Raw genomic sequence first — 55,069 nt, forward strand, 5'->3', positions numbered from 1 at the left:
GCTGCACCTGCTGGTCGAGGAGCCGGCGCAGGCCCGTGAACTGGCCGCGACGGCCGTACGGGACGCCGAGGCGGACGCCTGCTGGTGCCGGCCGTACGCCCTCGTGGCCCTGGCCCGGGTCCGGATGCGCGCGGGCGAGCCGGGCGCGGGGGCGCTCCTCGACCCGGCCGAACGCTCGGCCCGCGCCCAGGGCGACCACCAGGCCCAGTACGAGGTGCGCTCGGCCCGCGCCGAACTCGCGGTACGCGAGGGCCGCCCCGAGCAGGCGCTCACCCTGCTCGCCGGGCAGCGTGAGACCGGCACCGCGCACGTCCAGGCATGGGCCCTACTGGCCTGCGGGCGCCCTGAGAAGGCCGCCGACGTGGCCGCCGCCGAGGTGACCCGGGCACGCGGCGCGGGCGAGCGCCTCGCCGAGACAGAGGCCCGCACGGCTCACGCGGCGGCACTCGCGGCGCTGGGCCGGGCGCGGGCGGCCGAGCGGGAGTTCGCGCGAGCGGCGGAACTCGCGGCGGAACTGCCGTACCCGGCGGGCGCGCGGAGGCTGGAGTGGGCTCGCGGGGGCGGAGCGGGCTGAGGAGCGGGGCGGCCTGGACAGGCGGCGAACAAGCCGACGGGGACGGGGGCTGCCGCCCCGGGCAACGCACCGTGCACCGGGGCCTGGGCCGCAACGCCATACACCGGGGCCTGGGGCGCAACGCCATATAACCGGACCCTCGGGTAACCGGACCCTCGGGCGCGACGCCTTGCACCGGACCCCAGCACCGCACCCCTGGGCGCCGGGCTTTGGGCGCGGACCCGCACCAGGCCTTGCACACAGCCCGCAGGCGCAACGCCATGCACCGGATCCCCAGCACCGCACCCCTGGCCGCCGGGCCTTGGACACCGGCCCGCGCCAGGCCTGCCACACAGGCCGTAGGCGCAACGCCGTGCACCGGATCCCCAGCACCGCACCCCTGGGCGCCGGGCCTTGCGCCGCCTTGGGCCGGGCCTTGCCCCGCCGTCGGGGGCGCTCCCGCGCCGTCGGGTCGCCCGCACCGTCCCGTACCCCTCCCCCTTCCTCCCTCTCCCCGTCAGATCTTCCGGTCCACGCCGGTCAGATGCGCGAACACCACGATGTTCGCCTCGTAGCCGTCCTTTCGGCTGAAGGTGCCGCCGCAGGTGAGGAGGCGGAGTTCGGGGCGGGTGGTGGGGCCGTAGACCTCGGAGTCGGGGAAGGAGGACTTGGCGTACGTACGGACGCGGTCGACCGTGAAGACGGCGACGCGGCCGTCGGCGCGGGCGACGCGGACGGTGTTGCCGGGGTTGAGCGAGTTGAGGTTGAGGAAGATCGCCGGGCCGGTGCGCGTGTCGCGGTGGCCGACGACGACGGCGGTGCCGCGTTCGCCGGGGGTGACGCCGTTCGCGTACCAGCCGACGACCCGGGGGTTGTCCACGGGCGGGGTGCCGAGGCGGCCGGAGGCGTCGACGTCGAGGCCGACGACGGGGGCCTCGATGGTGATCGCGGGGACGGCGAGGGTGGTGGGCCGGGAGCGGCCCAGCGGCGCGGGCGGCGGCTGCGGCTTGGGCCGGGGGCGCGACACCGGGTGAGGCGTCGGGCGGGGCGGGGTCGGGTGGACCGGAGCCGCCCCGCCGTGCACGGCCGGCCCCGCGGCGAGCGCGGGGCCGGGCGGTGACCCGTCGTCCTGGGCCCACCAGACACCGGCGGTGACCAGGGACATCGTCACGACGACGGTTCGGGCGAGCCGGACGAGCCGTCGCTGCCGGCGGGTGGTGCGGCCGCGCGGGCGGGGGCGGCGCCCGCCGGCCGGGGCCCGGCCGGCGGTGGCCGTCCCGCGCGGGGGAACGGACCTACGCGGCGCCATCGGTGCGGCGGCGCGAGCGGCGGATGAGGATCAGGCCCGCGGTGCCCGCGAGAGCCGCGGCGATGGCCGATCCGACGCCGAAGGCGGCGCTGTCGTCCGCGGGGGCGGTGATGTCCGCCGCGCCACCTCCGCCCGCGCCGACCGGTCCGTGCGGCGGCTTGTGGTGGCCGTGACCACCGGTGCTGCCGCCGTTGTTGTTGCCGCCGTTGTTGTTGCCGCCGGGACCGCCGCCGGGCGGGCAGTCGACCTGGAAGACCTTGTGCTTGCCGGAGCCGTTTTCGCCCTCGAAGGTCCAGGTGAGCTTGTACATGCCGTTGGGGAGGGCGAGCTCACCGGTGTGACCCCTGCCGCTGTTGAGGGTGATGTGGCCGCTGAGGCTGGGCGAGCCGGCCTTGGGCGGCTGCGGGACGATCGTCCAGTCGACCTCCTGGAGGACGTCGAAGTTGAAGGCGTCGAGGTAGAACCGGCATACCTTGGGCTCGTTCCTCTCGTCGTCGACGGGCGTGCCCACGTTGTGGATCTTGACGTCGCCGTTGTCGCCCGGGGCGGCGTACGCGGCGGGAGCGCCCGCCAGGGCGAGGGAGCCGATGGTGAGCGCGGTCGCCGTGGTGGCGATCAGGGGGCGGAGAGCCTTGACGGTCATGCGGGAGTTCCTCCAGTCGTACAGATCTCGGACAAGCGAGCCGATAATCTGACTATTGGTCACACATGACTACGGAGGGTGGCACACGGCCGTGCCACCCTCCGACTTCCACCCGATCGAACCAGCGACTAGATGATCCCGAAGAGGATGCCCGCGACGAGCACCACCAGCGAGGTCAGCGCCGCCCACTTCACCGTGAAGCGGGTGTGGTCGCCGAACTCCACCTTCGCCATGCCCACAAGCACGTACACCGCGGGGACCAGCGGGCTCGACATGTGCAGCGCCTGGCCGACGAGGGAGGCGCGGGCGATCTCCAGCGGGGACACGCCGTGGGCCGCGCCGGCCTCGGCGAGCACCGGCAGGACACCGAAGTAGAAGCCGTCGTTGGACATGAAGTAGGTCAGCGGGAGGCTGAGGAGGCCGGTGACCAGGGCCATGTGCGGGCCCATGCCGTCCGGGATGGCGCCGACGAGCCAGTCGGCCATGTGCTTGACCATGCCGGTGCCGGTGAGCACACCGGTGAAGACGGCGGCGGCGAAGACCATGCCGGCGACGTTGAGGACGTTGTCGGCGTGGGCGGCGAGCCGGGCCTTCTGCGCGGCCATCTTCGGGAAGTTGACCGTCAGCGCGAGCGCGGCGCCGAGCAGGAACAGCACCGGGATGGGCAGCCACTCCATGATCATCGCGGTGAGCAGTACGGCGGTGAGACCGGCGTTGAACCAGTACAGCCTGGGCCGCAGCGTCTCGCGCTTCGGGTCGAGCCCCTGGAAGCCGTCCTCACCGTGAGCGCCCTGAGCGCCCTGAGCCTCAAGAGCGCCCTGAGTCCCGGCGTCAGCGGACAGGCCCGCCGCAGAACCGCCCTTCGCCCCGCCCTTGGCCCCGTCCTTGCCCTCACCCTTGGCCTCACCCTTGGCCCCGCCCTTGCCGCCGCCCGCGCCGACCAGGACCGTCTCGGCCTGCGGCGTCAGCACCGCGTCGAGGCTCAGGTAGCCGATGCGCTTGCGCTCGCGGCGGCCGAGGACGTAGGCGAGGACGAAGACGAAGACCAGGCCGACGCCGAGCGCCGGGATCATCGGGACGAAGATGTCGGCGGCGTCCAGCTTGAGCGCGGTGGCCGCGCGGGCCGTCGGGCCGCCCCAGGGCAGCGTGTTCATGACGCCGTTGGCGGTGGCGGCGACACCCGTCATGACGACGAGGCTCATGCCCAGCCGCTTGTAGAGCGGGTACATCGCCGAGACAGTGATCATGAAGGTCGTGGAGCCGTCGCCGTCGAGCGAGACGATCGCGGCGAGCACCGCCGTACCGACCACCACCCGCATCGGGTCGGCCTTGCAGAAGCGCAGGATGCCCCGGACGATCGGGTCGAAGAGGCCGACGTCGATCATGACGCCGAAGTAGACGATCGCGAACATCAGCATCGCGGCCGTCGGCGCCAGCTTCCCGACGCCCTCGATGACGTAGTCGCCCAGCTGGGCCCCTTGTCCGACGGCGACGCAGAAGAGCGCGGGTATGAGCACGAGCGCCGCGATCGGCGACATCTTCTTCGTCATGATCAGGACCAGGAAGGTCGCGATCATGGCGAAGCCGAGGATGGTCAGCATGGAGGACACCTCACGTCGTTCACCCTTGAACACTGCCGCCAGAGCGGCGGTGCGGATGACGGTAGGTGCCGCGTGAAGGCGTTAACAAGACGTTGACGCGTGAGCAATACGAGCAAAACCCCAGGTCACAGCGGTGTCACAGCGCAGGCGACACGGAGACGGGGAAGCCGTTGAGGACGGCGGTGCCGGACAGGGGGTCGAGCCGGGAGCCGTCGAGGAGCTGGTTCACGTTGACGCCCGGGCGGGCGGCGGCGACCGCCGTCCGGGTGCCGGGGCGGTCGTGGCCCCAGCCGTGCGGGAGGCTCACGACACCCGGCCGTACGGCGTCGGTGATCTCGACCTCGGCGGTCAGTTCGCCGCCCTCGCCCTTGATCCGGGCGGGCGCGCCGGCCGTGAGCCCGAGGCGGCCGGCGTCCTCGGGGTGGACCTGGAGGGTGCAGCGGTTGGAGCCGCCAGTGAGGGCGGGGATGTTGTGCAGCCAGCTGTTGTTCGAACGCAGATGGCGGCGTCCGACGAGCCGGAGGGTGCCGGGCTCGGGGACGTCGTGCAGGGCGGCGCGCAGCCGCGGCAGGTCGGCGGCGATCGGCGCGGGCAGCAGCTCGATTCGGCCGCTGCGGGTCTTGAGCGGCCCGGGCAGCCGCGGCTGGAGCGGACCGAGGTCGATGCCGTGCGGGGCGGCGCGCAGGGCGTCCAGGGTGAGTCCGTGCGAGCGGGCGTACGGGCCGAGGCGCAGCATCAGGTCGAGGCGCCGCTCGGGTCCGGTGGCGCCGGTGAGGCGCGCGGCGACGGCCTTCGGGTCCTCCCCGTACACCGGCGAGTGCTCCTGGGCGACGGCCTTGGCGAGGGTGGAGTCGATGGCGAGGTCGTCGACGGCGGAGGGCGGGGCGCCATTTGTGCCTGAGACGGCGAGGATCAGCCGCGCGTGGATCTCGCACTCGTCCATGCGGCCCTCGGCGAGCGGGACGGCGGCGGGTGTGTAGCGGACCTGGTTGCGGACGGCGAACTGGTTGAAGGCGAAGTCGAAGTGCGCGCTCTGCGAGGGCGGCGGCGGGGGCAGCACGACGTCGGCGTGGCGGGTGGTCTCGTTGAGGTACGGGTCGACGGCGACCATGAAGTCGAGGGAGTCGAGCGCCGCGTCGAGGTGCCGCCCGTCGGGGGCGGACAGGACGGGGTTGGCGGCGATGGTGATCAGCGCGCGGACGCGCCCTTCGCCCGGGGTCCGCTCGGGGGTGTCGATCTCCTCGGCGAGGGCGGCGAGCGGGAGTTCGCCCTTGGCCTCGGGGTGGCCGGAGACGCGGCTGGTCCAGCGGCCGAGCGCGAAGCCCTTGCCGGGTCCGGCGGGGCGGGGCGCCGGGGCGGTGGCGGAGAGCGGGAAGAGAGCGCCGCCGGGGCGGTCGAGGTTGCCGGTGAGGACGTTGAGGACGTCGACGAGCCAGTTGCCGAGGGTGCCGTACGCGACGGTGGAGGAGCCCATGCGGCCGTAGACGGCGGCGGTCGGGGCGGCGGCGAGTTCGCGTGCGGTGGTACGGATGGTGTCCGCGGCCAGGTCGCAGGCGTCGGCGACGGCCTCGGGGCTGAAGTCCCGTACCGCGTCCCGTACTTCCTCCACGCCTTGCACGTGGTCGGCGAGGGCGCCGAGGCGCACCAGGTCCTCGGCGAAGAGGGTGTGGACGAGCGCGGCGAGGAAGAGGGCGTCGGTGCCGGGGCGCAAGGCGAGGTGGCGGTCGGCGAGGCGCGCGGTGCGGGTACGGCGCGGGTCGACGACCGTGAGGGTGCCGCCGCGGCGGCGCAGGGCCTTGAGGCGGCCGGGGAAGTCGGGGGCGGTGCAGAGACTGCCGTTGGAGTCCAGCGGGTTGGCGCCGAGTATCAGCAGGTGGTCGGTGCGGTCGAGGTCGGGCACCGGGATGGCGAACGCGTCGCCGAAGAGCAGTCCGCTGGAGACGTGCTTGGGCATCTGGTCGAGCGTGGAGGCGGTGAAGAGGTTGCGGGTACGCAGGGCTCCGATGAGGAGCGGCGGGTAGAGGGCGCCGGCGACGGTGTGGACGTTGGGGTTGCCCAGGACGAGGCCGACGGCGTTCGGGCCGCGCTCCTCGATCAGCGGGCGGATGCGGGCGGCGATCAGGTCGAAGGCCTCGCCCCAGCTCGCCTCGCGGAACGCGCCCTCGTCCCGGATCAGGGGGCGGGTGAGCCGGTCGGGGTCGGCGTCGATCTCGGGGAAGGCGGCGCCCTTGGGGCAGACGAAGCCCCGGCTGAAGACGTCGTCGCTGTCGCCGCGGGCGGCCGTGACCCGGTCGCCGTCGAGGGTGAGGGTCAGCCCGCAGGTCGCTTCGCACAGGGGGCAGATGCGCAGGGCGGTGGACATGGCGGTCTCCCCGGGGCGGCGGTGCGCGGACGAGCGCGAGCATACCGACCGGTAGGGACGTGGAACAGGGCTCGACGTGGAACAGGGCTCAGCGCAGGGCGGGCGCCAGATAGGCGTGCAGGAGTTCGCGGGTCTCCGCGACGAGGTCCGGGTCCCCGGCGGGGTCGACGAGGAAGGCGCGTTGCAGCAGCGCGTCGGTGGCCTCGACGCCGACGAGGATCTTGCGGCGCATGGTCGCGTCGGCCGGGCGGCCGAGGGGCGGGGCGAGCAGGGCGCAGATACGGTCGGCGACGAGGTGGTTGGGGTGCTCCTCGCCGGCCTCGTCGGGGCCGGGCGGGCCGAAGTCGACGAGGCCGAAGCCGGGCACGGTCCGCTTCATCTCCAGATACGCGTCGAGGACGGTGTCGATGGCGCTCAGCGCGTCGACGGCCGGCAGCGCGGCGAGGCCGGCGCTGATGCGGGCCGCGTAGCTGTCGAGGTTGCGGTGGGCGAGGGCGGCGGTCATGGCCCGCTTGTTGCCGAAGAACCGGTAGACGGAGCCGATGGGCACGCCCGCGCGGGCGGCGACGGCCCGGGTGCTGAGCTGCTCGTAGCCGGTCTCGTCGAGGAGTTCGGCACAGGCGTCGAGGATCCGGGCGAGCCGCGCTGCGCTGCGCTGCTGCACGGGGGCGCGCCGCAGGGCGGGCCCGGGCACGGAGGACGGGTCGGTTCGGGGCACGGGGGACATCATGCCGGGGAAGGCCGGGGCGGGCGACGGCCGGTCGCACCACGCCGCTGAAGGCCGCGGCGGCCGACGGCCGGTCGCGGACGCTGCTCGGCCGGGCGCCGGACGGAGACGGAGCCCGGGGTGGGCGACGGCCGGGGCGACGGACGGAGGCCGGGGTGGGCGACGGCCGGGCGTCGGCCGGAGGCCGGGGCGGACGCTGCTCGGCCGGGCGCCGGACGCCGCTCGACGGACGGTCGCGGACGCCGTCCGGACGCGGACCGGAGGCCACTGGGCCCGCGAGCACCGTTGACGTGAGCGGGAGCGGAATCCTACGGTCATGCATAGGATTGTTGTGAGCGTCAGGACAGGAGCACACGATGCACGCGCTGAACGCGGAACAGGCCACGAAGACGGCCGACGCACTGACCTACAGCACGGGATTCGGCAACGAACACAGCACCGAGGCCGTCCCCGGCGCACTCCCCGACGGGCGCAACTCGCCGCAGCGGGCGCCGCTCGGTCTCTACGCGGAGCAGCTGAGCGGCAGTGCCTTCACCGAGCCCCGAGCGCACAACCGGCGCTCGTGGCTGTACCGGATCCGTCCCTCGGCCGCCCATCCGCCGTTCGTCCGGATCGACAACGGCGCCGTGCGCAGCGCGCCCTTCACCGAGACCGTGCCGGACCCGAACCGGCTGCGCTGGAACCCGCTGCCGGAGCCGGCCGCCGGTACGGACTGGCTGGCGGGCCTGTGGACGCTCGGCGGCAACGGCGACGCGGCCCAGCGCGCCGGCATGGCCGTGCACCTCTACCACGCGAACGCGCCGATGGAGCGGGTCTTCAGCGACGCCGACGGCGAGCTGCTGATCGTCCCCGAGCGCGGCGGGCTGCTGCTCCGCACCGAGCTGGGCCTGCTCGCGGTCCGGCCCGGCGAGGTCGCGCTGATCCCGCGCGGCGTCCGCTTCCGCGTCGAGCTCCTCGACGACACCGCCCGCGGCTACGTCTGCGAGAACTACGGCGCCCCGTTCCAGCTTCCCGACCTCGGCCCGATCGGGGCCAACGGTCTGGCCAACGCCCGTGACTTCCGGGCGCCGGTCGCCGCGTACGAGGACGTCGAGGGCCCGGTGGAGGTGGTCAACAAGTACTGCGGCAACCTCTGGTCCGCGACCTACGACCACTCGCCGCTGGACGTCGTCGCCTGGCACGGCAACCACACCCCGTACGTCTACGACCTGCACCGGTTCAACGTCATCGGGACGATCTCCTACGACCACCCGGACCCGTCGATCTTCACGGTGCTGACCTCGCCGTCCGACACACCCGGCCTCGCGGGCGTCGACTTCGTCGTCTTCGCGCCGCGCTGGCTGGTCGGCGAGGACACCTTCCGGCCGCCGTACTTCCACCGCAACGTGATGAGCGAGTACATGGGCCTGATCGAGGGCGCCTACGACGCCAAGGCGGAGGGCTTCGTGCCGGGCGGCGGCTCGCTGCACAACATGATGTCGGCGCACGGCCCGGACCGGGAGACCTTCGACAGGGCGAGCGCCGCCGAGCTGAAGCCGCAGAAGATCGACGACGGTCTGGCCTTCATGTTCGAGACCCGCTGGCCGGTCACCGCCACCGCCCAGGCGGCCGGGGCCGACCACCTGCAGCAGGGCTACGACGACGTGTGGCAGGGTCTGGAGCGCCACTTCCGGCCGTAAGGCCCGGGCACCATCGTCGTCGTACGGAGTACGGAGAGAGCCGTGACCGCCTTCGCCCCCGACTCGCTGGTCCTGAACCGGAAGCTGCCGCTCTGGTACCAGGTCTCGCAGTCGCTGCGCGCCTCCATACTGGGCCGCACCCCCGACGCCTCGCTGCGGCTGCCCACCGAGGAGCAGCTCGCCGCGCACTACGGCGTGAGTGTGCTGACCATGCGCCAGGCCCTCAAGGAGCTGGAGGAGGAGGGCCTGATCAGCAGGCACCGGCGGCGCGGCACCTTCATCGAACCGGGCGCCCGGCGCTCCACCCCGCGCCGGCTGCTCGGCTCGATCGACGCGATCGTGGCCCAGCAGTCCGGCGAGCGAACCACCGTCCTCGGCCACGGCACCGAGGCGGTGCCCGGCGAGCTCGCCGAGTACTTCCCGCAGGCCGGCGAGGTCGCCGTGTTCCGGCGGCTGCGCGCCGACGGCGAGAGCGGCGAGCCCACCAACTGGGCGGAGAACGCGGTGCTCCCGGAGATCGCCGCCGGCATCGATCCGGCCGATCTGGAGCGCTGGCCGATGACGAAGGTGCTCCGCGACGTCGTCGGGGTGAAGATCAGCCGGATCACCGACACCGTCGAGGCCCGGCTCGCCGACCCCGAGACCGCCCAGCTGCTCCAGGTCCCGCTGCTCTCGCCGATCCTGCACTACACCGGCGTGACCTACGACGACGAGGGCCGGGTCGTCGACGTGGCCCGGATCCGCTACCGCGGCGACCGCTTCTCGTTCACGGTGACGGTCGAAGCGCACTGACGGCCGAAGCGCACGGGCCGTCCGAGCGCTCTGACCGCCGGAGGGCACTGACCGTCGAAGCGCTCTGACCGCCGGAAGGCAGCTGACCTCCGGAGGGCACTGGTCGTCGAAGCGCACTGACCGCCGGAGGGCACTGACCGCCGGAGACGGGGTGGAGGCCCACCGAGGGGCGTCGTTAGCATGCGGGGCGTGACGGAACTCGCGGCGCCCGTGGACGACCTGCCCCTGCTCGACGACCTCATGCCGTGGTCCGTGGCCCCGCTGCGGCTCGGCCGCTCCTGGATCGTCGCCCCGGATCCGCGCACCCTGCGGGCCCGCTGGGACCGTCTCGCCGCGGCGCGGGGCGCGGAGCGGGAGGCGCTGTTCCGGCCCAGCCGGGCGCGCACCCCGGCGAGTTCGGTGGCCGCGCTGCCCGGGCAGCGGACCGGCACGGCACGGCTGGCCCGGGAGCCCGGCCCCTGCCCGGAGCCCGTACGCCTCGCGCACGGGCCGTTCGACGAGCAGTGGCTGCTGCCCGACCACCGCCTGATCGACGCCGCGCGGCCCGAGCTGTGGCGGGTCGCCGACGAGCACCAGCTCTTCGCCGTGGAGCAGGGGTACGTGCCCGGCGCGGCCGGTCCCGCGCTCCTGGTGACGGCCGCGCTGCCCGACGGCCGCTCCCCCGCGGGCCGCCCCGGCCGGATCCGCCCGCTGTTCCGCCGCCCCGGCGGCCTGGAGCCGAATCTGGTGCCCGGCCTGCTGCCGCTGCTCGGCGAGCGGTACGGGCACGGGGTCGGCGCCGCGGACCTCGCGGCCTGGGCGGTCGCGGCGGGCGTCCCCTCGCCCGCCGGGTGCCGGGTGCCGCTGCCGGCGGACCCGGAGGTGTGGGCGGGGGGCGTGGCGCTCGGCCGCTCGCTCGTCGAGGTGCAGTTGCGCGGGGCCCGCGGCGGGGACAGGCCGCGGCTGCCGGGCGGGCGTCGGCCCTATGTGCGGGCGGCGGTCCCGGCCCGGCCGACGACGCTCGCGTACGACCCCGAGGAGGAGGTGCTGGTCCTCGGCGACGGGTCGGCCGAGGGCCGGATCTCGCCGGTGCCGGCCGGGGCGTGGGAGTTCGAGGTCGGCGGGGTGCGGATGGTCGAGCAGTGGTTCGCGCACCGGACCGCGCCCGCCGAGCCGGGCAGCCTGGAGGCGATCGGGCCGGCGGTCTGGCCGCAGGAGTGGACCTCGGAGCTGCTCGAACTCATCACGGTGCTCGCCCTGCTCGCGGAGCGCGAGCCGGAGCGCGCGGCGCTCACGGCGCACGCCGTGGCGGACGGGGTGGGCCGGGGTGCACTGCGGGCGGCCGGGGTGCTGCCCGTGCCGGACGGGGCCCGTCGGCCCGCGTCCGTCCTCGACCATCAGGAGGAGGGCCCGGAGGGGCAGTTCGTGCTGCTCTAGGCGTTTCCGTCGCTCTGCGGCTCGAAGGAGTCGAGGAGCCGGGCGATGGTCTGCTCGAAGATCTCGTCGGCGTCGATGGGGCCGGGGGACGCGGCGAGCAGCCCGGCGAGGTGCGGGTAGGCGCCGGTCATCACCTGCTGCATGAGGTAGGCGCCGCGCACCGCCTGCTCCTCCTCCTCGCTCCAGGGCAGTCCGCGGGCGCGCTCCGCGATGGCCTGCTCGTTGCGGACGGTGGCCATGACGGTGCCGTTGACGAGGGCGATGAGCTGCATCTTCAGGCCGGGCGCCACGTCGAGTGGCACCAGGCAGCCCAGACACCACTCCAGATAGCGCAGGGCGTTCGGGCTGAAGCCGTAGGCGGTGGTCATGACCCGGGTGAGCCAGGGGTGCCGGTACATGATCGCGCGGGTCTGCCGGGCGAGGCCGGTCATGTCGGCACGCCAGTCGCCGCTGGGCTCGCCGAGCTCGTACTCGCCGCTGACCGCGTCGACCATCAGCTCGTACAGGTCCTCCTTGCGCGGCACGTAGTTGTAGAGCGACATGGTGCCGCAGCCGAGGTCGGCGGCGATGCGGCGCATGGAGACGGCGTCGATGCCCTCGGCGTCGGCGATGCGGACGGCCGCGGCCACGATGTCGGCCCGGCTGTAGGCCGGTTTCGGTCCGCGGCCGGTGCGCTCGGGCCGCGCCCAGATCACTTCGGGTTCGGCCGCTCGGCCCGCCATCGCTCATCACCTCTGTCGCCCCTTCGGCGCCCATCGTAATGACGGCACTGGTTACGTACACCGTACGTAGTGCGCTAGGGTCGCGCCATGACTACTACGTACGCTGTACTTAGTGAGGGCTTGCAGAAGCGGTACGGGGACGTCCACGCCCTGCGCGGGCTCGACCTGGCCGTGCCCGAAGGCACGGTCTGCGGTGTGCTCGGACCCAACGGGGCGGGCAAGACCACCGCCGTGCGGGTGCTCACCACGCTCGTGTCGCCCGACTCCGGGAGCGCCCGGGTGGCGGGCTGCGACGTGGTGCGCGACCCGGCCGGTGTGCGCGAGCGGATCGCGGTCACCGGGCAGTACGCCTCCGTCGACGGCGACCTGACCGGCGCCGAGAACCTGCGGCTCTTCGCCCGGCTCCTGCGCGCCCCGCGCTCGCGCGCCGACGAGCTGCTCGAACGCTTCGGGCTTACCGGGGCCGCGAACCGTCCGGCCCGCACCTACTCGGGCGGCATGCGCCGCCGGCTCGACCTGGCCGCGAGCCTGATCGTCCGGCCGCGGGTGCTCTTCCTCGACGAGCCCACCACCGGGCTCGACCCGCGCAGCCGGAACGAGATCTGGGACGCCGTACGGGGGTTGGCGGGCCAGGGCACGACCGTGCTGCTCACCACGCAGTACCTGGAGGAGGCCGACCGGCTCGCCGACGACATCGTCGTGATCGACGAGGGACGGGCCGCGCACCGGGGCACCCCGGCCGAACTCAAGGCGCTGATCGGCCACTACGCCGAGGTCGTCGTCGCCGACCCGGCCCAGCTGGAGGCCGCGGCCGCGGTGCTCGACCGGCTCACCGGCTCCGCCCCGGCGCTCGACGCCGAGGCCCGCACGGTCGGCGCGGTCACCACCGACAGCACGCTCACCCTGCCGCGGATCGTGCGCGAGGCCGACGCGGCCGGCGTACACCTGATCGACGCCTCGCTGCGGCCGCCCACGCTCGACGAGGTGTTCCTGCGCCTCACCGGCCGCGCCGCCGCCCCCACCCACGACGACCGGCACGCGACGCAGAAGGAGAACGCCGCATGAGCACCCTCGTCCACGACGGCACCGCGATCCTCGGCCGGCACCTCCAGCGGATCCGGCACGCGCCGGCGCTGCCGCTCATGACACAGACGATGCCGATCGTCTTCCTGCTCTTCTTCGGTTACGTCTTCGGCTCGGCGCTCGCCATGCCGGGCGCCGACTACCGGGCCTACCTGGTGCCGGGAATGCTGGTGGCGACGGCCGCGAACGGCATGATGACCGGCATGTTCCAGGCCGCCCAGGACACCCACCGGGGCGTGACGGACCGGCTGCGCGCGATGCCGGTGAGCCGGGCCGCGGTGCCGCTCGGGCAGTCCCTCGCCGACCTGGTCACCAGCGCGGTCGGCATGGTGCCGCTGGTCCTGGCCGGGCTCGCGATGGGCTGGCGGATCGACGGCACGGCCCCGCAGGCGCTCGGCGCCTTCGGGCTGCTGCTGCTCTTCCGCTGCGCGATGACGTGGGTGGGGATCCTGCTCGGGCTCGCCTCCCGCAGCGAGGAGGCGGCGAGCCAGCTGGGCAGCGCCGTCTTCATGCTGCCGCTGATCTCCAACGCGTACATCCCGACCGGCGGAATGCCGGGCTGGCTGCGCACCGTCGCGGAGTGGAACCCGATCTCGGCGGTGACGACGGCCGTACGGGAGCTGTTCGGGAACGCGCAGGCGCACGCGGAGGCGGACGCGGCCTGGCCGGTGGCGCATCCGGTGGCCGGGGCGCTGCTGTGGTCGCTCGCCCTGATCGCGCTCTGCGCGCCGGCGGCGGTCAGGCGCTACGCCCGCACCTGAGGCCGTGGCGGAAAACGGCCCACGGACAGCGGAAACCGACAGGAGAAAGCGCCGGACGGGCGGGGACACGTCCGGCGTGTGGTCAGGAGCGGGCCGCGGGCCGAGCGGGTGTGGGCGGGAGCGGTGCGCGTCGGGGGTGCGCCGGTGCCCGGCCCGGACGGCCCGTCAGCCGTGGCTGCCGAAGAGCGAGCGACGCAGTCGGCGCAGCGGGGCGAAGAGCGAGACCCGTGCGCTGCGGCTGCGGTGGCCGTGCACCGGCACCTCGCGCGGACGCGACGTCAGCTCCCGCATCAGCAGCGTCGCCTCGGCCGCCTCGCGCTGCGGTATGGCGGGGCCGCCGAGCACCGCGAGATGGCGGTCGAGGCGCGAACTCGTCGCGCTGCTCCCGCAGGTGATGGCAGGCACACGCGGCCTGCTGCGCATTGCTATCTGTTCCATGTCACTCCCCACCCAAACAAGGGCACCCGGCCCGGGCAGGTTAACCCTATCGCTCCACTACGACACCCGTGTATTCCGGCCGCAGGATTCACCGTCCAGTGAAGGGGGTTGACGATCACTGTCCGAATCCATGTGGTTCCAGGGAGAGTTGGACAGGGATCGCACACCTGTCGAACCGTCACGAACCATCCTGCACGCACCTCCCCCACCTGCGCGCACCCGGCCGGGTGTGATCTCCGCCACCAAAACCGGCGGGCCTCGGCTACCGTGGAGTGATGACGCTCATCGCGGGTCGTTACCGGCTGCTCGACGTGCTCGGCGAAGGCGGCATGGGCACCGTCTGGCGCGCCCGTGACGAGGTCCTGGGGCGGGAGGTGGCGGTCAAGGAGGTCCGCGCCCCGGCCGGCCTGCCCACCGAGGACCGCGAGCGACTGTACGAGCGCCTGGAGCGCGAGGCCCGGTCCGCCGCCCGGATCACCGACCGCAATGTCGTCACCGTCTACGACGTGGCGATCGACGACGGCCGCCCCTGGATCGTGATGGAGCTGGTCCGCGGGCTCACCCTGGCCGAGACCCTGGAGGCCGAGGGCCCGCTGCCGCCCGCGCGGGCCGCGCAGGTGGGCGTCGGGGTGCTCGCCGCGCTGCGCGCCGCGCACGCGGCCGGGGTGCTGCACCGGGACGTCAAACCGGCCAACGTGCTGCTGTCCAACGACGGCCGGGTGGTGCTCACCGACTTCGGCATCGCGGCCGTGGCGGGCACCTCGCCGCTCACCATGACCGGCGAGCTGATCGGCTCGCCCGAGTACCTCGCGCCGGAGCGCGCCCTGGGGCGCACGCCGGGACCCGCGGCCGATCTGTGGTCGCTCGGCGTGCTCCTCTACACCTCCGTCGAGGGTGTGTCGCCGTTCCGCCGTGAGACCGCGCTCGACACCCTGCGGATGGTGGTGGACGAGGAGCCGGCTCCGCCCGTGCACGCGGGGCCGCTGGCGCCGGTCATCGAGGGGCTGTTGCGCAAGGACCCGGAGCAGCGGCTCCCGGCGGAGGCCGCCGAGGAGCAGCTGCGGCTGGTCGCGGCCGGCGGCACGCCCCGTACGGAGGCGACGCGGGTGCTGCCGACGCCGCCGCCGGTGCCGTATCCGGCCTTCGCCGGGGAGGGCGCGGGCGGCGGCGGTACGGGTGGGCCGACGCCGGTGGGTACGACCGCGCCGCTGCCCGGACCGGAGCCGGAGCGCCGCCGCCGGGCGGCGTGGGTCGCCGCGGTCGTGGCGCTGCTGCTCGTGGCGGGCGGGCTGACGTACGCGGCGCTGCGGGACACCGGGAAGGACGAGACGCCGCCGGTGCCGCCGGTGACGACGAGCGCGCCCACGACCGCGCCGACGACGCCCGCACCGACCACGGAGAGCACGAGCGCCTCGCCGAGCACGACGACGACTCCCCCGGTGAACGCGCTCGTGTCGGTGCGGGCGGTGCGCGACACGTACGCCGGGAGCTGTCCGCCTCCGGAGGGCACGGGGCCGGAGTTCACGGCGACGTTCACGGTGGACCGGACGCCGGCGACGGTCTCGTACCGCTGGACGACGGAGAGCGGGCAGGCCCAGGACACGGTCTGGCGGACGCTGGAGTTCCCGGCGGGCGGTGACACCGAGCAGCAGGTGACGCGTGAGCAGTCGGCGTACGGGCCGGGGGCGACGGTGCGCGACCGGATCCGGGTGGAGGTGCGGGAGCCGGTGGCGCGGCAGTCGGACTGGGTGGTGTTCTCGCTGACCTGCGCGAGCGCGAGCGGCACGGTCACGCCGTCGTCCCCGCCGCCGACGACACCGCCGACCGCGGGGACGACCGCGGGGACTTCCGGGGCGCCCGGGACCGCGTCCCCGGCCGGTGGCGCCCCGGCCGCCGTTACGCGGCCCCGCTGAAGGTGGGCAGGTAGCCGCCGGCCTGTCCGCTGGCGGTCGGGTGGTACGACTCGCCGATGTCGAGCCAGTTGACGCTGTGCAGCCACGCCGAGCTGGAGCAGATCTCGTGGCCGGTGAAGGCGGGGACCGCGCTGGCGAAGGTGTAGCCGAAGTTGGCGGCGCGCTTGGCGGTGGCCGCGTTGAGGTAGTCGGAGGCGTCGTTGATGGCGGCGCGCTCGTTCTCGCTCAGACCTGCGACGCAGGTGCCGTTGAGCTGGTAGAAGCGCGGGTAGCCGAGCACGACGACGTGGGCGTTGGGGGCCTTGGAGCGGATCGCCGAGTAGACCGAGTCGAGCTTGCCGGGGAGGGTGCTGTCGACGTACGCCTTGGCCTGATTGATGCGGTTGATACAGGTCGCCTCGGACTGGAGCACACAGGTCGTCATGACGTCGGAGAATCCGGCGTCGTTGCCGCCGATGGTGATCGAGACAAGGTCGGTGGCGGTGGAGAGCGGACCGAGCTGATTGGCCGTGACATCGCCGGTCTTGGCGCCCGAGCAGGCGGTGAAGGCGAAGGAGGAGGGGGCGTTGGCGTTCTTCCAGAGGACCGGGTACGCCTTGGTCGAGCGCTTGCAGTCGCCGCTCGCGCTGTCGTAGCTGCCGGCTCCGACGCCGGAGGAGTACGAGTCGCCGAGTGCCACGTAGTCGAGGGCGGCGGAGGAGGCGGCCTGGGCGGCCCCGGCCCCGGTGAGGGCGAGGACGGTGCCGAGGAGGAGCGAGGACGAAAAGGCCGTAAAACGCGACAGTTTCATGGAACCTCCCTGTAGCAGGATCTCTGCGTTACCTGTTGGTAGCAGCGGATCCGGCGCGCCGGAAGTGTCCATGTCAAAACTCGGGTGGCCAGACTTCGCCACGGCCTCAGAAACCGGCGAGAACAAGCCAGTTGGGCCGACCGTGAACAGGGGGTCAAAATCCGGTGCGGGAAGGGTGCCCGAGGCGGATCATGGCGCCATGGCCTCTCCGCCCTCTCCGCCTCCGCCGTCTCCGTCCACTCCGCCCGAACACTCCCTCCCCGTCCGGCTCCGGCTCACCGGCGACGACTCGCTCTCCGACGCCGTCGACGCCCTCTTCCTCGGCCGCTTCGCCACCGGCGAGCAGCCGCACGCCCACAGCACCTCCCTGGACCGGGTGAAGCCGGACGCGACCCTGCTGCCCGCGGGCGCCAGGGTGTTGCGGGCGGTGCGGGAGGACGACCGCAGCGCCCTGCTCGCCGAGGGCGAGGGATGGACCGTGCTCGTCTCGCGCTGGAACCGGGGCGCCGACGTCACCGTCACCGCGACCGGCCCCGAGCTCGCCGAACGCGTCCTCAAGGAGGCCGTCGACGGCGCCCGCGACGAGCCGGAACCCCAGCCGGACAACGTGACCATGGGCTTCTGGTACGTGTCGCCACGGCGCGGCCCGTACCGCACCACCCGCCGGATCGGCGCCGGCGCCTGGGAGGAGATCCGGCCCAACTACACGGCGCCGGTGGCGCAGGCGATGGACCGGCTGATGGCCGTCACCCCGGAGGACATCACCGGCCGGCTGCTGCTCCTGCACGGCCCGCCCGGCACCGGCAAGACCTCCGCCCTGCGCACGCTCGCCCGCTCCTGGCGCGACTGGTGCCAGGTCGACTGCGTCCTCGACCCCGAGCGCCTCTTCGGCGACGTCGGCTATCTCATGGACATCGCGATCGGCGAGGACGAGGGCACGGAGAAGGGCCGCTGGCGGCTGCTGCTCCTGGAGGACTGCGACGAGCTGATCAGGGGCGAGGCCAAGCACTCGGCCGGCCAGGCCCTGTCCCGGTTGCTCAATCTGACGGACGGTCTGCTCGGCCAGGGCCGCAACGTCCTCGTCGCCGTCACCACCAACGAGGACCTGGAGCGCCTCCACCCGGCCGTGGTGCGCCCCGGCCGCTGCCTGGCCCGCGTCGAGGTGGGCCCGCTCAGCCGCCCGGAGGCGGTGGCGTGGCTCGGCCGCGAGGAGGGCGTGGGGCGGGACGGGGCGACGCTGGCGGAGCTGTTCGCGCTGCGGCGCGGGACACCGGCGGCGGAGCTGCCCGACCAGCGCGCGCCGCGCCCCGGGCTGTACCTGTAGCGCCCCCGGCGTCCGGGGGCGTCAGGCGTCAGGCCTCGTACAGCGCCCGCAGCGCGTCCCGGACCGCCGACTCGGCCTCCTCCCTGCTCAGGCCGAGCCGGTGGGCCTCCGTCGCATAGCCCGCGGCGGCGGTCGCGGCGAGGCGGGAGGCCGCGTCGGAGGCGGCGGCGACGAAGGTGCCGTTGCGGCCGCGGGTCTCGATCACCCCGTCCGCCTCAAGCGCCTTGTATGCCTTGGCGACCGTGTTCGCAGCGAGCCCCAGGTCCTCCGCGAGGCCCCGCACCGTCGGGAGCTTGAAGCCGACGGGCAGCTCCCCTGAGCGGGCGCGGTCCGAGATCTGGGCGCGCAGTTGTTCGTACGGAGCGGTGGTGGAACGGTTGTCCACGCTGATTCGAAGCGGCACCCTCCGATTCTGCACCCGTCCCGCGGGAAAATGGGAGGCGCCCGGCCCCGTCCGCCCCCTAGCGTGCGGCGTCATGACTGTGATCGTCCGCGATGTACGGGCCGGGGTCGCCGAGGACGCCGACGGCTACGCCCGGGTCCGACGCGCCGCCCTTCCCTACATGCTCGCCACCGGCCGCCAGACGGCCCATGACTGGGCGCACGCCCACCCCGACGCGCGCGACCGGCCGCTGGTCGCCGAGATCGGCGGGGAGATCGTCGGCACCGCCGGGGTGTCGCTCGCGCACGAGTCACCCGAGCCGGGCATCGGCTCCGTCAACGTCTTCGTCCACCCGGACCACACCGGCCGGGGCGCCGGAACGCTGCTGCTGCGCGCCGCCGAGGAGCACCTGGCCGAGGCCGGGGCGACCACGCTCTACAGCTGGGTCCTCGACGAGCCCGCGAACCGCGCCTTCGCCGAGCGGCGCGGCTACACCGGCAGCCGCTCCGCCTACTTCCTGCGGCTCGACCTGGCCACGGCCGAGCTGCCGCCGCGCCAGGAGGCGCCGGCGGGCGTCGAGCTGCGCACGGCGGCCGACTTCGCCGCCGACCCGCGCCCGCTGTTCGAGCTCGACGCGCTCACCACGGCCGACGAGCCGGGCGACGTGGCGGCCGAACTCACCGACTACGCCCACTGGCTGGCCACCACCTGGGAGCACCCGATGCTCGACCGCGAGCTGACGACGGTCGCGCTGGTGGACGGGCGGCCCGTCGCCTTCACCGCGGCCCGCACGGACGGCCTCGGCCGTTACGGCTCCGGCATGACGGGCACCGCGCCCGGTTTCCGGGGCCGGGGGCTCGCCAAGCTGGTGAAGAACGACTCGCTGCACCGGGCCCGGGCGGCCGGCTGCACGGAGGCGTACACCGGCAACGACACCGGGAACGACCCGATGCTGGCCGTCAACCGATGGTTCGGCTACGAGATCTGCGCGAGAGAGGTCCGGCATGTCCGCACGTTCGCCTGAGCAGTCCCCGTCCCCGACCAAGGTCGAGATCGCACTCGTCAAGGCGGGGCGTACGAAGATCCGCTACCCGGCCGAAATGCTCGCCGACGACGGCGCCCGGCTGACCGTCCGCGCGCCCTGGGCGGCCGACGGCATACGGGACTTCGGCTTCGTGCGCTTCGAGCCGGGCGACGTCTTCACCGAGCACTACTGGCGCGACCGGTGGTACGCGGTGAAGGAGGTCCGCTCCGGCGACGGCACGCTCAAGGGCTGGTACTGCGACGTGACGCGGCCCGCCGCCGTGGCCGCCGACGGGTCCGAGGTGGTCGTCGAGGACCTGGACCTGGACCTGTGGGTGTCGGCGGACGGCAGCGAGGTGCTGCGGCTCGACGAGGACGAGTTCGCGGCGAGCGGCCTGGCCGCCTCCGACCCGGCGGCGGCCGGCCACGCCGTACGCGCCCTCGACGAGCTGGCGGCCCTGGGCCGGGACGGACTCGTGGCCCTGCTGGGCTAGGGGGTGTCTTGTCGATCAGGCCGGATCAGGGAGCGGCGTCTGGTGCCGTGCATCGCAAGGCGGAGGAGGGAGTCCATGCGGAGCATCGGCGACCGACGACAACGCGGCGAGGCGCGGTGCCAGGCGACGCGAGCCCGGCATGATCGGCGAGACACCCCCTAGGGGGTGTCTCAGCCGTAGGTCCTCGGTTACGACTCCAGCACCACGTCCTGGCTCTGCTGGGCGCGGAAGTCCGGCATCGGCAGTCCGAGCGGGCCGGTCGGGTCCAGCTGCATCAGGCCGGCCTCGACGCGGGCCTCGCCCGGGAGGTAGCCGGGCTCCTTCACCACGGCGCTGTTGGTCCAGGTGTGCACCTGGCCGTCGCAGACGGCCTGGGTGCCGCCGATGCCGGTGGAGCGGTCGCCCTGGACGAGCGTGGAGGCGACGAAGACGGGGCCCGCGCCGTCCTCGTCGCACCGGTACGAGCCGGAGAGGGTGACCGTGCCGTCCGCCGCGATCGTCCCCTGCGGGTCGACGGCGAGGCCGTCGGCGGGCCCGGCGTGGGCGGTCGTGGCGGTGAGGGCGAGCAGGGCGCCGGCGGCTGCGGCGGTGACGGCAGAACGTACACGCATGACTGGACGGGTTCCCTTCGGGTGGGCGCGGGATTCGCGCCCGCAAGGGATACCGGATCAGGCCGACGGACGTCCGAAACTCACCCCATCGATGGCGAGTTGAGCACTTTACGGTAATGAATACGGTCGTACGGGCCGTCCTGGCGGCGCTCGGTGACCTCGTAGCCGTACCGCTCGTACAGCTTCTGGTTCTCCCACATCATCGCGTTGGTGAACAGCCGCACCTCCGGCAGGCCGAGCTCCCGCGCCCGCTGTTCGACCCAGTCCATCAGGATCCGGCCGAGGCCGGTGCCCTGGGCGTCGGGGTGGACGGCGATGGTGTCGAGGTACAGGTGGTCGGGCTTGGCGACCACGAAGACCAGACCGGCCACCGGCTCGCCCACGACGAAGATCCGCCCCGCCGCCACGTTCGCCGCGTGATCCTCCTCCATGGGCGCCGGCACGAGGCCGATCCGCTCGATGTAGTGGTGGAAGGCCGCGTCGACGACGGCTTTCACGGCGGGCACGTCGGCGGCGACGGCGAGGCGGGGATGCGTCATACGGTCACACTACGACGGTTCTTGATCGGTTTCCGCAGCAGCGGCCGGCCGTCCTCGCGGTCGGCGCGGCCGTGCTCTTCCTCACGGCGCGCCGCCGCCGGGGCTGGTCGGCGTCAGTCGAAGACCGACGCGCAGGTGGTCGCCGTCGCGTGGGCCGGGTCGAGGGCGTTGTCGACCTCGTGGAAGACGATCCGGTCCACCGTGCCGATCGCCACGTGCTCGGACAGGTCGAGCGCGCACCGGTCCTGGAGCAGCACGTTGGTGACGTTCGGGCCGGTCAGCCAGCCCGACTGGTAGGGCGTGACGACCTCGTCGTACTTCGTGGCGATCACCGTGTACCGCACGCCGGGCACGGTGTCGCCGCCCTCGTTGAGCTTGGTCATGAACGGGGAGCCGGCCATCTGGTCGGTGAGCCCGGGGGTGGCGGAGGTGAGCAGGTCCTTGGCGCCGGGGAAGTACGGCAGCAGCTTGGTCAGGCCGCTGAGCGTGGTGCCGTGGTTGTCGGGCGCGATGCCGACGAGCGCGTTGACCTTCGCCGCTCCGCCGAGGAACTTGAGGTAGTAGCGGGGCATCATGCCGCCCTGCGAGTGGCCGACGAGGTCGGCCTCGGGGGCGCCGGTGGCGGCGAGGACCCGGTCGACGTACGCGGAGAGCTGTTCGGCGGACTTGTCGATCGGGCCGAGCCCGTGGAAGAACGGCACGTTCGGCAGCTGGCCGTAGTCGAGGGAGAAGACGCAGTAGCCGCGTTCGACGAGGTAGGGCGCGAGGCCCAGCCAGTTGTCGATCGAGTTGCCCAGGGTGCCGTGGACGAGCACGACCGGGCGGGGGTGGGCGGCGGACGGCTTGCAGGAGAAGTCGTTCCAGCCACGGCTGGGGGCGGTGTCGGCCTGTGCGGCGGCGGTGGGGGCGAGGGTGGCGGCGGCGGTCAGCGCGAGCACGGACAGCGCTCTGACGACCCGCTTCGTCCAGGGTGTCCTGGGCAGCATCGGGCGATCTCCTTGCGGCTCAAGGGAATGAGGGGGTGTTACGCCCTGCGGTCCGGACCACAAGTGGGGATGCGCTTCAGCCAAGTTACGTACGGGTAGCGTCGACTGGGAAGTTACGCGTCGGTAAAAAGTCCCCGTGTCGTCACACCGCCGTGCCTCGTGCCGCCGTGCCGCTTCACGCCGCCAGCGAGCCCGGCAGCACCGCCTTCGGGCCGAACCGCGCCCGGGCCCGGTCCGCGACCGCCTCGAGGCGGCGGGCCTTGTCGTCGACCGGGTCGAAGGTCAGCTGGTGGGCGGCGTGTTCGGCGGGGGTGAGGCCCTCGGCGCGCAGGGCGAGGCCGCGGACGCGGGCGCGCTGGAGGCCGAAGGAGCCGTGGATCGCGTAGGCGAGGGCGGTGAGTTCGCGGGAGTGGGCGGTCGGTTCACGGAGGGCGCGGGTGCGGCTGGAGGTGGTGCGGTCCGCGTAGCGGACGGTCACCGTGAGGGAGCGGCACACCTGGTGTTCGGTCCGCATCCGGGCGCCCAGTTCGGCGGTGAGCGAGAGCAGCGCCCTGCGGTGGGCGTCGGTGGACAACTCGTCGTACGGGAAGGAGCGTTCGGCGGCCAGGGAGCGGGAGACCTCGCCGGGGACGACCTGGGTGCGGTCGATGCCCTGGGCCCGTTCCCAGAGCTCGCGGCCGGCCTTGGCGCCGACCAGCCGCTGGAGCACGGCGAGCGGCGCGTCCGCGACCCGGCCGACGGAGTCGAGGCCGTAGCCGCAGAGGGTACGGGCGGTGGCGCGGCCGACGCCGTCGAGCGCGACGACCGGCCGGTCCCGCAGGAAGTCCGCCGGGTCGTCGACGACCAGGGTGGTGCCGGGGCGGGCCTCGCGGGCGGCCATCCGGGCCAGCATCGGGTTGGGTCCGGCGCCGATGACGCAGTCGACGCCGTACAGGGCGAGCGCCCTGACCCGGATCACCGAGCCGAGTTCGGCCGGGCTCCAGCCGAAGTAGCGCAGCGCGCCGCGCACGTCGGCGAGCGCCTCGGCGGGCGGGGCGGCCTCGACGACCGGGGTGAACTCGCCGAGCAGGTCGAGCAGTCGCGGGAGCAGCACCTCTCCCACGGGCTCGAGCCGGAACCGTACGCAGAGGATCATCCCGCGCTCCCCGGACTGCTGTGCCAGAGCTTCCGCGCCGGTGTCGCGGCGCCCTCCCCGGCCGGCTGGAGGTCGGCCCAGGGGTTCATCACGTAGCCGGTGGGCATCGTGATCCGGCGCCCGCCGTCGGCGCTCTCCGAAGGAACGCCCTCCTCGGAAGGAACGCCCTCCTCGGCGGGAACGACGGGCTCCGCGGAGAGCCGTTCCCCGACCGCCGCCAGCCCGCCGCTCTCCCGGAGTTCGGCCAGCTCGGCGAGGTTCCAGGCGGCGGAGCCGACCACGCTGAGGCTGCGCGGGCCGCGCCGCTGCACCACGCCCCGGACGAGCAGCAGCCAGGAGTGGAAGACGGTGTGGGCGCAGCGCTCGTGGGAGTCGTCGAAGAAGGCGAGGTCGACGAGGCCGGTGCCGTCGTCGAGGGTGGTGAAGATGACCCGCTTGCCGGAGCGGATGGGCGGGGTCTGGGTGGCCGCCTTGGCGCCGGCGACCAGGACGGTCTGGCCGTGCGGGGCGGAGCGCAGCCGCTCGGCGGAGACGACGCCGAGTTCGCGCAGGAAGGCCCGGTGGTCGCCCATGAGGTGGCGGGAGGCGTCCATGCCGAGGATGCCGAGTTCGGCGCTGAGCCGTTCGGTCTCGTCGAGGTCGGGCAGGCCGACGGGGGCGGTCCTGCGGCCCTGGGCGAGCGGGAGCTGGCCGCCGTAGGAGGCGGCGCCGCGCTGGACGCGGTGGAGTTCGGTGAGGTGCAGGAGCAGGTCGCGGCGGTTGGCGCCGAAGGCGTCGAGCGCGCCGACCTGGGCGAGGCGTTCGGCGACGGGTTTGCGCGGGCGGGCCCGCTCCCAGAAGTCGAGCAGGGAGGCGTAGGGCTGCCCGGCCTCGATCCGGGCGCTCTCGGCCTCGCTGATGCCGTGGACGTCGGCGAGTCCGAGCCGGAGGCCCCAGGTCTCCGAGCCGCCGTCGGACACCAGTTCGATACGGTGGGCGACCGCCGACCGGTTCACGTCGAGCGGCAGCACGGGCACCCCGCGCCGCCGGGCGTCCGCGAGCAGCAGCCGCTTCGGGTACATGCCGGGGTCGTGGGTGAGCAGCCCGGCGTAGAAGGCGGCCGGGTGGTGCGCCTTGAGCCAGGCCGACTGGTAGGTCGGCACGGCGAAGGCCACCGCGTGCGCCTTGCAGAAGCCGTACGAGCCGAACGCCTCGACGATCTCCCAGGTGCGGGCGGCGGTCTCGGCGTCGTACCCGCGCGCCGCGGCCCGCTGTGCGAACCACACCTTGATCCGGCCCTGCGACTCGGGGTGGGAGAGCCCGCGGCGCACCTGGTCGGCCTCGTCGCGGCCGCAGCCGGTCATGATGCTGACGATCTCGATGATCTGCTCGTGGAAGACGACGACGCCGTAGGTCTCCTTCAGGGCGTCCGCCAGGTCGGGGTGCGGGTAGCGGACCGGCGCGCGGCCGTGCCGGGCGGCGATGAACGGGCGGACCATGTCGGCGGCGACCGGGCCGGGCCGGAAGAGGGAGATGTCGACGACGAGGTCGTGGAAGGTCTCGGGCTGGAGCCGGCCCACCAGGTCGCGCTGGCCGGGCGACTCGATCTGGAAGCAGCCGAGGGTCTCGGTGGAGCGGATGAGCTCGTACGTGGCGGGGTCGCCGGGCGGGACGGCGTCGACGTCCGGCCGGGTGCCGGTGGCGCGCTCGACCTCGGCGACGGCGTGCGCCATCGCGGACTGCATCCGCACCCCGAGGACGTCGAGCTTGAGCAAGCCGAGGTCCTCCACGTCCTCCTTGTCGAACTGCGACATGGGCAGCCCTTCGCCGCTGGTGGGCACGACGGGGGTACGGGCGAGCAGCGAGGCGTCCGAGAGGAGCACGCCGCAGGGGTGCATGGCGGTGCCGCGGGGCAGCGCGTCGAGGGCCTCGACCAGCTCCCAGAAGCGGGTGTCGCCCGCCAGTTCGGCCTTGAGCTCGCGCAGTTCGGGCAGTTCGTCGAGGGCGGCGCGGGCGTCCCGGGCGCGGATGTGCGGGAACGCCTTGGCGATCCGGTCGATCCGGGCCGGGTCCATGGACAGGGCGGCGCCCACGTCCCGTACGGCGTGGCGGACCCGGTAGGTCTCGGGCATGGCGACGGTGGCGACCCGTTCGGTGCCGAAGCGGTCGAGGATCGCGCGGTAGACCTCCAGGCGGCGGGCGGACTCGACGTCGATGTCGATGTCGGGCAGTTCGGTGCGGCGCTTGGACAGGAAGCGTTCCATCAGCAGGCCGTGCTCGACGGGGTCGGCGTGGGCGATGCCGAGGAGGTGGTTGACGAGGGAGCCGGCGCCGGAGCCCCGGGCGGCCACCCGGATGCCCATGTCCCGTACGTCGTCGACCACTTGGGCGACCGTCAGGAAGTAGCTGGCGAAGCCGTGGTGGGCGATGATGTCGAGCTCGTGGTGCATCCGGTCCCAGTAGAGGCGCCGGTCGGGGCGGCGGTCGTAGCCCTTGAGGAGCAGGCCGGCGGCGGCCCGGGAGGCGAGCACGCGCTGGGCGGTGCGGTGGGCGGCGCCGACCAGGTACGGCTCCGGGAAGTGCGCGGAGCCCATGCCGAGGTCGTCCTCGGGGTCGACCACACAGGCCGCGGCGACCTCCGCGGTCCGCTCCAGGAGGCGGTACGCGGCCTCCCGCCGGAAGCCCGCGGCCGCCACGACCCGCTCGGCGACGGCCAGCATCTCGTCGGCGCCCTTGAGCCACGCCTCCCCGCTGTCGAGCCCGCCGCGCGGGTCGACGGGGACGAGCCGGCGGGCGGCGTCGAGGACGTCGGCGACGGGTCCCTGACCGGGGTCGGCGTACCGGACCTCGTTGCCGAGCACGGGCCGCACGCCCTGCTCGGCGGCGAAGCCGAGGGTGCGGGCGGCGAGCCGCAGCGAACCGGCCCCGGTGCCGGGCCGCCCGTGGTCCACGACCTCCAGGCACAGCGCGTCCCCGTACCGCTCCCGCCACGGCGCGAGCAGCCGCGCGGCCCGGTCGGGGCGGCCGGCGGCGAGGGCGCGCCCGATGTCGGACCCGGGCCCGAGCAGCACGAAGAGCTCGTCGCCGCGGTTCGCGGACCGGGGCAGCACGGGCCGCCCCTCCCCCGCGTGCGCGTGGGCGGCGGTGACGAGCGCGCAGAGCTCGGCCCAGCCGGTGCGGGAGCGGGCGAGGAAGACGGCGCGGGGCGCGGACTCGTCGACGAAGGCGCCGCCGCGCACGGGGACGGGCACGCGCCGCGCGGAGCCCGGGCCGTCGGGGCCGGGCGCGCCGGCGGCCGGGAACGGCTCGTACGCGAGGTCCACCCCGAAGACCGGACGGCCCCCTTCCTTCTCGCACGCCTTGGCGAAGCGGACCGCGCCCGCGAGGGTGTCGCGGTCGGTCAGGGCGAGGGCGTCCATGCCGCGCTCGGCGGCGCGGGCGGCGAGGCGGGCCGGGTGGGAGGCGCCGTAGCGGGTGGAGAAGCCCGACGCGGTGTGCAGATGCGTGAACCCCGGCATGCGCACCTCCCGCGTCCGCTCGAAATCGTACGTACGTTCCCACCCCCTCGCACCCAGCGTAGCTCATTTTCGAACGTCCGTACGATAAGCGCTCGACGTCATCCGTACGGCCCCCGCCCGCCTGCGCCGGCACCGGCCTCCGCCGAGCCTGGGGGGCATGAGCCTCGTCGACGAACTGAAGAGCGCCGTCACCCCCCGAGCAGCCCTGCTGGTCGTCGGCGTCTTCGCCCTCCAGCTCCTGTTCATCACCTCGTACGTCGGGGCCCTGCACAGTCCGAAGCCCACGGACGTGCCCTTCGGCGTGGTCGCCCCGCAGCAGGCGGCCACCGTCCTCACCGACCGGCTGGAGAAGCTGCCCGGCGACCCGCTCGACCCGCGCACGGTCGCGAGCGCCGACGCGGCGCGCGACCAGGTCCTGAACCGGGACATCGACGGAGCCCTGATCGTCGACCCGGTGGGCCGCACCGACACCCTGCTCGTCGCCTCCGGCGGCGGCACCGTGCTCTCGTCCACGCTGGAGAAGATGTTCACCCAGCTGGAGGCGGCCAACCGGCGCACCATCCGGACCGTCGACGTGGCCCCCGCCTCACCGCAGGACTTCGACGGGCTCTCCGCCTTCTACCTGGTCGTCGGCTGGTGCGTCGGCGGCTACATCTGTGCCGCGATCCTGGCGATCAGCGCCGGCTCCCGGCCCGCCAACGTGCACCGGGCGATCATCCGGCTCGGAGTGCTCGCGCTCTACTCGGTGCTCGGCGGCCTCGGCGGCGCGATCATCGTCGGCCCGATCCTCGGCGCCCTGCCGGGCAGCGTCGCCGCCCTGTGGGGGCTCGGCACGCTCGTGGTCTTCGCGGTCGGCGCGGCCACCCTCGCCCTGCAGTCGGTCTTCGGGATCGTCGGCATCGGCCTGGCGATCCTGCTCATCGTGGTCGCCGGCAATCCCAGCGCGGGCGGCGCCTTCCCGCTGCCGATGCTGCCGCCGTTCTGGAAGACGATCGGCCCGGGCCTGCCACCGGGCGCCGGCACCTGGTCGGCCCGCTCCATCGCGTACTTCAAGGGCAACGACATGACCGCCTCGATGCTGGTCCTGTCGGCCTGGGCGGTCCTCGGCACGGCCGTGACGCTGGTGATGTCCTCGCTGACGCGGAAGACGGCGACGGAGCCGATCGCCGGGGAGGTCGGAGGGGGCGGCGAGGCCGGAGGGGGCGGCGACGCCGGCGACCTCGGCGAGGCCCGCCCGTAGCCCGTACGGACACGGCTGAGGCCCCCGCCGCGGCGGGGGCCTCAGCCGTGTGCCGTCAGTACACGCCGCCCGTCAGCAGGCGCTGACGCCGTCAGTACACGCTGACGCCGTAGGCGCTGAGCGCCTCCGTCACCGGCTGGAAGAACGTCGTACCGCCCGAGCTGCAGTTGCCGCTGCCGCCCGAGGTGAGGCCGATGGCCTTGGAGCCGGAGTAGAGCGGGCCGCCGGAGTCACCGGGCTCGGCGCAGACGTTGGTCTGGATCAGGCCGTAGACGATGTCGCCGCCGCCGTAGTTCACGGTCGCGTTGAGGCCGGTGACCGTGCCGCCGTGGATGCCGGTGGTGGAGCCGCGGCGGGTGACGGACATGCCGACGGTGGCGTTGGCGGCGCCGGTGATGTCGACGCTGCCGACCGTGCCGGACTTGGTCACCGAGCTGTTGGTGTAGCGCACGATGCCGTAGTCGTTGCCGGGGAAGCTCGATCCGGCGGTGCTGCCGAGCACGGTGGCGTGCGAGGAGTCGGCCCACCAGGTGCCCGCGCCGTCGGTGCAGTGGCCGGCGGTGAGGAAGTAGTAGTTGCCCGCGCTGTCCTTGACGTTGAAGCCGAGCGAGCAGCGCCAGCTGCTGGCGTAGATGGCGTCGCCGCCGGAGATCAGCTTGTTGAACTTGCCGGCGGTGCGCTCGATGCGCAGGGCGCCCGCGTTGGCGCCGGCCTGGCGCTTGATCTTGGCCAGTTCGGCCTGCGAGACCGTGGCGTCGGCGGTCACGATCACCGTCTTCGTCGCCGGGTCGACGCGCCAGGCGGTGCCGGCCACGTCGGCGGCGAGCACGGCGTCGCTCGCGGCGCTGAGCTGCTCGGCGCCGAAGACGGGGGCGGGGGTGGCGTTCGCGGTGGGGACGGCGAGCGCCGCGGCGGCGGCGAGGCCGGCCGCGATGGCGAGCATCCGGGTGTTGCGGGTGTTTCGCGTGGGGGTGGTGCGCGTGGTCCTCACTTCTCGTTCCTCCAGAGGGGAATCGGGGGCCCGCAGTGGGGTGTCGGGCCCGTGAGGCGCAGCCCGGGGCGGTCCGGGTCGGCGCTGTGGGGGAGTCTCGGGCCGTACGGCTCGGCGCCGCAAGGGTGCCTTTCGGCCGCGCGGCCCTCCAACTGACAAGCGGATGAGGCGAGTTGCTCAGGCAAGCCGCTCAAGCGAGGTGCTTGAGCGAGGTGTTCGGCGAGACGAACGCTCAGTACATGCTGACGCCGTACTTGGCGAGCGCCTCCGGCACCGGCTGGAAGAACGTCGTGCCGCCCGTACGGCAGTCGCCGCTGCCGCCCGAGGTGATGCCGAGCGCCTTGGTGCCGTCGTAGAGCGGGCCGCCGGAGTCGCCCGGCTCGGCACAGACGTTGGTCTGGATGAGGCCCTTCACGGTGCCGCCGCTGGAGTAGTGCACGGTGGCGTTGAGGCCGGTGACCGTGCCGCCGTGGGTACCGCTGGTGGAGCCGGTGCGCTTGACCGACTCTCCGACGAAGGCGTCGGCGGCGCTGTAGCCGCCGGGGTGGCTGAGCGAGGCGTTGTCGTAGCGGACAAGGGCGTAGTCGTTGCCCGGGAAGCTGGACCCGACGGTGGCGCCGATCAGCGTGGACTGGGCCGAGTTGGTGTACCAGGTGTTCGCGACGTTGCCGCAGTGGCCGGCGGTGAGGAAGTAGTACGTGCTGCCGCTGACCACGTTGAAGCCGAGCGAACAGCGGTAGCCGCCGCCGTAGATGGCGTCGCCCGCGCCGAGCAGTGGCTTGAAGACGCCGGGAGCGCGCTCGATGCGCAGTGCGCCGGCGTCGGCGCCGGCCTGGCGCCTGATCCTGGCCAGGTCGGCCTGCGAGACGGTGGAGTCGGCGGTGACGACGACTCTGCCGGTGGCCTGGTCGGTGTACCAGGCGGTGCCGCCGACGTCCGCCTTGAGGACGGCGGCGTCGGCGCGGGCGAGCGCCAGGGCGCTCGCCGGTCCGGGGGTGGGGGCGGCCTGGGCTCCGGGCAGACCGAGGGCGGTGGCGGCCGCGACGGCGGCGGTGACGGCGAGCAGTCGGATGCGCGTGGTCCTCACTGTTCTCCTTCGGGAAACGGCGGAGAGGCCCGTGGGTGGCGGGCCCATGAGGCACCGTCAGGTGACGAGGTGACGTGTTCCTGACATGCACCGCGAGTGATAGTGGCCCTTCCGGAAGGCGCGCACAAGACCGCCCGCACCATCGGCACCTCCCGCCGACGGCCTCCGCCACACGCGCGCGGGCGGCGCGGCCCCCCGTACCGCCGCGCCGCCCGCACCGCCCCTGATCAGCTCCCGACGACCCGCCGCTCCCCCGCCGCCACGGCCGTGTCCAGCGTGTTCCCCGGCGGCGGGAACGGGCAGATGAAGTGCGACACGAACGCGCACGGCGGCAGCAGCGCCCGGTTGAAGTCCACCGTCACCGTGCCGTCCGCCGCCGGCGCCGGCGGCCGCAGGAAGCGGAAGCGGTAGCTGTCCCGTCCGCTGGTGGCGTCCGCGAAGACCGCCCACAGCGTGCCGTCCTCCTCCACCGCCACCTGAAGGCTGTGCTCGGCGCCGTGCAGGTCGAAGACGAGCTCCCCGGAGAGCCCGAGCCCGCGCTCCTTGCCGTCCGCGTTCTCCACCCGGACGTGCCGGTCCTCCGCGTACGGGCGGAACACTCCGGGCCGCACCCACCGCTCGTCGTACGGGGTGGCCTCGATGCCCCGGAAGGCGCGCCGCGCCGCCGACTCGGGGTCGAAGTCCCGTACCGCCCACTCCCCCTCGCGGCGCAGCACGACGAGCCGCCGCCCGGCCGACTCGGCCCGGGACGTGTGGATCGGCGGATGGTCGGTGGTCAGCCGGACCGTGCCGATCAGCGGCTTGCCGTCGACGGTCACCGCGTCCTCGGCGCCCGCCGTGAGGACCACCTCGTCGCCGTCGGCCCGCCACTCTCCGGGAACGTCCGGAATTCGCCCCTCCGGGAAGTCCGCGAGCCAGTACGTTCCGGTCAGTGAGAGCGGCCCGTACGACGAGGCGACGGCGGCGACGCGCTGCTCGTGCCAGTGCTGCCAGTCCTGGGATGCATCCGTACTCATGGTGTGTCACCTTTCCACAGGTCAGTTCCCGGTGCGGGGCAGACCGGGCGGGTTGATCTCGGACGAGGGCACCGCCTCGCCGCTGAGCCCCCACCGCTCCAGGACCTGTGCGTACGTGCCGTTCTCGATGATGTGGTTCAGGGCGGCCTGGTAGGCGGCGACGAGGCCGCTGTCCTTCTTCGTCGTGGCGGCGATCTTGCCCTGGAGGTGGGCGCCGGCGCCCGAGAACTTCCCGACGACCTCGGTCTGGCCGGCGGAGGCGACGTGGTAGGCCGCGGTCGGGTTCGGGCCGAGGTAGGCGTCGATGCGGCCGGACTGGATCGCGAGGTAGGAGTCGGTCTGGTTCTGGAAGTACTTGATGTTCACGGGCTTGCGGCCGGCCTTCTCGTTCTGCCGGCTCCAGTCCACCAGGATCTTCTCCTGGTTGGTGCCGGAGCCGACCGCGATGGTCTTCCCGGCGACGTCGGCCGGTCCGGCGACCTTCCAGCCGGAGCCCTTCCTCGCCTCGAAGGCCAGGTCGTCCAGGCGGTAGGTGGCGAAGTCGTACTTGTCCTTGCGCTCCTCCGTCACCGTCACGTTGGAGAAGACGGCGTCGAACTTGCCGCTGTCGAGGCCGACGAAGAGGTTCTCCCAGGAGACCGGGGCGAACTCGGGCTTCACCCCGAGGGTGTCGGCGACCAGCGTGGCCAGGTCGAGCTCGACGCCGATCGGGGTTCTGTCGTCGGTGGCGTAGAAGGAGAGCGGCGGCGAGCTGTTGGTGGACACGCCGATCTGGAGCGTGCCGCGGGCGCGGACGGCCGCCGGGAGCTTGGCGGCGATCGCGTCGACCTTGCCGGTGTGGACGCGCTTCTGGTCGGGGCCGAGGTTGATCGTGGTGCCCTTCTGTCCCTTGGGCGCGACCTGGTCGGTGGCGGCGTCGGTGGCGTCGCTCGCGCCGCAGGCCGTGAGCAGGCCGAGGGCGGTGAGCGAGGCGAGGGCGGTGAGGAGGGTGCGACGGGTCTGCATGGCGGGACTCCTTCGAGGGGGCGGGTTCACAGGACCTTGGAGAGGAAGGCGCGGGTGCGTTCGTGGCGCGGGCTGTCCAGGACCTCGGCGGGCGGGCCCTGCTCGACGATCAGGCCGCCGTCCATGAAGACGACCGTGTCGGCGACTTCGCGCGCGAAGCCGATCTCGTGGGTGACGACGATCATGGTGGTGCCGGCGGCGGCCAGGTCCTTGATGACGTCGAGGACCTCGCCGACCAGCTCCGGGTCGAGCGCGGACGTCGGCTCGTCGAAGAGCAGCAGGCCGGGTTCGAGGGCGAGCGCGCGGGCGATGGCCACCCGCTGCTGCTGCCCGCCGGACAACTGCTTCGGATAGGCCCCGGCCTTGTCGGCGAGGCCGACCCGGTCGAGCAGGGCGAGGGCGGCCGCCTCGGCCTCCTTGCGGGGGCGTTTCAGGGCGGAGACCGGGGCCTCGGTGATGTTCTCCAGGACGGTGAGGTGCGGGAAGAGGTGGAAGTTCTGGAAGACGAAGCCGATCCGGGTGCGCTGCCGGAGGATCTCGCGCTCGCGCAGCTCGTACAGCCTGTCGCCGGAACGCCGGTAGCCGACCAGGGTGCCGTCGACGCTGATGGTGCCGCTGTCGACCTTCTCCAGGTGGTTGATGGTGCGCAGCAGGGTGGACTTGCCCGAGCCGGACGGGCCGAGGACGACGGTGACCTCGCCCGGGCGCACGTCGAGGTCGATGCCGCGCAGCACCTCGACGGCGCCGAAGCTCTTGCGCACGGCCCGGAGGCGGACCTTGACGTCGGACTCGGTGATGTCCGCGACCGCGGTGCTCATCGGGTGCTCCCCTTCGCGTAGTGACGTTCGACGTAGTGCTGGACGACGGACAGCGCCGTGGTCAGGAGGACGTACCAGGCGGTCGCGACCATCAGGAGCGGGACGACCCGCCCGTTGCGGCCGTAGACGACCTGGACCTGGTAGAAGAGCTCGCCGATCGCCATGACGGAGACGATCGAGGTGCCCTTGAAGAGCGAGATGATCTCGTTGGCGGCGTTGGGCAGGATCGAGCGCATGGCCTGCGGCAGCACGATCCTCCGCAGCTGCCGCAGCCGCGGGATGCCGAGCGCGGCCGCCGCCTCCAGCTGGCCGCCGTCCACGGCGAGCACTCCGCCGCGGACGATCTCCGCCGCGTACGCCGCCTGGTGCAGGGCGAGCCCGAGGACGGCCGCGCTCATCGCGCCGACCAGGCCCATCGTGTCGAAGGACCACAGGCGCGGCCCGAAGGGGACGCCGAGACTCAGCTCCTTGTAGAGGTAGGCCAGGTTGAACCAGAAGAGCAGCTGCACGATGAGCGGGATCGAGCGGAAGGCCCAGATGTAGCCGAAGGCGACGGCCCGCAGGAACGGGCTGGCCGACAGGCGCATGAAGGCGAGCACGATCCCGAGGGCGAAGCCGAGCACGGTGCCGTAGAAGGTGAGCTGGAGGGTGACCCAGACGGACCGGAGGATGGCGTCCGCGGTGACGTAGCGGGCGAAGACGTCCCACTCCCAGCCGGGGTTGGTGACGAGTCCGTGCAGGAACTGGGCGAGGACGACGGCGGTGGCGGCGACGGCGAGCCAGCGCCAGGGCCGGCGCACGGGCACGACCTTGAGGACGGCGGGGGTCCCGGGCCCGGCCGCGGGGGCTTTCGCCGGGGCGAGCCCGACGGGTGGATCACTGGTGAGAGACATGGCGGTACCTCGGTACGGAGAAGACGGAGGAGACGGAGAGGGGTGAACGGGCGACGGGCTAGGCGCTCAGGGACACGTCCGCCGTACAGGAGGACAGGTCGTGCAGGAGCGCGAGCGCGGTCCGCGCGGTCCGGTCGTTCTGGCGGAAGGCGAGACCGCCGGTACGGGGCCGGGTAAAGGCCGCGCCGGCCCGGGACGTGGTGTGCGGGCCGAGCGCGAAGCGGCGCGGGTGCGGGCGTCCGTCGCGCCCGAGGACCCGCCCGTCGTCGGGGTCGACGGCGAGCAGCCCGGCCTCGGTGGCCCGGGCCCCGTCCTCGTACAGGGCCTGGAGCAGCGGGCTCGCGGTCCGGGTGACGGTGGGGTCGGGGAGCCGGGCCTCGACGAGGGCGCGGGCCTCGGTCCACTCCCCCGGCAGGCTCGGCGAGGCGGCCCGGAAGACGCCCCGCTCCTCGTCGGTCTCGACGGTGACGTCGGCGCCGAGGAAGCGGACGATCCCGGCGTCGGAGAGCGCGCGGAGCTGCCGCAGCCGGGGTCCGGGCGGGCCGGAGGCGAGGTAGCTGAAGAAGCCGTGCCACCAGGTGCCGCCGGTGCCGAGGTCGCCGAGCCGGGCCAGCTGCCCGTAGACGGAGAGCAGCGCGCCGAAGACGGCCAGGTCGGGGCTGTGGGAGGGGTCGTGGCGGCGGTCCAGGTCGTCGGCGATGTAGCGGCGCAGCCCGTCCTGGAGGGCGTCGGCCGTGGCGTACCGCACTCCGGCGAGCGGCCGGTCCAGGGCGTCGAGGTCGAGCCGGTCGGCCGGGTCGGGGACGGCGTCGGCGACGAGGGCGTCGAGGTCCGGGCCGGTCGGGGCGGCGGCCGCGTACTTCTCCTCGAAGTCGGTCCAGGCGATCGCGGTCCGCTCGGGGTGGGCGGCGAAGAGCCGGTGGTAGTGGGCCCAGCCCAGCTCCTTGGCGACGAGCGGCCACACGTCGCGCCGGAAATCGAGCGGTCCGCCGGACGCCAGGAGCGCGTCGACCTCGGCGGGGCCGAAGAAGCGGGGCAGCGGCGGCCGTTCGCCGTCGAGCTCGTAGCCGATCTTGGAGTGGTACGGGACTCCGCGCCGCGATCCGACGTACAGCACGGGCTCGCGGCCGGACGGCACGTACACCAGCCGGTCCGGGTCCCCGGGAACCTCCTCGTACCGCCCGCCCCGCCCCTCGGTGAGCAGCACCATCAGGTCGACGAAGCCGAGTCCGAAGCCGCGGACCAGGACCGGTTCCCGGGCCGGGAGCGCGGACAGGTCGGCGTCGGCGGTGAAGTCGGGCGGCAGATGGACCAGGCCGTGCCGGGCGGCGAAGGCGGCGAGTTCGCGCTGCCGTTCGTCGGGGCGGGCGTCGAGGTGGCCGAGGGTGAGGACGACGAGGTCGGCGTGGAGCGGTGCGGCGCGGCCGGCCAGCCAGACCCGCTGGCGCCCGTCGCGCGGCCCGGTCACGCGCTGCGCGGTGGTGCGGTGTTCGTGCACGGTGACGGTGGGCGGCAGGGCGGCGCGGGCCCGCTCGTGGACCCAGCGCAGGTACGCGCCCTGCTGGGGGCGGCTCGGGAAGGTCGCGCCGTCGAGCCCGGCCCAGTCGGCGAGGGTGGGCCCGGGGCGTACCGGACCGTCGAGTTCCACGGTCTCGTCGGTGAACATGGTGACGTCGTCGGCCCGGGAGTTCATCCAGAGCAGCGGCGACTGGGCGGTGCGCCAGATCCGGCCGGGGCCGGCCGGGTGCGGGTCGACGAGATGGACGTCCAGGGGCTCGTCCCCGTACAGCTCGGGCAGGTTGGCGGCGAGTCGTTCGAGGAAGCCGGTGCCACGGGGGCCGGCGCCGACGACGACGACCGAGCGGCGTCCGGCGCTCATCGCGTGCCGCCCGTGCCGCGCGCGTAGTGCTTCTCCACGTAGTGCTGGCCGACGCTGAGGACGGAGGTGACCAGGACGTACCAGAGGGTGGCGACCAGGAGCAGCGGGATGACCTGGTAGGTGCGGTGGTAGACGAGCTGGGTGGAGTAGAGCAGGTCCTGGACGGCGATGACGGAGACGATCGAGGTGCCCTTGAGGGTGCCGATCAGCATGTTGCCGGCGGGCGGCACGATCGACTTCATGGCCTGCGGCAGCACGATCCGGGTGAGCCGGCGCCACCGGCCGAGGCCGAGGGACTGGGCGGCCTCGATCTGGCCGCGGTCGACGGAGAGGATGCCGCCACGGACGACCTCGGCGGCGTAGGCGGCCTCGTGGAGGGTGAGACCGATGACGGCGACGGAGATGGGGCCGAGCAGGTTGACCGTGTGGATCCCGAGCACGGTCGGGTAGAGGGCGCCGATGTTGAACCAGAACAGCAGCTGTACCAGGATCGGCGTCGAGCGGAAGAACCAGACGTAGCCCCAACTGACCGCGCGCAGCACCGGGTTGGCGGAGAGCCTGAGGACGGCGAGCAGGGTGCCGAGGACGAAGCCGAGGGCCATCACGAGGGCGGTCAGCCACAGGGTGAGGCCGAGGCCGCGCAGCACGGCGGTGGAGGTGAAGTATGCGGCCACCACGTCCCACTGGAAGGCGCGGTTGGTGGCGACGGACCAGAGCCCGAGCGCGGCCAGGACGAGGACGGCGCCGGCGGCGGTCCACTGGCCGGCGCGGCGGGCGGGGACGATGCGGAGCGCCGGTTCGGGTGGCGCCGGCGCGGGAGCGGGGGCTTTGGTGAGGATCGCGGACATGGCGAAGGCTCCGTGGATTCCAGAGACGGATCGAACACGGGATGCGCCTTCAGCGCGCGGTGAGCCGCGGACCCGAGCCCCTCAGCACGGTCCGCCCCCTCACGCTACGCGCAGCGCGGGGCGGACTGTCAAGTACGTCCGGATGATGAGCCGTTCGTCTCATCGTGGTTGACGAGGAAACGGATGCCTGTTCCACTTGGGCCATGAATCCGCAGCAGTGGCTGGTCACGCGCTCCCACATCGACCTCGGTCGTGTGTGGTCCTCTTCCTGTTGAGCCGACCCCCTGCTTCTCCCTGCCCGCGTGCTTTTCCTCCGCGGCGCCTTCACCCGCGCACACCCGTGAGTACCTGAGCAGAGCCCCTCGCCGCTGCCCGCGCTCTCCCTTCACCTTCACCGTCTTTTCCTTCTTTTCCTTCACCTTCGCCTGAAGGACCGTCATGAGCTCTGTGCTGTCCGCGCACCGGACCACGACCACCGACCCCCTGGCGACCGGCTACCGCCCCCTCTTCGACGTCGACGCCGATCCCGAGTCGCTCGGGTCGCTGCCGTTCGAGAAGCACCTGGAGAACCCGAACCCATGAAAACCTCACGCAATTCGCTCGCGTTCGCGCTGATCACCGCCGCCGCGCTCACCCTCACCGCCTGCGGGTCCGGCGAGCCGGCGGCCGCCCCGGCCGGCGCCGCCGGGCAGGCCGGCGCACCGGACGCGCTGCCGACCGAGGACGTGGTGTCGGGCGTGCGGAAGAACGAGGCCGCGGCGAAGCTGCTCCCCGCCGACGTGCGGCAGCGCGGCACCCTGACCCTGGCCACCGCCGTCGGCACCCCGCCGGGCAACGCCTATCTGCCCGACGGGAAGACCGTCGTCGGTCTGGACGCCGACATCGCGGGCGCCGTCGCCAAGGCGCTCGGCCTGGAGCCGAAGCGCGAGGTGGCCGCGTTCGAGACGATCCTGCCGGCGCTCGGCAGCGGCAAGTACGACGTCGGCACGGGCAACTTCGGCGTCACGGAGGAGCGCCGCAAGACCATCGACTTCGTCACCTACATCAACGACGGCCAGGGCTTCGCCGCCCGCGCCGACAGCAAGCTGACCGCCGTCACCGACCTCACCCAGCTCTGCGGCCTGCGCGTGGGCACCGGCGCGGGCACCACGTTCGAGCAGACCCTGGAACGGAACAAGAGCCGTTGCGCGGCGGCCGGCAAGCAGCCGTACGAGGTGAACGTCTACAACGACACGGCCGCGATCTGGATGTCCCTCCAGCAGGGCCGCACCGATGTGGTCATGAGCACCATCAACGGCCTCCGTTACGCGGTGAAGCAGCAGCCGGGCACGAAGTTCCTCAACGAGTACCGCCGTCTCGACGTCGGCTTCGCCTTCAAGAAGGGCACCCCGCTCGCGCCCGCCTTCCAGGCGGCCGTGAACGGCCTGAAGGCGGACGGCACCTACGACCGCATCCTGCGGAAGTGGGGCGTGACCGCCTCGGGCATCGCCGAGTCACGCATCTCCCCGCCGGAGATCCCCGCGCCCACGAAGTGAGCTCAGCGGTCGCGGTTCAGCTTTCGCGGTTCAGCGGTCGCAGCTCGGCGATCCCGGCTCAGCAGTCGCAGCCGCAGTCACACCCGTCACATCCGTCGCAGCCGTCACAGCAGGACGAGCAGTTGCCGCAGCAGTCGCAGCACTCGCCACACCCTTCACAGGCGTCGCAGCAGTCGCACTGGGAGCAGAGGCCCTCGCGGCGCTGCCGGCTCCACGGGTCCTCGAAGGTGCCGCAGCACATCTGACAGGTGCAGGCCAGGCCGAGCCAGACGGCGCAGCCGGCGACGAGACCGCGGCGCCGGTTCGGCGGCTCGGGCGGGAGCGGGCCCCAGGGACCGCCGGGACCGCCCGGCCCGCCCGGACCCGGGTGGTACGGCCCGCCGGGGCCGCCCGGGCCGGGCGCGTACGGGTTGCCGCCCGGTCCGCCCGGTCCGCCCGGTCCGCCCGGGGCGTACGGGTTACCGGGCGCGGCTCCCGGTCCGGCGGGCGTGGCGTACGGGTTCCCCGGCACCGGCCCCTGCGCCTGTCCCGCGCCCGGCGCGACGTGCGAGCAGGTCGTCGTGCCGAAGGCGCGGTCGACGGAGGTGCGCAGTTCGTGGGCGAGGAGCACATGGGCGAGCCGACCGTCCGCGAAGTCGACGTCCTTCAGCGCGAGCCGGATGCCGTGCAGCGCGTCGTCGGCGAGCCGGCGGGCCTCCTCGCGGGAGGTGCCGGTCGCGGTGAGCGGGTTCCAGGAGCCGGCGGCGGCGTCGGCGGCCTGGTCCTCGACGGCGTCGAGGAGGTGGGCGAGGCGTCCGAAGAGGCGGCCGGCCTCGGCGAGGGGCGCGGCGTTGCCGGGGCGGCCGGCGAGCACCGCGGTGTGCGCGAAGGCGGCGGCGGTCGCGGTCTCGGTCGGCTCGGTGACGACGAGCAGCGGGGTGCCGGGCCCGGCGAGCGTCTCGATGCCGGTCTGCCGGTCCACCGCGTCGAGCAGCACGGCCGTGTCGAAGCCGAGCTCCCGACCGGTGCGGGCGCCCGCCCGGTCCCAGGAGCGGGCGACCCGGCGGGCCGCGGCGGCGACCGGCCGGCGGGCCAACAGGCCGTCGCGGTCGGCGACGTGGTCACGGATCTTCGCCGAGGCGAGCACCAGCGAGACGGCGGCGGCGAGCCGCGCGCCCTCGCCGCGCGCCACGGGCGCGGTCCGCATCTGCCGCAGCGGGCAGGGCCCGGCGGTGCGCCGGCCGGCCTCGGTGCGGCCGGTCTGAGCCTCCGTCAGGACCGAGACGATCAGGCCGTCGTAGTTGGTGACGACGCGGGCGAACTGCCCGTGGTCGGCGCGAAGTGCCAGACAGAGACCGCAGAGATGGGCCATCCACTCCACCTTGAGGCCCTCGGAGAGGCGGTGTGTGCAAGGCCTGACTATTCCGAACAAGAGACTCCCCCGTACCGCGGCTGCGTCGGCATCGTACCCAGGGGTCCCGTTCACCCGTACGCCCCGGTCATCACCCTTCCGGCCCGACATTCATCATTTGATTTGCACGGCTGCGGTCAAGCCTCCGTCAGCCCCCGCATACCGCAAGATCCCTGACGATTCGCCAGATTTCGGACCTCACGTTCTGCACCAGTACCGTCACGAAACCCCTGCGCGCCGACTATCCACTTGGCGCGCGATCCGCATCATGGACGACGATAGGGATTGCGGAACCACGGTGACCGCGTGAAGTGTCCGCGCTGAAAGGAGGCGTCCATGGGATCGGTGCGCAAGGCCAGTGCCTGGCTGGGGCTCGTCGAGGACAACGACGAGCGTTACTACGACGACGAGTACGCCGACGGTGCCGAGAGCGGCGGCGACGCCTGGGTGACGGACCCGCGGGTGCGGGTCGCGTCCGACACGGCGCACGAGCAGGGCCGTCGGATCGCGACCGTCTCGCCCGACGGGTTCCGGGACGCCCGGGGCATCGGCGAGCTGTTCCGGGACGGTGTCCCGGTGATCGTCAACCTCACCGCGATGGAGCCGAACGACGCCAAGCGCGTCGTCGACTTCGCCGCGGGCCTCGCCTTCGGCCTGCGCGGCTCGATCGAGCGCGTCGCGACCCGGGTCTTCCTGCTGACCCCGGCGGACACGCAGATCGTGACCGGCGAGTCGGCCGGCCGCGCCCAGGACGGCTTCTTCAACCAGAGCTGAGCCGGGGCCCTCAGGGGCCCGGGCTCACCGCGGCCGGCGGCGCGCTCGGTTCGCGGGTGGCGGGCACCTTCGGAAGGTCCTGCCCGCACTTCCGCTCCGGCTCCCGGTCCGGGTTCAGGTCCTGGGCGGGAGCGCACTCCATCACGCGCGGCAGCCGCAGCGCCATCAGCGCGCCGAGCAGCAGCAGGCCCGCGCTCACGAAGAGCGTGACGTGGAGACCGTGGACGAAGGCGTGGCGGGCGGCGTGGTGGAGCGTTTCGCCAGCGGTGCCGCCGAGCCGGTCGGCGACCTGGTACGCCTCGCCGAGGGAGTTCGCGGCGGCGCGGGCCGCCGGGGCGGGCACGCCGGGCAGTCTGGCGAGCCCGGGCGCGTACGCCGCGTTCATGACGCTGCCGAGCAGCGCGATGCCCATGCCCGCGCCGAGCTGGTACGAGGTCTCACCGATCGCCGCAGCGCCGCCGGCGCTCTCCGGCGGGGCCTCGCTGAGCATCGACTCGTACGCCGAGAAGAGCGTGGTCTGCAGGCCGAAGCCGAGCAGCACGAAGCCCACGGTGAGCAGCACCGGCCGGTCGTGCTGGCCCATGAGGACGAGCAGCAGCACCGCGGCCGCCGTGAGGACGAAGCCCCAGCCGACCATCCGGCGCGGGCCGAGCCGGTTCAGGGTGTACGAGCCGGTGGCGCCGGCGGCCATCGCGGCGAAGGTGAGCGGGAGCAGCCGGAGGCCGGTCTCCAGGGGGCTGAGGCCGAGGATCAGCTGGAGGTACTGGACGGCGATGAGCTCCAGGCCGACCAGGGCCAGCATGCCGAGCACGATGCAGCCGACGGAGGTGGTGAAGGCCGCCCGGGCGAAGAGCCGCATGTCGATCAGCGGGTGCGCGCGCCGCTTCTGCCGCCGTACGAAAAGGACGATCAGGAGCGCGCCCAGGAGCAGCGGGCCGAGGGTGGCGGGGGCGAGCGGCTCGGCGCCGGCGCCGAGCCGCTTCACGCCGAGGACGGCGCCGAGCACTCCGGCGGCGGCCATCAGCGCGCCGAGCACGTCCCAGGGCCCGTCGGTGGCGCCGCGCGACTCGGGGAGCAGCCAGCGGCCGATCGGCAGGATCAGGGCCATCAGCGGAATGTTGATCAGGAAGACCGAGCCCCACCAGTAGTTCTCGACGAGGAAGCCGCCGAGCACGGGTCCGGTGGCGGCGCCGACGGCGGCGACCGCCGTCCAGATGCCGATGGCGGTGGCCCGCTCGCGCCGGTCGGGGAAGACCGCGCGGAGCAGCGAGAGCGTCGCGGGCATGATCATCGCGCCGCCGACGCCGAGCAGGGCCCGGGCGCCGATGAGGACCATGGGCGCGGTGGCGAGCGCGGCGACCGCCGAGGCGATGCCGAAGAGCGCGTAGCCGAGCAGCAGCACCCGTCTGCGGCCGACCCGGTCGCCGAGGGTGCCGAAGAGGATGAGGAGCGACGCGCAGATCAGCGGGTAGGCGTCGACGATCCACAGCAGCTGGGTGGAACTGGGCCGCAGGTCCTCGGTGAGCGAGGGGACGGCGACGTGCAGCACGGTCGAGTCGAGCGCGACCAGCAGCAGGCTGACGCAGAGGACGACGAGGACGACCCAGCGGTTGGCGCCGCCGTCGGGGCCGCGGCCGAGGGCCCGCGGCCGTGTTTCGGCCGTGATCGTCCGCGCCATGCATGTACCTCCCAGTGAAGCCCTCGCGCTCGGCGGGCACCGGCCGGGGGGTCGGCCCCGGGGCGGCCCGGCATCGACGGGCGAGTGAGCCGTCAGCGTACGCGAGTTCAATGCCCGAGCGCGTGGTCAGGGTCTCACCCCGGCGGGCCGCACGGTGTGGCGTACGCCACTCGGGTCGTCGCGCGCCCGCACCGCGTGTCACCTGGAATTTCACGCGCGGAGCCGTTTCCGGAATTCTCCGGGCGATCAAACAGACTTACGGAATCGCACCTTCGGTAATAACGCCGAAGGTCATCGGATTTTCCGACGGATGACGGGAACAAACGCCCGGCTGAGAGCAACTCCACATCACATCGTCATCACGAAGGGACCGGAACGACCAAGGTCGCTACTCACTCCCTGTAACGTCGATTGGGTGCGTACCGACATCTTTGCCCGGCTGGACCGGGAGCCGGAACCGCCGAAGATAGAGGTCCCGCGGATGACCCGGACGCGTCTCGCCCTCTTCGGCGGGACGCTGGCGTTCTATCTGGTCATCGTCGTCGCTGTGCTCCTCTCGACCCCGCTGGTGCTGATCGACTGGAAGATCATGCTCTTCCGGCCCTACCAGCAGTGGCCGGAGTGGCACGCCTTCCTCGACTACTACGTCGTCCTCGGCCAGCGCGGGCCGACGGCCGTGATGGTGGCGGCCTGGCTGGGCTGGCGCTCCTGGCGCCAGCACACGCTGCGGCCGCTGCTCTCGCTCGGCGCCGCGCTGCTCCTGCTCAACGCCACCGTCGGCGCGGTCAAACTCGGTCTCGGCCGGCTCGGCCCCCACTACGCGACACAGATCGGCTCCGCCGAGCTGTTCGCGGGCGGCGACATATTCCCGTCCGGGCACACCGCGAACGCGGTCGTGACCTGGGGCATCCTGGCCTATCTCGCGACCACGCCGAGAGCCCGCCGCTATCTGTCGGCGCTGTCGGCCCTGGTCGCGCTCGGCGTCGGCCTGACCACCGTCTACCTGGGCACGCACTGGCTGAGCGACGTGCTGCTCGGCTGGGCCGCCGGCCTGGTGGTGCTGCTCGCGCTGCCCTGGTGCGAGCCCGTCATCACGGTGGCCGAGGCGTGGATCCTGGGCGTGCGCGACCGGCTGCGCGAGCAGCTGCGGTCCCGCCGCCGCCTGGTGCCCTCGCTGCCGGTGGCGACCGGTGGCGCGGTGCCGGGAATCTTCCCGCAGCGGCCGGCCGGGGTCGAGGAGCCGGTACGGGAGACCGTCGGCGCCGCGAGCGCAGGCCGGACCGGGAACGGGCGGGCCGCCGGCCTGCCCGCCTCGCCGCTGGCCGCCCCGCGCGCCCACCACACGGCCGGCCACCACTCCGCCGCCCATCACGCGGTGCGCTCGGAGCGCGCCCCGGTCGGCCCGGCCGGCAGCCGTCGCCCGCCGCACTCGCGGCCGGCGACGGGCGGCTGAGCGATCCAGGCACGTACGGGAGAGGGCCCCGGCCGATCACGGCCGGGGCCCTCTCCCGTGTCCCTCTCCTCTGTCCCTGTCACCGGTTCCCCGGTGCCTGTTCCCCGGGCTTTCTCAGCCGCGCCAGGCACGGGTCACGACGCCGTCCTCGACCTCGAAGTTGATGCGCGCCTCCATGTACTCCATGGTGATGATCGAGCCCGGCGGCAGGGACCGGACGACGCTCCAGCCATGGATCCGGGCGAGGCTCTCGGCCTCCTCGGCGGGGAGTCCCACATACGTATCGGGTGCGTGTTCGGATGTCATGCAGCTCACGTTAGTACCCTGCCGGTCACGCTTGTGTCACAGGTTCTCGACATGTGTTTGACATGACCCCGCTCTTCCACAAACCCGCCCGCGGGGGCGAATTCCAGCCGCTTCCCCGGTAATCCACAGGACCTCGGAACCCTTTCCCGGAATTCCTCAGAACAAGCGGACGAAAGCATTCCGCCAGTAATTCCGTGACTCCCCGACCCAGGGCCCGTTCACGTTTTCCCCGCGGCCCGTCCGCACCGCGCACACGGAGCCCCGCTTCCGTCAGCGGAAGCGGCGGACCAGCGCGCCGGCCCTCGCCTTCGCCGCGTAGGCGGAGTCGAGGAGGGCGCCGACCGTGCGGTGCAGGGCGGCGCGGGCCGCCGGGTGGCTGCGGGCGCGCGGGGCCGCGGCCCCGGCCCGCCGTTCGACGAGGTCGGTCCAGATGGCCTCGTGGCGGGCCGCGATCCGGACCGGGTCGAAGCGCTCCGAGGAGACGAGGGCCGCCTTCGCCGCCCGGGCCCGGGCCTCGTCGTCGTTGATGAGGGCGAGCAGGGCTGCGGCGACGGCGGCCGTGTCGTCGACCGGGACGAGCCGGCCGTCGACGCCGTCCTCGATGATCTCGCCGGGGCCGTACGGGCAGTCGGTGGAGACCACCGGCAGGCCGCAGCGCATCGCCTCGACGATGGTCATGCCGAAGGACTCGCGCCGGGAGGTCACGGCGGCCAGCGAGCCCTTGGCCCACTCCGGCTCCATCGGGTGAGCGGTGCCCATGAGGAAGACGTTCCCGCCGACGCCGAGCCGCTCGATCTGCCGGGCCAGCCGTTCCTTCAGGTTGTCGGCGGCGTCACCGGTGCCGTAGATCCGCAGCTTCCAGTCAGGGCGGGCGGCGGCCACGTCCGCGAAGGCGTCGATCAGCAGGTCGTACCGCTTGACCGGGGTGAGCCGGCCGGCCGCGACGACGACCTTGGCGGCGGGGTCGGCGGGCGGCACGGTGGGCGCGGGCACGCTGTTCGGCACGGCGTCGACGCGGACCGTGCCCGGCAGGCCGAGCGCCCGGTAGGAGCGGGCGTCGGCCTCGGTGACGGTGGTGACGGCGTCCAGGAGCGCGTACTCGTGGGCGATGTCCCGGCGCAGCCGGTAGCTGTGCCCGTCCAGGATCAGGTGCTCCTGCCCGACCAGGACCGGTCCGCGCGGCGCCTGCCGGGCGAGCTGCACGTTGAGCCCCGGGCGGGTGGCGATCAGCACGTCCGCGTCGACGGAGGCGAGATGGGCGCCGATCCGGGCGTCGGTGAGCGCGCTGTACTGCTTCCAGCGCCCGTCGCCGCGCGGGAAGACCCGGGCGGGGCGGTGGAAGTCGGGGTGCTCGCCGTCGTACCCCGGGCTGTTCTTCCGGATGTCGACGAGCGGACGGAGCGTCACGCCGGCGGGTACGCCGAGGATCGGCTCGTCTCGGTGGCGGAACACCGAGACGATCTCCACCTCGTGACGGGCCGCCAGCTCGGCGGCGAGCGTGAAGACCGTCCGGATGGTGCCGCCGATGTGGTAGCCGTTGTGGAGCAGGAAGGAGATGCGCATGGCGGTACCGGTTCCCCCCGGTCAAGCGTGTCTGGTCGCCGCCGACTGTACTGCGCGCGCGGGGGCCTCGCGCGCGACCGGCGTCGGGGGGCGGCGTCACGGGCGGTTTCCCGAACGGCGTCACGGGCGTCACGGGCGTCACGGGCGGTAGCCCAGCTGGGGCACGGTGGCGCAGTTGCGGTTCATGTCGCCCTGCGGGACCCAGCCGCGGCCGTCCCGCCAGCGGGCCACGGACAGGCAGGTGTACGAGGTCTTCGGCGGCGTCGCCAGGTGCTCGAAGCGTACGGGCAGGAGCAGCCCGCGGGCGGTGTACGGCTCCGCCCGGTTGACGTACGCCTCGACGCACGCCCGGGTGATGCCGGCGGGCCCGCCGGGGCCGCCGGCGCAGGAGCGGGCCGCGTCGGTGAACCACATGGCCGCCGCCCAGCCCTCCAACTGCCACTGCGACAGCGGCCGGTCGCCCATCGCCGTCCGGAACTCCCGCACGGCCGGGAAGGCGGTGTCGTCGTAGTCGCGGCTGGAGCCGGTGACGTACAGCGCGGCCCGGCAGCCAGGCGCCTTCGCGTAGTCGCGCGCCACCGACGAGGACCAGTTCTGCACGTTGGTCACCTTGGCGGCGACGTGGACGCCGAGCGCCTCCATGGCCTCGCACAGCTGGACGTTGCCGTGGGTGTCCATCGCGTCGAGGACGAGGTCGGCGTGCTGTGCGCGCAGGTCGGCCGCGACGGCGCGGAAGTTGGGCAGCGCGAAGTCGACCTGCTCGCCGACGACCCGGTAGCCCTCGGCGCGCAGTCCGTCCGTGATCAGCCGGGCGTACGCGGCGGAGGCCGCCTGGTTGTACGAGACGACGGCGGCGGTGCGGGCGCCGAGGTGGCTGCGGAACCAGCGGTAGACCTCGGTGCCGCCGTACAGGACCCCGTGCCAGCCGGGCGACTTCCCGGTGCGCGGGGCGGAGCTGCCGTAGATGCCGTAGAGGTGCGGATAGGTGTCGTAGGCGGGGGTGAGCGGCTGGCCGCCGATGTCGGGGACGCCGGCCTTCGCGACGAGCGGGGCGCCGGCGTAGTCGAGGGCGGTGGTGGCGACCAGGGCGAAGACCTTGCGCCGGTCGACCAGTTCGTGGACGCAGGCGTTGTTGCCGATGCCGCTGCCGCCGTCGTCGCAGGTGAACACCTCGACCTTGCGCCCGGCGACGCCGCCGCGGGCGTCGAGTGCGTCGAACCAGGCGCGGGCGCCGTCGCGCGGCCCGGTGAAGGTGTCGCCGCCGACCGGGCTGGTGGCGCTGGTGATGATGCCGACGCGAAGCGGCTCACCGCCGGAGGGGGTGACGGTGGGCCGCGTCCCGAAGGCACGCTCCGGGAGCCGGCTGCCGCAGCCCGCGAGGAGCGGGACCAGGGCGGCGAGCACGGCGAGGAGCAGCGCCGCGACCGCCTCAGCAGCCCGGGACCTGGTTCGTGCCACTGAGCTGGACCAGGCCGCAGAGGGTCTTCTCGGACACCTTCCAGGTGTTGTCCTGCAGGACGGCGGTGCCCTTGGCGTGGGGCAGGGCCGTGTTGCCCGCGACCAGCAGGTCATAGGTGACGTTCGCGCCGGTGGGCGAGGTGAAGCTGATCTGGGTGACCTTGACGGAGGTCGCGGCGGCGTTCTTGTTCCCGGCGAAGGCGCCGAGGACGGGCGCCATCTTCTGGCCGTTCTCCAGGAGCTTGATCCGCTGGTCGGGCGGGGTCTTCGGGTCGAAGAACGCGGTCCAGTTCTTGGTGATCTGCGCCTTGGCGGCGACCGGGTCGAGCGGCTGGTCCGTCATGGTGGGCGAGGTCGTGGGGGTGACCTGGCTCGGTGACGAGTTGTTGCCGGAGTTGTCGGAGCACCCGGCGACGACCGGCGTCAGCACCAGGACCGCCGCCGCGCCGAAGGCCGCCGCACGTCGCGTGAGAAGCATCTGGCTCACCACCGGATGTCAGGGGCAGGCCGAACGCCTGATGAGTCCAGGGTGGGGCGATTCGGGGCATAGTGCAAGGAAAGCGGGTGAAGGTGGTGAGGCCCTCGTGCGCTCGACATCACGGGCCGTCCGGAGGGTCCGGACGGGCCGGACGGTCCGGACCGGCCGGTTGCTGCTGTGGGGCGGCCTGGCGGCGGTCGCCGGGGGCGCGGTGCTGTGCGTGATCGGCTGGTACGGGATCTCCGGCGAGGTCCTGGTGGCCCGGCAGCTGCCGTATCTGGCGTCGAGCACGGTGCCGGGCGCGGCGCTGCTCGTGGCGGGGGCGGTGTGGGTGGTGGCGGGGGTACGGGACGAGGCCGGGGGCGCGGCGGCGGAGCCGGAGAAGCGGGGGGCCGCTGCCGACGGGGATTCTGCTGAGGATGCTGACGGGGATGCGGATGCCGGGGCGGACGCCGGGGTGAGGCCCTCCTCGGACGAACCGCCGCTGCGGGTGCCCGGCGGAACCCTCGCCCACCGGCCGGACTGCCCGCTGGTGACGGGACGTCCGGAGGCGGTGCCGGTGGGGGACGACGACACGGGACTCGGCCCCTGCCCGGTGTGTGAGCCGTGGCCTCGCTGACGTACGACCTCACCCTCGCCGGTCTCGCGATCGGCAGCGCGGCCGCGCTCACCGGCATCGGACTGATCGTCACGTACCGCGCGACCGGCGTCCTCAACCTGGCGCACGGCGCCATCGCGATGATCTGCGCGTACGTGCTCCGGCAGCTCGTGGTCGAGTGGGGGTGGCCGCTGCCGCTCGGCGCGCTCGTCACGCTGCTCGTGGTGGCACCGGGCATCGGGCTGGTCCTCGACCGGGCGGTGTTCCGGCCGCTCGCGCTCGCCGGGTCGAATCCGGCACAGACGCTGGTGGCGTCGATCGGCGTGTTCGTGCTGCTCGTCGGGGCGGCGGCGCTCGTCTGGGGCAACGGGGCCCGGTCCGACGCGCCGGTGCTCCTCGGCGACGATCCGTGGACCCAGCTGGCGGCGGTGGTGGCGCTCGCGTGCCTGGTCGGGGCGGTGACCCGGTGGACCCGGTTCGGCCGCGAGCTGCGGGCCGTCGTCGACAACCGGCCGCTGGCCGAGCTGTCGGGGATCGCGACGGACCGGGTGTCGGCGGCGGGCTGGGCGTTCGGAGCCTTCACGGCCGGGTTCACGGGCGTGCTGCTCGCGCCGTACGTGCGGCTCGACCCGTACGGGATGCCGCTGCTGGTGGTCGAGGTGATCGCGGTCGCGGTCCTCGCCCGGATGCGGAGCCTGCCGGTGGCGATCGTCTCGGCGCTCGCCCTCGGCGTGGCCCAGGCCCAGCTGACCCGCCTGCACCCGGAGGGCTGGGCGGGCCCACTGGTCCAGGCGGTCGGGGCGAACCTGTTCGTGGTGGCCCTGCTGGTGGGCGCGCTGGTGCTGCCCGGGGTGGGCGGCGAGGACGCGCTGCCGCCGCCGGTGCGGGGGACGCGGGTGCCGGTCGGCGTGTGGCTGGTGGCCGGCGTGCTGCTCCTGCTGCCCTTGGGCTTCGCGGGTGACGACCTCTCGACGGCGGTGCAGGTACCGGCGCTCGCGGTGATCCTGCTCTCGCTGGTGGTGGTGTCGGGCCGCGGCGGCCAGATCGCGCTCGGCCAGGCGGCGTACGCGGGACTCGGCGCCCTGTTCACGGCCCTGCTCGCGGCCGCCGGGCTGCCCGAGCTGGTGGCGCTCGGGGTGGCCGCGCTGTGCGTGGCCCCGCTCGGCCTGCTCACCGGCTGGCCCGCGATCCGCCGCCACGGCCTGGCGCTCGCCCTGGCCACGCTCGCGGTCGGGGTCGCGGTGAGCCGCTTCGTCTTCGCCCAGCCGTACGCGACGGCGGGCCTGACCCTGAGCCGCCCGGCGGGCCTCGACGGCGACCGCGGCTACTACGCCCTGGAGCTGGGCCTCCTCGCCGGCGCCCTCCTCCTGGTCGCCGCCCTCCGCCGCGGCCGCACCGGCCGCGCCCTCGCCGCCCTCCGCGACCACGAGCCCGGCGCCGAGGCCGCCGGCGTCCCCGTCGCCGCCCTCAAACTCCTCGCCTTCACCCTCGGCGCCGCCCTCGCCGCCCTGGGCGGCGGCCTCCTCGCGATGTCCGTCCGCGCCTTCGACCCCGACACCTTCGACCCGATCCGCGGCCTCCTCTGGTTCACCGCCGTCCTCGTCCTCGGCGCCGACTCCCTCCTCACCCCCCTCCTCGCCGCCACCCTCCTCATCACCCTCGACGCGGCCACCCACGCCGGCGTCGCCGTAGCACTGATCGGCCTCCTGGCGACGCTCACCGGCCGCGTACCACCACTGACGTCACTGCTGTGGGCGGGCGGAACGAAAGGGGCAGGGCACGCGAGCGGGCGAGGCGGAGCGAGGACGGTGGAGGGGGCGGCGGGGCGCGGCGGGGCGCCGCGCCCCGCCCCGGCCGCGCCGCCTGGGGCGAGCCCGGCGGGCCCAGCGGAGCCCGCCGGGGCAGAGCCCGCAGGGGCAGAGCCCCCGTCCCGCGCTCACCCGGCCGCCGCCGACGGCGCCGAGCCGCCCACGGGAAGGCCCGCACCCCTGCCCACCCGCAGAACGGGTGGTGCGGGCCGGAACGACAGCCCGGCCGGAGGCCGGGCGCGCCCCCATCGGCCCGCGGCCGCCGGCGGCGCCCAGGCGCCCGGCACGGGAGGGCGTCACCGGCCCGCGGCCACCCCCGGCGGCCCCCACCTCGTCGCCCGCCACCTGACCCTCACCTACCCCGGCGGCCTCACCGCCCTCGACCGCGTCGACATCGCGCTCGCGCCCGCCCGGGTGACCGCCGTCGTCGGGCCGAACGGGGCGGGGAAGAGCACACTGTTCGACTGCCTGGCCGGGGCGGCGCGGCCGACCACCGGACGGGTCATGCTCGACGGCGTCGACATCACGCGGCGCCCCGCCCACGCCCGCCACCGGCTCGGCATCGCGCGGACGTTCCAGCAGCTGGCCGTGTTCCCGTCGCTGACCGTGGAGGAGAACGTGCGGGTCGGCGCGCGGGACGGAGCCGCGGTGGAGGGGGCGCTGCGGCTGTTCGGGCTGGCGGGGCAGGCGGTCCGGCACAGGACCGCCGCCGGGCTGCCCACGGGGACCCTCCGGCGCGTCGAGCTGGCCCGGGCCCTCGCGAGCGCCCCGCACACCCTCCTGCTCGACGAGCCGGCCGCGGGGCTCGACGCGGCGGAGACGGCGGCCCTGGCCCGTATCCTCGCCGCGCTCGCCGCCGACGGCCTGACCGTGCTCGTGGTCGAGCACGACCCGGACCTCGTCGCCGGCATCGCGCACACCGTGCACACCCTGGAGGGAGGCCGGATCACATGACCGTCGAGATCGCGCTCCGCCGCGCCCGGGTCCGCTACGGCCCCCTGGAGGCCCTGCACGGCCTCGACCTGCCGCTTCCCGCCGCCACGGTCACCGTCCTGCTCGGCCGCAACGGCTCCGGCCGCACCACCGCGCTGCGCGCCCTCGCCGGGACGGTGCCGCTGACCGCCGGGCGGGTGGTGTGGGGCGGTACGGACGTCACCCGGCTGCCGGCCCACGCCCGCGCCCGCCGCGGCCTCCGTTTCGTACCGGATCTGCGGGCGGTGTACGGGACGCTCACCGTCGCCGAGAACCTGGACCTGGCGGCGCCGGGCCGCCTGGACGAGGCCCTCGCCGCGTACCCGGAGCTGGAACCGCTGCTCGACCACCGCGCCGGCACCCTCTCGGGCGGCGAGCGCCGCATGCTCGGCCTCGTCCGCGCCGTCCTCTCCCCCACCGACGCCCCCGCCCGCGTCGTCCTCGTCGACGAGCCCTCCCTCGGCCTGTCGACGACGGTGGCCTCCCGTACGTACGGACTGCTCGCCGCCCTCACCGGACCGCCCGCCCGCGCGGCCGTCGTCCTCGCCGAGCAGCGCGTCCCACCGGGACTGCCGCCGGGCTCGGTCGCGTACGAACTGAGCCGCGGCAACCTCGTGTCCGGCGGCGAGATCACCTGGAACGTGAACCGGGGCGCGAGCTAGAACGTGAACCGGAGCGCGAGCTAGAACGTGAGGCGGAGCATGACGCCGACCGCCAGCCGGTTCGGGTCCGGCCCGATCACGGAGCGGTTCGCCGCGTACAGCGCCTGCCAGCCGCCCTTGACGCCGAAGCGGCGGGCGATCGCGCTCAGCGTGTCGCCGGGCTGTACGACATGGGCGCGGCCGCTCAGCCCGTACCGCTGGGAGCAGACCGGCCAGGCCCCCCAGCCCTGGACGCGCAGCACGTCCTCGGCGACCGTGATCTGCTGCGCCCGCGTGGCGAGGTCGGCGCGCCGGGCGTAACGGCGGCCGCCGAACTCGTCCCAGGTCGGCTGCCAGAACTGCAGCCCGCCGTAGAAGCCGTTGCCGGTGTCGGCGCGCCAGTCGCCGCCGCTCTCGCAGTCGGCGACGCACCCCCACGGCCACTGGTCCTGCACGCACGCCTCGACCGGCGTGGGCGCGGCGGCCGCGGCCACGGCCGCCGCCGGGGGCAGCAGGGCCGCCACCAGGACCATGACGCCCGCGGCCCGATATCGGATCTTCGCCATCGGGGCAGGCTAGGCAGCGGCCGCCCGGCCCCGGCCCGTGCCGCGCGGAACACCGTTCACATGCCACCCGGTCGGAGTCACCCGCGCCCGCGCCGCCGGCACCGGCCTCCCGCACGCCCCTCGTACAACTTGTCGGCGCTCCACGCGTGACCCCGGCCGAGCCTTCCCCGTTGAACTCGGCATGAGACGACCGGGAACAGCCCGGCGTCGCACGCGAAAAGTCCAGGAGCCCCCGTGCCGCGCATGCTCGACGTCAGCGAGGACGTACGCGCCGAGATCGGCGACGAAGAAGCCGACCGGCTGCTGGCCGGCGAGAACGCCCCGGGCAGCTACGACTGCACCTCCTGCCGTACGCCCGGCGACTCCGAGCAGGAGCGCACCAGCACCGTCCTGTTCGTCGGCGAGGAGACCGCCGTCCTCGCCTTCGCCCACGCCAGCTGCATCCCGTCCCAGGTCGTCCGGGTGGCGGAGGAGCAGCTCCAGGGCGCCGTCGCCTCCATCACGGCGGCCGACGCCGCCGACGGCGTGGCCGACTCGCTCGCGTCCGCCCACCCCGAGCAGGCGGTCCTCGGCGTCACCAGCGGCCTGGTCCTCATCGAGGGCGAGCTGCACCCGGCGCTCGTCGTGGAGCCGACCGCGCCGGTCGCCAGGCCCGGCTCGGACGGTCTGACGGACGAGTTCCTGCCGCTCCTCGTCGAGCAGGGCTTCCAGCCCGTCACCGACGTCAACACCAGGCCCGCGCCGCTGCCCGGCTGGTCCGTGCTGGTCGCCATGGGCCAGCTGCACTCGGTGCTCCAGGCCGGTGCGGGCGGCACGGGCCAGGTCGCCTGGTGGCAGGCGCACCAGCCGCTCCAGGTCACCGAGGGGTGGCGGGCAGCGGCCAACAAGTCGCACACGGTGCTCGTCTTCGCCGCCCCGGTCGGCTCGATCGGCCAGCAGCCGCGCGAGGACCTGCTGCGCGACGCGCTGGAGAAGGCCGCGGCCAACGGCTGCCTGGTCGCCGCCGCGATGCCGCTGGCCGGCACGTGACGGACGACCGTCGGGCACCGGCCGTTCCGCGGCCCCGGCGGGCGCTTCTTTCCGAGGGCCGCCCGCATCCCACGGACTGCGGGGTCGTTGGCACATACGTGCACGCATACGACCCCTTCCCACACCCGTACCCGAGCCCCGGTCCCATCCCGGGCATGCGGGCCGCGCAGGACTCCTCCGCCGGGTTCTCGGCGACGCCGATCTACGACGCCCTGTACTCCGAGTACCGCCGGTCCTTCCGTACGCTGCCGGGCGACCGCAGCGGCGAGGAGGAGCTGGCCTTCCGGGCGTTCGGGACGCACCGGCAGCTCGGGCAGCAGGCGGGCTGGTCGGCGTACGCGCTGCCGCCGGGCCGGCGGAGCGGCGTGTAGGAACCGCAGGACGGCGCGAACGGCGTGACGGCGGGAACCGCAGGAGTGCAGGAACGGCAGGACGGCCGAGGGCCGGGGCATCGCGACGACGCCCCGGCCCTCGGCCGTTCTCCTGCTTCCGCTGCTTCCGCAGTTTCCGCAGGTCCCACTGCTTCCGCTGCTTCTGCCGCTTCCGCTACTTCTTCTTGCCGCGCTTCTCGCGCACGCGCACCGAGATGTGCAGCGGCGTGCCCTCGAAGCCGAACTCCTCGCGCAGTCGGCGCTCGATGAAGCGGCGGTAGCCGGCCTCGAGGAAGCCCGAGGCGAAGAGCACGAACCGCGGCGGCTTGGTGCCCGCCTGCGTACCGAACAGGATGCGGGGCTGCTTGCCGCCGCGGATCGGGTGCGGGTGGGCGGCGACGAGCTCGCCGAGGAAGGCGTTGAGGCGGCCGGTGGGGACGCGGGTCTCCCAGCCGGCGAGGGCGGTCTCGATCGCCGGGACCAGCTTCTCCATGTGGCGGCCGGTCTTCGCGGAGACGTTGACCCGGGGCGCCCAGGAGACCTGCTGCATCTCGGTCTCGATCTCGCGCTCCAGGTAGTAGCGGCGCTCCTCGTCGAGCTCGTCCCACTTGTTGTAGGCGATGACGATGGCGCGGCCGGACTCGACGGCCATCGTGATGATGCGCTGGTCCTGGACCGAGATGCTGTCGGTGGTGTCGATCAGGATGACCGCGACCTCGGCCTTCTCGACGGCGGCGGCCGTACGGAGCGAGGCGTAGTAGTCGGCACCGGACTGGAGGTGGACCTTCTTGCGGATGCCGGCGGTGTCGACGAACTTCCAGGTCTGGCCGCCGAGCTCGATCAGCTCGTCGACCGGGTCGCGGGTGGTGCCGGCCAGCTCGTTGACGACGACGCGGTCCTCGCCCGCCACCTTGTTGAGCAGGGAGGACTTGCCGACGTTCGGGCGGCCGATGAGGGCGATGCGGCGCGGGCCGCCGATGGCCTTGCCGAAGGTCTGCTCGGGGGCCTCGGGCAGGGCCTTCAGGACCTCGTCGAGGAGGTCGCCGGTGCCGCGGCCGTGCAGGGCGGAGACCGGGAACGGCTCGCCGAGGCCGAGGGACCACAGCATGGCGGCGTCGGCCTCGCCGGACTGGCCGTCGACCTTGTTGGCGGCGAGGACGACCGGCTTGCCGGCGCGGCGGAGCAGCCGGACGACGGCCTCGTCGGTGTCGGTGGCGCCGACGACGGCGTCGACGACGAAGACGACGGCGTCCGCGGCCTCGATGGCGAACTCGGCCTGGGCGGCGACGGAGGCGTCGATGCCGAGGACGTCCTGCTCCCAGCCGCCGGTGTCGACGACCTTGAAGCGGCGGCCGGCCCACTCGGCCTCGTAGGTGACGCGGTCGCGGGTGACGCCCGGCTTGTCCTCGACGACGGCCTCGCGGCGGCCGATGATGCGGTTCACCAGGGTCGACTTGCCGACGTTCGGGCGGCCGACGACGGCGAGGACGGGGAGCGGGCCGTGGCCGGCCTCCTCGATCGCGCCCTCGACGTCCTCCCGGTCGAAGCCCTCTTCCGCGGCGAGCTCCATGAACTCCGCGTACTCGGCGTCGCCAAGTGCCCCGTGGTCGTGCTGGTCGTTCATGAAGTCCGTTCCTTGATCATTCGTGGTCGGTGGTTCCCGGCGGGTGGCTGTCGGCCGCCCTTCCGAGGCCCACTACTGAGAGTGTCGCTCAGCGCCCGGTGAGACGCCTGGCGTTTTTCAGGTGGTCGGTGAGCCGCTCCTGGATGCGGACGGTCGCCTCGTCCAGCGCCTTGCGGGTGCGGCGGCCGGAGCCGTCGCCGGCCTCGAAGGCGTCGCCGAAGACGACGTCGACGCGGCTGCGCAGCCGGGGCAGCCCCTTGACCAACCG

At 73.7% G+C, this 55,069-nt stretch carries 51 protein-coding genes (2 of these 51 only partly in view); 20 read left to right on the top strand and 31 right to left on the bottom strand.

Annotated elements, in window-relative coordinates:
• Positions 1-574, top strand: the 3' end of a protein-coding gene (locus tag ACIRSU_RS27400) for an AAA family ATPase (RefSeq protein WP_403797279.1). The gene continues 3,167 nt to the left of window position 1, outside the view; only the last 574 of its 3,741 coding nucleotides appear in the window; its start codon lies beyond the left edge, outside the window; its stop codon occupies positions 572-574.
• 496 nt (positions 575-1,070) lie between these two features.
• Here ACIRSU_RS27400 and ACIRSU_RS27405 read toward each other — a convergent pair whose 3' ends face one another.
• The 5 genes from ACIRSU_RS27405 to ACIRSU_RS27425 all read right to left on the bottom strand — a co-directional run bounded on the left by ACIRSU_RS27405 (position 1,071) and on the right by ACIRSU_RS27425 (position 7,195).
• Positions 1,071-1,862: a class F sortase gene (locus ACIRSU_RS27405; protein WP_403797281.1), complete on the bottom strand. Its 792-nt coding sequence runs from the start codon at positions 1,860-1,862 to the stop codon at positions 1,071-1,073.
• The gene (locus ACIRSU_RS27410) at positions 1,849-2,505 is read right to left on the bottom strand and encodes a hypothetical protein (protein WP_403797284.1); all 657 of its coding nucleotides are present in this window, start codon (positions 2,503-2,505) and stop codon (positions 1,849-1,851) included. The genes ACIRSU_RS27405 and ACIRSU_RS27410 overlap by 14 nt, the downstream gene beginning before the upstream one ends.
• Positions 2,506-2,633: 128 nt before the next feature.
• The gene (locus ACIRSU_RS27415; RefSeq protein WP_403797286.1) at positions 2,634-4,106 is read right to left on the bottom strand and encodes a CitMHS family transporter; all 1,473 of its coding nucleotides are present in this window, start codon (positions 4,104-4,106) and stop codon (positions 2,634-2,636) included.
• Positions 4,107-4,242: 136 nt separating this feature from the next.
• Complete coding sequence (locus ACIRSU_RS27420; RefSeq protein ID WP_403797289.1) at positions 4,243-6,468, bottom strand: molybdopterin oxidoreductase family protein; 2,226 nt, start codon at positions 6,466-6,468, stop codon at positions 4,243-4,245.
• 88 nt (positions 6,469-6,556) lie between these two features.
• Complete coding sequence (locus tag ACIRSU_RS27425) at positions 6,557-7,195, bottom strand: TetR/AcrR family transcriptional regulator (protein ID WP_403797526.1); 639 nt, start codon at positions 7,193-7,195, stop codon at positions 6,557-6,559.
• Positions 7,196-7,551: 356 nt separating this feature from the next.
• Between ACIRSU_RS27425 and hmgA the strand changes: the two genes are divergently transcribed.
• From hmgA to ACIRSU_RS27440, 3 genes are all read left to right on the top strand, one after another.
• The gene (hmgA, locus tag ACIRSU_RS27430) at positions 7,552-8,874 is read left to right on the top strand and encodes a homogentisate 1,2-dioxygenase (RefSeq protein ID WP_403797291.1); all 1,323 of its coding nucleotides are present in this window, start codon (positions 7,552-7,554) and stop codon (positions 8,872-8,874) included.
• A 42-nt stretch (positions 8,875-8,916) separates the two neighbouring features.
• Positions 8,917-9,666 carry a GntR family transcriptional regulator gene (locus ACIRSU_RS27435; RefSeq protein ID WP_403797294.1) on the top strand — a complete coding sequence of 250 codons (750 nt, stop codon included), beginning with the start codon at positions 8,917-8,919 and terminating at the stop codon, positions 9,664-9,666.
• 180 nt (positions 9,667-9,846) lie between these two features.
• Positions 9,847-11,082, top strand: coding sequence for a type ISP restriction/modification enzyme (locus ACIRSU_RS27440; RefSeq protein ID WP_403797297.1), 1,236 nt, complete (start codon positions 9,847-9,849; stop codon positions 11,080-11,082).
• Here ACIRSU_RS27440 and ACIRSU_RS27445 read toward each other — a convergent pair.
• Positions 11,079-11,804 carry a TetR/AcrR family transcriptional regulator gene (locus tag ACIRSU_RS27445; protein ID WP_403797300.1) on the bottom strand — a complete coding sequence of 242 codons (726 nt, stop codon included), beginning with the start codon at positions 11,802-11,804 and terminating at the stop codon, positions 11,079-11,081. The genes ACIRSU_RS27440 and ACIRSU_RS27445 overlap by 4 nt on opposite strands.
• Before the next feature lie 87 nt (positions 11,805-11,891).
• On the opposite strand from ACIRSU_RS27445, the gene ACIRSU_RS27450 reads away from it, so the two are divergent.
• Positions 11,892-12,869, top strand: a complete 978-nt coding sequence (locus ACIRSU_RS27450; protein ID WP_403797303.1) for an ATP-binding cassette domain-containing protein — start codon at positions 11,892-11,894, stop codon at positions 12,867-12,869.
• Positions 12,866-13,648 (top strand): ABC transporter permease, encoded by a 783-nt coding sequence (locus ACIRSU_RS27455; protein WP_403797306.1) that lies wholly within the window; start codon positions 12,866-12,868, stop codon positions 13,646-13,648. The genes ACIRSU_RS27450 and ACIRSU_RS27455 overlap by 4 nt, the downstream gene beginning before the upstream one ends.
• A 165-nt stretch (positions 13,649-13,813) precedes the next feature.
• Here the strand turns inward: ACIRSU_RS27455 and ACIRSU_RS27460 are convergent, their stop codons facing one another.
• Complete coding sequence (locus tag ACIRSU_RS27460; RefSeq protein WP_403797307.1) at positions 13,814-14,086, bottom strand: hypothetical protein; 273 nt, start codon at positions 14,084-14,086, stop codon at positions 13,814-13,816.
• 275 nt (positions 14,087-14,361) lie between these two features.
• Between ACIRSU_RS27460 and ACIRSU_RS27465 the strand changes: the two genes are divergently transcribed.
• Positions 14,362-15,999 carry a serine/threonine-protein kinase gene (locus tag ACIRSU_RS27465; RefSeq protein WP_403797310.1) on the top strand — a complete coding sequence of 546 codons (1,638 nt, stop codon included), beginning with the start codon at positions 14,362-14,364 and terminating at the stop codon, positions 15,997-15,999.
• On the opposite strand, the gene ACIRSU_RS27470 is transcribed toward ACIRSU_RS27465, so the two are convergent.
• Positions 15,983-16,789 carry an SGNH/GDSL hydrolase family protein gene (locus ACIRSU_RS27470; protein WP_403797313.1) on the bottom strand — a complete coding sequence of 269 codons (807 nt, stop codon included), beginning with the start codon at positions 16,787-16,789 and terminating at the stop codon, positions 15,983-15,985. The two genes, ACIRSU_RS27465 and ACIRSU_RS27470, sit on opposite strands and share 17 nt — an antisense overlap.
• 199 nt (positions 16,790-16,988) lie before the next feature.
• On the opposite strand from ACIRSU_RS27470, the gene ACIRSU_RS27475 reads away from it, so the two are divergent.
• Positions 16,989-18,113 carry a DUF5925 domain-containing protein gene (locus tag ACIRSU_RS27475; RefSeq protein ID WP_403797316.1) on the top strand — a complete coding sequence of 375 codons (1,125 nt, stop codon included), beginning with the start codon at positions 16,989-16,991 and terminating at the stop codon, positions 18,111-18,113.
• A gap of 28 nt (positions 18,114-18,141) precedes the next feature.
• Here the strand turns inward: ACIRSU_RS27475 and ACIRSU_RS27480 are convergent, their stop codons facing one another.
• The gene (locus tag ACIRSU_RS27480; RefSeq protein WP_403797319.1) at positions 18,142-18,516 is read right to left on the bottom strand and encodes a GntR family transcriptional regulator; all 375 of its coding nucleotides are present in this window, start codon (positions 18,514-18,516) and stop codon (positions 18,142-18,144) included.
• A 73-nt stretch (positions 18,517-18,589) separates the two neighbouring features.
• On the opposite strand from ACIRSU_RS27480, the gene ACIRSU_RS27485 reads away from it, so the two are divergent.
• Both ACIRSU_RS27485 and ACIRSU_RS27490 read left to right on the top strand, forming a co-directional pair.
• Positions 18,590-19,519 (top strand): GNAT family N-acetyltransferase, encoded by a 930-nt coding sequence (locus ACIRSU_RS27485; protein ID WP_403797322.1) that lies wholly within the window; start codon positions 18,590-18,592, stop codon positions 19,517-19,519.
• Positions 19,500-20,012 carry a DUF402 domain-containing protein gene (locus ACIRSU_RS27490; protein ID WP_403797325.1) on the top strand — a complete coding sequence of 171 codons (513 nt, stop codon included), beginning with the start codon at positions 19,500-19,502 and terminating at the stop codon, positions 20,010-20,012. Before ACIRSU_RS27485 ends, ACIRSU_RS27490 begins: the two co-directional genes overlap by 20 nt.
• Positions 20,013-20,200: 188 nt before the next feature.
• Here ACIRSU_RS27490 and ACIRSU_RS27495 read toward each other — a convergent pair whose 3' ends face one another.
• From ACIRSU_RS27495 to ACIRSU_RS27515, 5 genes are all read right to left on the bottom strand, one after another.
• Positions 20,201-20,623 (bottom strand): DUF6299 family protein, encoded by a 423-nt coding sequence (locus ACIRSU_RS27495; protein ID WP_403797328.1) that lies wholly within the window; start codon positions 20,621-20,623, stop codon positions 20,201-20,203.
• Positions 20,624-20,703: 80 nt separating this feature from the next.
• Positions 20,704-21,162: a GNAT family N-acetyltransferase gene (locus tag ACIRSU_RS27500; RefSeq protein WP_403797330.1), complete on the bottom strand. Its 459-nt coding sequence runs from the start codon at positions 21,160-21,162 to the stop codon at positions 20,704-20,706.
• A gap of 113 nt (positions 21,163-21,275) precedes the next feature.
• Entirely contained in the window at positions 21,276-22,148 is an 873-nt protein-coding gene (locus tag ACIRSU_RS27505; RefSeq protein WP_403797332.1) for an esterase/lipase family protein, read from the bottom strand.
• 175 nt (positions 22,149-22,323) lie between these two features.
• Complete coding sequence (locus ACIRSU_RS27510) at positions 22,324-23,283, bottom strand: DNA polymerase thumb domain-containing protein (RefSeq protein WP_403797335.1); 960 nt, start codon at positions 23,281-23,283, stop codon at positions 22,324-22,326.
• On the bottom strand, positions 23,280-26,780 hold the full coding sequence (locus ACIRSU_RS27515; RefSeq protein ID WP_403797338.1) for a DNA polymerase III subunit alpha: 3,501 nt from the start codon (positions 26,778-26,780) through the stop codon (positions 23,280-23,282). Before ACIRSU_RS27515 ends, ACIRSU_RS27510 begins: the two co-directional genes overlap by 4 nt.
• Before the next feature lie 157 nt (positions 26,781-26,937).
• Between ACIRSU_RS27515 and ACIRSU_RS27520 the strand changes: the two genes are divergently transcribed.
• Complete coding sequence (locus tag ACIRSU_RS27520) at positions 26,938-28,020, top strand: DUF3533 domain-containing protein (RefSeq protein ID WP_403797341.1); 1,083 nt, start codon at positions 26,938-26,940, stop codon at positions 28,018-28,020.
• A 91-nt stretch (positions 28,021-28,111) separates the two neighbouring features.
• Here ACIRSU_RS27520 and ACIRSU_RS27525 read toward each other — a convergent pair whose 3' ends face one another.
• From ACIRSU_RS27525 to ACIRSU_RS27560, 8 genes are all read right to left on the bottom strand, one after another.
• Entirely contained in the window at positions 28,112-29,011 is a 900-nt protein-coding gene (locus ACIRSU_RS27525; protein ID WP_403797343.1) for a S1 family peptidase, read from the bottom strand.
• Positions 29,012-29,243: 232 nt separating this feature from the next.
• Positions 29,244-30,146, bottom strand: coding sequence for a S1 family peptidase (locus ACIRSU_RS27530; protein ID WP_403797346.1), 903 nt, complete (start codon positions 30,144-30,146; stop codon positions 29,244-29,246).
• Between the two features lie 179 nt (positions 30,147-30,325).
• Entirely contained in the window at positions 30,326-31,114 is a 789-nt protein-coding gene (locus ACIRSU_RS27535) for a DUF1684 domain-containing protein (RefSeq protein WP_403797348.1), read from the bottom strand.
• 21 nt (positions 31,115-31,135) lie between these two features.
• Positions 31,136-32,119 carry an ABC transporter substrate-binding protein gene (locus ACIRSU_RS27540; RefSeq protein ID WP_403797350.1) on the bottom strand — a complete coding sequence of 328 codons (984 nt, stop codon included), beginning with the start codon at positions 32,117-32,119 and terminating at the stop codon, positions 31,136-31,138.
• Between the two features lie 26 nt (positions 32,120-32,145).
• Positions 32,146-32,937: an amino acid ABC transporter ATP-binding protein gene (locus ACIRSU_RS27545; protein WP_403797352.1), complete on the bottom strand. Its 792-nt coding sequence runs from the start codon at positions 32,935-32,937 to the stop codon at positions 32,146-32,148.
• Entirely contained in the window at positions 32,934-33,830 is an 897-nt protein-coding gene (locus ACIRSU_RS27550) for an amino acid ABC transporter permease (protein ID WP_403797355.1), read from the bottom strand. Before ACIRSU_RS27550 ends, ACIRSU_RS27545 begins: the two co-directional genes overlap by 4 nt.
• A gap of 58 nt (positions 33,831-33,888) precedes the next feature.
• Positions 33,889-35,709, bottom strand: coding sequence for an FAD/NAD(P)-binding protein (locus ACIRSU_RS27555; RefSeq protein ID WP_403797358.1), 1,821 nt, complete (start codon positions 35,707-35,709; stop codon positions 33,889-33,891).
• Positions 35,706-36,557, bottom strand: coding sequence for an amino acid ABC transporter permease (locus tag ACIRSU_RS27560; protein ID WP_403797360.1), 852 nt, complete (start codon positions 36,555-36,557; stop codon positions 35,706-35,708). Before ACIRSU_RS27560 ends, ACIRSU_RS27555 begins: the two co-directional genes overlap by 4 nt.
• A gap of 438 nt (positions 36,558-36,995) precedes the next feature.
• Here ACIRSU_RS27560 and ACIRSU_RS27565 point away from each other — a divergent pair, with 438 nt between their 5' ends.
• Both ACIRSU_RS27565 and ACIRSU_RS27570 read left to right on the top strand, forming a co-directional pair.
• Entirely contained in the window at positions 36,996-37,139 is a 144-nt protein-coding gene (locus tag ACIRSU_RS27565) for a hypothetical protein (protein ID WP_403797363.1), read from the top strand.
• Positions 37,136-38,092, top strand: a complete 957-nt coding sequence (locus ACIRSU_RS27570; RefSeq protein WP_403797366.1) for an ABC transporter substrate-binding protein — start codon at positions 37,136-37,138, stop codon at positions 38,090-38,092. Before ACIRSU_RS27565 ends, ACIRSU_RS27570 begins: the two co-directional genes overlap by 4 nt.
• A 58-nt stretch (positions 38,093-38,150) precedes the next feature.
• Here the strand turns inward: ACIRSU_RS27570 and ACIRSU_RS27575 are convergent, their stop codons facing one another.
• Positions 38,151-39,503, bottom strand: a complete 1,353-nt coding sequence (locus ACIRSU_RS27575) for a DUF5685 family protein (protein WP_403797368.1) — start codon at positions 39,501-39,503, stop codon at positions 38,151-38,153.
• Between the two features lie 315 nt (positions 39,504-39,818).
• Between ACIRSU_RS27575 and ACIRSU_RS27580 the strand changes: the two genes are divergently transcribed.
• Positions 39,819-40,256, top strand: coding sequence for a cell division protein SepF (locus tag ACIRSU_RS27580; protein WP_403797372.1), 438 nt, complete (start codon positions 39,819-39,821; stop codon positions 40,254-40,256).
• A gap of 10 nt (positions 40,257-40,266) precedes the next feature.
• On the opposite strand, the gene ACIRSU_RS27585 is transcribed toward ACIRSU_RS27580, so the two are convergent.
• Complete coding sequence (locus ACIRSU_RS27585; RefSeq protein ID WP_403797374.1) at positions 40,267-41,934, bottom strand: MFS transporter; 1,668 nt, start codon at positions 41,932-41,934, stop codon at positions 40,267-40,269.
• Positions 41,935-42,349: 415 nt separating this feature from the next.
• Between ACIRSU_RS27585 and ACIRSU_RS27590 the strand changes: the two genes are divergently transcribed.
• On the top strand, positions 42,350-43,387 hold the full coding sequence (locus ACIRSU_RS27590; protein ID WP_403797377.1) for a phosphatase PAP2 family protein: 1,038 nt from the start codon (positions 42,350-42,352) through the stop codon (positions 43,385-43,387).
• A 114-nt stretch (positions 43,388-43,501) separates the two neighbouring features.
• On the opposite strand, the gene ACIRSU_RS27595 is transcribed toward ACIRSU_RS27590, so the two are convergent.
• The 4 genes from ACIRSU_RS27595 to ACIRSU_RS27610 all read right to left on the bottom strand — a co-directional run bounded on the left by ACIRSU_RS27595 (position 43,502) and on the right by ACIRSU_RS27610 (position 47,192).
• Entirely contained in the window at positions 43,502-43,693 is a 192-nt protein-coding gene (locus tag ACIRSU_RS27595) for an I78 family peptidase inhibitor (RefSeq protein WP_403797379.1), read from the bottom strand.
• A gap of 270 nt (positions 43,694-43,963) precedes the next feature.
• Positions 43,964-45,256, bottom strand: coding sequence for a glycosyltransferase (locus ACIRSU_RS27600; RefSeq protein WP_403797381.1), 1,293 nt, complete (start codon positions 45,254-45,256; stop codon positions 43,964-43,966).
• A gap of 138 nt (positions 45,257-45,394) precedes the next feature.
• Positions 45,395-46,714, bottom strand: coding sequence for an ABC transporter substrate-binding protein (locus ACIRSU_RS27605; RefSeq protein WP_403797382.1), 1,320 nt, complete (start codon positions 46,712-46,714; stop codon positions 45,395-45,397).
• Entirely contained in the window at positions 46,686-47,192 is a 507-nt protein-coding gene (locus ACIRSU_RS27610) for a hypothetical protein (RefSeq protein WP_403797385.1), read from the bottom strand. Before ACIRSU_RS27610 ends, ACIRSU_RS27605 begins: the two co-directional genes overlap by 29 nt.
• A gap of 106 nt (positions 47,193-47,298) precedes the next feature.
• Here ACIRSU_RS27610 and ACIRSU_RS27615 point away from each other — a divergent pair, with 106 nt between their 5' ends.
• Genes ACIRSU_RS27615 through ACIRSU_RS27625 form a run of 3 tightly spaced genes read left to right on the top strand, consistent with a single transcriptional unit; the run spans position 47,299 to position 51,232 of the window.
• Positions 47,299-47,811, top strand: coding sequence for a hypothetical protein (locus ACIRSU_RS27615; protein ID WP_403797386.1), 513 nt, complete (start codon positions 47,299-47,301; stop codon positions 47,809-47,811).
• Entirely contained in the window at positions 47,799-50,552 is a 2,754-nt protein-coding gene (locus tag ACIRSU_RS27620) for an ATP-binding cassette domain-containing protein (protein WP_403797389.1), read from the top strand. The genes ACIRSU_RS27615 and ACIRSU_RS27620 overlap by 13 nt, the downstream gene beginning before the upstream one ends.
• Positions 50,549-51,232, top strand: a complete 684-nt coding sequence (locus tag ACIRSU_RS27625) for an ATP-binding cassette domain-containing protein (RefSeq protein WP_403797391.1) — start codon at positions 50,549-50,551, stop codon at positions 51,230-51,232. Before ACIRSU_RS27620 ends, ACIRSU_RS27625 begins: the two co-directional genes overlap by 4 nt.
• A 20-nt stretch (positions 51,233-51,252) precedes the next feature.
• Here the strand turns inward: ACIRSU_RS27625 and ACIRSU_RS27630 are convergent, their stop codons facing one another.
• Entirely contained in the window at positions 51,253-51,777 is a 525-nt protein-coding gene (locus tag ACIRSU_RS27630) for a transglycosylase family protein (RefSeq protein WP_403797393.1), read from the bottom strand.
• Between the two features lie 234 nt (positions 51,778-52,011).
• Here ACIRSU_RS27630 and ACIRSU_RS27635 point away from each other — a divergent pair, with 234 nt between their 5' ends.
• Together ACIRSU_RS27635 and ACIRSU_RS27640 are read left to right on the top strand one after the other, a co-directional pair.
• Positions 52,012-52,806, top strand: a complete 795-nt coding sequence (locus ACIRSU_RS27635) for a hypothetical protein (RefSeq protein WP_403797395.1) — start codon at positions 52,012-52,014, stop codon at positions 52,804-52,806.
• Between the two features lie 155 nt (positions 52,807-52,961).
• Complete coding sequence (locus ACIRSU_RS27640; RefSeq protein WP_403797398.1) at positions 52,962-53,177, top strand: hypothetical protein; 216 nt, start codon at positions 52,962-52,964, stop codon at positions 53,175-53,177.
• A gap of 175 nt (positions 53,178-53,352) precedes the next feature.
• On the opposite strand, the gene der is transcribed toward ACIRSU_RS27640, so the two are convergent.
• Together der and ACIRSU_RS27650 are read right to left on the bottom strand one after the other, a co-directional pair.
• Positions 53,353-54,801 (bottom strand): ribosome biogenesis GTPase Der, encoded by a 1,449-nt coding sequence (gene der / locus ACIRSU_RS27645; RefSeq protein WP_403797401.1) that lies wholly within the window; start codon positions 54,799-54,801, stop codon positions 53,353-53,355.
• Positions 54,802-54,889: 88 nt separating this feature from the next.
• A protein-coding gene (locus ACIRSU_RS27650) for a lysophospholipid acyltransferase family protein (RefSeq protein ID WP_403797404.1) crosses the window boundary here: on the bottom strand, positions 54,890-55,069 show its final stretch. Its footprint extends 534 nt past the window's final position; the window shows 180 of its 714 coding nt (coding positions 535-714); its start codon lies off the right edge, out of view — the gene reads right to left on this strand; it ends in the stop codon at positions 54,890-54,892.

It is taken from the genome of Streptomyces sp. NPDC101160, from assembly GCF_044768205.1.
Lineage (GTDB): Bacteria > Actinomycetota > Actinomycetes > Streptomycetales > Streptomycetaceae > Streptomyces.

Excerpts from the sequence above, each read along its gene's own strand:
- ACIRSU_RS27465 (WP_403797310.1), top strand. The coding sequence starts at position 14,362 with ATGACGCTCATCGCGGGTCGTTACCGGCTGCTCGACGTGCTCGGCGAA.
- ACIRSU_RS27485 (WP_403797322.1), top strand. The coding sequence starts at position 18,590 with ATGACTGTGATCGTCCGCGATGTACGGGCCGGGGTCGCCGAGGACGCC.
- ACIRSU_RS27490 (WP_403797325.1), top strand. The coding sequence starts at position 19,500 with ATGTCCGCACGTTCGCCTGAGCAGTCCCCGTCCCCGACCAAGGTCGAG.
- ACIRSU_RS27550 (WP_403797355.1), bottom strand. The coding sequence starts at position 33,830 with ATGTCTCTCACCAGTGATCCACCCGTCGGGCTCGCCCCGGCGAAAGCC.
- ACIRSU_RS27625 (WP_403797391.1), top strand. The coding sequence starts at position 50,549 with ATGACCGTCGAGATCGCGCTCCGCCGCGCCCGGGTCCGCTACGGCCCC.
- ACIRSU_RS27545 (WP_403797352.1), bottom strand. The coding sequence starts at position 32,937 with ATGAGCACCGCGGTCGCGGACATCACCGAGTCCGACGTCAAGGTCCGC.
- ACIRSU_RS27570 (WP_403797366.1), top strand. The coding sequence starts at position 37,136 with ATGAAAACCTCACGCAATTCGCTCGCGTTCGCGCTGATCACCGCCGCC.
- der (WP_403797401.1), bottom strand. The coding sequence starts at position 54,801 with ATGAACGACCAGCACGACCACGGGGCACTTGGCGACGCCGAGTACGCG.
- ACIRSU_RS27565 (WP_403797363.1), top strand. The coding sequence starts at position 36,996 with ATGAGCTCTGTGCTGTCCGCGCACCGGACCACGACCACCGACCCCCTG.
- ACIRSU_RS27505 (WP_403797332.1), bottom strand. The coding sequence starts at position 22,148 with ATGCTGCCCAGGACACCCTGGACGAAGCGGGTCGTCAGAGCGCTGTCC.
- ACIRSU_RS27510 (WP_403797335.1), bottom strand. The coding sequence starts at position 23,283 with ATGATCCTCTGCGTACGGTTCCGGCTCGAGCCCGTGGGAGAGGTGCTG.
- ACIRSU_RS27450 (WP_403797303.1), top strand. The coding sequence starts at position 11,892 with ATGACTACTACGTACGCTGTACTTAGTGAGGGCTTGCAGAAGCGGTAC.
- ACIRSU_RS27440 (WP_403797297.1), top strand. The coding sequence starts at position 9,847 with ATGCGGGGCGTGACGGAACTCGCGGCGCCCGTGGACGACCTGCCCCTG.
- ACIRSU_RS27640 (WP_403797398.1), top strand. The coding sequence starts at position 52,962 with ATGCGGGCCGCGCAGGACTCCTCCGCCGGGTTCTCGGCGACGCCGATC.
- ACIRSU_RS27460 (WP_403797307.1), bottom strand. The coding sequence starts at position 14,086 with ATGGAACAGATAGCAATGCGCAGCAGGCCGCGTGTGCCTGCCATCACC.
- ACIRSU_RS27555 (WP_403797358.1), bottom strand. The coding sequence starts at position 35,709 with ATGAGCGCCGGACGCCGCTCGGTCGTCGTCGTCGGCGCCGGCCCCCGT.
- ACIRSU_RS27610 (WP_403797385.1), bottom strand. The coding sequence starts at position 47,192 with ATGCTTCTCACGCGACGTGCGGCGGCCTTCGGCGCGGCGGCGGTCCTG.
- hmgA (WP_403797291.1), top strand. The coding sequence starts at position 7,552 with ATGCACGCGCTGAACGCGGAACAGGCCACGAAGACGGCCGACGCACTG.
- ACIRSU_RS27630 (WP_403797393.1), bottom strand. The coding sequence starts at position 51,777 with ATGGCGAAGATCCGATATCGGGCCGCGGGCGTCATGGTCCTGGTGGCG.
- ACIRSU_RS27405 (WP_403797281.1), bottom strand. The coding sequence starts at position 1,862 with ATGGCGCCGCGTAGGTCCGTTCCCCCGCGCGGGACGGCCACCGCCGGC.
- ACIRSU_RS27560 (WP_403797360.1), bottom strand. The coding sequence starts at position 36,557 with ATGTCCGCGATCCTCACCAAAGCCCCCGCTCCCGCGCCGGCGCCACCC.
- ACIRSU_RS27445 (WP_403797300.1), bottom strand. The coding sequence starts at position 11,804 with ATGGCGGGCCGAGCGGCCGAACCCGAAGTGATCTGGGCGCGGCCCGAG.
- ACIRSU_RS27540 (WP_403797350.1), bottom strand. The coding sequence starts at position 32,119 with ATGCAGACCCGTCGCACCCTCCTCACCGCCCTCGCCTCGCTCACCGCC.
- ACIRSU_RS27515 (WP_403797338.1), bottom strand. The coding sequence starts at position 26,780 with ATGCCGGGGTTCACGCATCTGCACACCGCGTCGGGCTTCTCCACCCGC.
- ACIRSU_RS27475 (WP_403797316.1), top strand. The coding sequence starts at position 16,989 with ATGGCCTCTCCGCCCTCTCCGCCTCCGCCGTCTCCGTCCACTCCGCCC.
- ACIRSU_RS27595 (WP_403797379.1), bottom strand. The coding sequence starts at position 43,693 with ATGACATCCGAACACGCACCCGATACGTATGTGGGACTCCCCGCCGAG.
- ACIRSU_RS27580 (WP_403797372.1), top strand. The coding sequence starts at position 39,819 with ATGGGATCGGTGCGCAAGGCCAGTGCCTGGCTGGGGCTCGTCGAGGAC.
- ACIRSU_RS27530 (WP_403797346.1), bottom strand. The coding sequence starts at position 30,146 with ATGGGCCCGCCACCCACGGGCCTCTCCGCCGTTTCCCGAAGGAGAACA.
- ACIRSU_RS27420 (WP_403797289.1), bottom strand. The coding sequence starts at position 6,468 with ATGTCCACCGCCCTGCGCATCTGCCCCCTGTGCGAAGCGACCTGCGGG.
- ACIRSU_RS27415 (WP_403797286.1), bottom strand. The coding sequence starts at position 4,106 with ATGCTGACCATCCTCGGCTTCGCCATGATCGCGACCTTCCTGGTCCTG.
- ACIRSU_RS27425 (WP_403797526.1), bottom strand. The coding sequence starts at position 7,195 with ATGTCCCCCGTGCCCCGAACCGACCCGTCCTCCGTGCCCGGGCCCGCC.
- ACIRSU_RS27470 (WP_403797313.1), bottom strand. The coding sequence starts at position 16,789 with ATGAAACTGTCGCGTTTTACGGCCTTTTCGTCCTCGCTCCTCCTCGGC.
- ACIRSU_RS27600 (WP_403797381.1), bottom strand. The coding sequence starts at position 45,256 with ATGCGCATCTCCTTCCTGCTCCACAACGGCTACCACATCGGCGGCACC.
- ACIRSU_RS27535 (WP_403797348.1), bottom strand. The coding sequence starts at position 31,114 with ATGAGTACGGATGCATCCCAGGACTGGCAGCACTGGCACGAGCAGCGC.
- ACIRSU_RS27585 (WP_403797374.1), bottom strand. The coding sequence starts at position 41,934 with ATGGCGCGGACGATCACGGCCGAAACACGGCCGCGGGCCCTCGGCCGC.
- ACIRSU_RS27455 (WP_403797306.1), top strand. The coding sequence starts at position 12,866 with ATGAGCACCCTCGTCCACGACGGCACCGCGATCCTCGGCCGGCACCTC.
- ACIRSU_RS27500 (WP_403797330.1), bottom strand. The coding sequence starts at position 21,162 with ATGACGCATCCCCGCCTCGCCGTCGCCGCCGACGTGCCCGCCGTGAAA.
- ACIRSU_RS27520 (WP_403797341.1), top strand. The coding sequence starts at position 26,938 with ATGAGCCTCGTCGACGAACTGAAGAGCGCCGTCACCCCCCGAGCAGCC.
- ACIRSU_RS27495 (WP_403797328.1), bottom strand. The coding sequence starts at position 20,623 with ATGCGTGTACGTTCTGCCGTCACCGCCGCAGCCGCCGGCGCCCTGCTC.
- ACIRSU_RS27410 (WP_403797284.1), bottom strand. The coding sequence starts at position 2,505 with ATGACCGTCAAGGCTCTCCGCCCCCTGATCGCCACCACGGCGACCGCG.